Source organism: Bacillus sp. C-3-6, from assembly GCF_054509685.1.
Genome location: NZ_CM137247.1, coordinates 2,495,145 through 2,552,815, shown reverse-complemented (window position 1 = coordinate 2,552,815; position 57,671 = coordinate 2,495,145). Strand labels below are relative to the sequence as shown.

54 protein-coding genes, 4 pseudogenes, 1 riboswitch and 1 other annotated feature (2 of these 60 cut by a window edge) are annotated in these 57,671 nt (G+C 32.0%); of the genes and pseudogenes, 12 read left to right on the top strand and 46 right to left on the bottom strand.

The annotated features are described in order from the left end of the window. The 20 genes from ACW0JX_RS13055 to ACW0JX_RS12960 all read right to left on the bottom strand — a co-directional run. On the bottom strand, positions 1-1,034 hold the 5' portion of the coding sequence (locus tag ACW0JX_RS13055) for an MFS transporter (RefSeq protein ID WP_459245763.1). 262 nt of this gene lie to the left of the window's left edge; only the first 1,034 of its 1,296 coding nucleotides appear in the window; the start codon lies at positions 1,032-1,034; the stop codon falls past the left edge of the window. Between the two features lie 112 nt (positions 1,035-1,146). Then, positions 1,147-2,370, bottom strand: coding sequence for a MerR family transcriptional regulator (locus ACW0JX_RS13050; protein ID WP_089171153.1), 1,224 nt, complete (start codon positions 2,368-2,370; stop codon positions 1,147-1,149). A 522-nt stretch (positions 2,371-2,892) separates the two neighbouring features. Further along, the gene (locus tag ACW0JX_RS13045) at positions 2,893-3,318 is read right to left on the bottom strand and encodes a DUF4879 domain-containing protein (RefSeq protein ID WP_089171152.1); all 426 of its coding nucleotides are present in this window, start codon (positions 3,316-3,318) and stop codon (positions 2,893-2,895) included. A gap of 560 nt (positions 3,319-3,878) precedes the next feature. Then, positions 3,879-4,253 (bottom strand): hypothetical protein, encoded by a 375-nt coding sequence (locus tag ACW0JX_RS13040; protein WP_000584709.1) that lies wholly within the window; start codon positions 4,251-4,253, stop codon positions 3,879-3,881. Positions 4,254-4,266: 13 nt separating this feature from the next. Then, positions 4,267-4,761, bottom strand: coding sequence for a helix-turn-helix transcriptional regulator (locus tag ACW0JX_RS13035; RefSeq protein ID WP_089171151.1), 495 nt, complete (start codon positions 4,759-4,761; stop codon positions 4,267-4,269). 246 nt (positions 4,762-5,007) lie between these two features. Continuing rightward, a complete protein-coding gene (locus ACW0JX_RS13030) occupies positions 5,008-5,814 on the bottom strand; it encodes a DegV family protein (protein ID WP_086387372.1) in 807 nt (268 codons plus the stop codon). Positions 5,815-6,013: 199 nt separating this feature from the next. Continuing rightward, the gene (locus ACW0JX_RS13025; RefSeq protein ID WP_089171150.1) at positions 6,014-6,520 is read right to left on the bottom strand and encodes a DUF3189 family protein; all 507 of its coding nucleotides are present in this window, start codon (positions 6,518-6,520) and stop codon (positions 6,014-6,016) included. A 79-nt stretch (positions 6,521-6,599) separates the two neighbouring features. Then, positions 6,600-7,055 (bottom strand): DUF1453 family protein, encoded by a 456-nt coding sequence (locus ACW0JX_RS13020; protein ID WP_061660853.1) that lies wholly within the window; start codon positions 7,053-7,055, stop codon positions 6,600-6,602. Positions 7,056-7,266: 211 nt separating this feature from the next. Beyond that, positions 7,267-7,899: a VanZ family protein gene (locus tag ACW0JX_RS13015; RefSeq protein WP_459245762.1), complete on the bottom strand. Its 633-nt coding sequence runs from the start codon at positions 7,897-7,899 to the stop codon at positions 7,267-7,269. Positions 7,900-8,124: 225 nt separating this feature from the next. Beyond that, positions 8,125-9,150, bottom strand: a complete 1,026-nt coding sequence (locus ACW0JX_RS13010) for a serine hydrolase domain-containing protein (protein WP_454484856.1) — start codon at positions 9,148-9,150, stop codon at positions 8,125-8,127. A gap of 263 nt (positions 9,151-9,413) precedes the next feature. Continuing rightward, a complete protein-coding gene (locus ACW0JX_RS13005) occupies positions 9,414-10,646 on the bottom strand; it encodes an MFS transporter (protein WP_097822175.1) in 1,233 nt (410 codons plus the stop codon). A 65-nt stretch (positions 10,647-10,711) separates the two neighbouring features. Continuing rightward, positions 10,712-10,970: a binding site (T-box leader), on the bottom strand. 54 nt (positions 10,971-11,024) lie between these two features. Next, the gene (locus ACW0JX_RS13000) at positions 11,025-11,846 is read right to left on the bottom strand and encodes an SDR family NAD(P)-dependent oxidoreductase (RefSeq protein WP_089171147.1); all 822 of its coding nucleotides are present in this window, start codon (positions 11,844-11,846) and stop codon (positions 11,025-11,027) included. Between the two features lie 84 nt (positions 11,847-11,930). Then, positions 11,931-12,527: a TetR family transcriptional regulator C-terminal domain-containing protein gene (locus tag ACW0JX_RS12995; protein WP_089171146.1), complete on the bottom strand. Its 597-nt coding sequence runs from the start codon at positions 12,525-12,527 to the stop codon at positions 11,931-11,933. Between the two features lie 190 nt (positions 12,528-12,717). Further along, a complete protein-coding gene (locus tag ACW0JX_RS12990; RefSeq protein ID WP_089171145.1) occupies positions 12,718-14,856 on the bottom strand; it encodes a penicillin-binding protein in 2,139 nt (712 codons plus the stop codon). A 286-nt stretch (positions 14,857-15,142) separates the two neighbouring features. After that, entirely contained in the window at positions 15,143-15,742 is a 600-nt protein-coding gene (locus tag ACW0JX_RS12985) for an undecaprenyl-diphosphatase (protein WP_016081416.1), read from the bottom strand. Positions 15,743-15,988: 246 nt separating this feature from the next. Continuing rightward, a complete protein-coding gene (locus ACW0JX_RS12980; RefSeq protein WP_459245761.1) occupies positions 15,989-16,978 on the bottom strand; it encodes a zinc-binding dehydrogenase in 990 nt (329 codons plus the stop codon). A gap of 106 nt (positions 16,979-17,084) precedes the next feature. Continuing rightward, positions 17,085-18,500, bottom strand: coding sequence for a HAMP domain-containing sensor histidine kinase (locus tag ACW0JX_RS12975; RefSeq protein WP_459245760.1), 1,416 nt, complete (start codon positions 18,498-18,500; stop codon positions 17,085-17,087). Then, entirely contained in the window at positions 18,497-19,171 is a 675-nt protein-coding gene (locus ACW0JX_RS12970; RefSeq protein WP_089171143.1) for a response regulator transcription factor, read from the bottom strand. The genes ACW0JX_RS12975 and ACW0JX_RS12970 overlap by 4 nt, the downstream gene beginning before the upstream one ends. A gap of 12 nt (positions 19,172-19,183) precedes the next feature. Further along, a complete protein-coding gene (locus tag ACW0JX_RS12965) occupies positions 19,184-19,714 on the bottom strand; it encodes a hypothetical protein (RefSeq protein WP_016081420.1) in 531 nt (176 codons plus the stop codon). Between the two features lie 98 nt (positions 19,715-19,812). Further along, positions 19,813-20,328, bottom strand: coding sequence for a GrpB family protein (locus ACW0JX_RS12960; protein WP_089171142.1), 516 nt, complete (start codon positions 20,326-20,328; stop codon positions 19,813-19,815). A gap of 127 nt (positions 20,329-20,455) precedes the next feature. On the opposite strand from ACW0JX_RS12960, the gene ACW0JX_RS12955 reads away from it, so the two are divergent. Continuing rightward, positions 20,456-21,337 (top strand): protein kinase domain-containing protein, encoded by an 882-nt coding sequence (locus ACW0JX_RS12955; protein WP_089171141.1) that lies wholly within the window; start codon positions 20,456-20,458, stop codon positions 21,335-21,337. Between the two features lie 206 nt (positions 21,338-21,543). Here ACW0JX_RS12955 and ACW0JX_RS12950 read toward each other — a convergent pair. From ACW0JX_RS12950 to ACW0JX_RS12940, 3 genes and pseudogenes are all read right to left on the bottom strand, one after another. Next, a pseudogene (locus ACW0JX_RS12950) lies at positions 21,544-21,823 on the bottom strand (glycoside hydrolase family 25 domain-containing protein); the annotation flags it as partial. 148 nt (positions 21,824-21,971) lie between these two features. Then, positions 21,972-22,772 (bottom strand): C1 family peptidase, encoded by an 801-nt coding sequence (locus ACW0JX_RS12945; protein WP_000097509.1) that lies wholly within the window; start codon positions 22,770-22,772, stop codon positions 21,972-21,974. A 364-nt stretch (positions 22,773-23,136) separates the two neighbouring features. Further along, positions 23,137-23,268, bottom strand: a complete 132-nt coding sequence (locus ACW0JX_RS12940; RefSeq protein ID WP_114556335.1) for a DUF3983 domain-containing protein — start codon at positions 23,266-23,268, stop codon at positions 23,137-23,139. Positions 23,269-23,504: 236 nt separating this feature from the next. Between ACW0JX_RS12940 and ACW0JX_RS12935 the strand changes: the two genes are divergently transcribed. Further along, the gene (locus ACW0JX_RS12935) at positions 23,505-23,720 is read left to right on the top strand and encodes a spore germination protein (RefSeq protein ID WP_001139345.1); all 216 of its coding nucleotides are present in this window, start codon (positions 23,505-23,507) and stop codon (positions 23,718-23,720) included. A gap of 886 nt (positions 23,721-24,606) precedes the next feature. Here the strand turns inward: ACW0JX_RS12935 and ACW0JX_RS12930 are convergent. Beyond that, positions 24,607-24,975 carry a DUF3888 domain-containing protein gene (locus ACW0JX_RS12930; RefSeq protein ID WP_089171139.1) on the bottom strand — a complete coding sequence of 123 codons (369 nt, stop codon included), beginning with the start codon at positions 24,973-24,975 and terminating at the stop codon, positions 24,607-24,609. Between the two features lie 607 nt (positions 24,976-25,582). On the opposite strand from ACW0JX_RS12930, the gene ACW0JX_RS12925 reads away from it, so the two are divergent. From ACW0JX_RS12925 to ACW0JX_RS12910, 4 genes and pseudogenes are all read left to right on the top strand, one after another. Further along, the gene (locus ACW0JX_RS12925; RefSeq protein WP_089172123.1) at positions 25,583-26,191 is read left to right on the top strand and encodes a DUF998 domain-containing protein; all 609 of its coding nucleotides are present in this window, start codon (positions 25,583-25,585) and stop codon (positions 26,189-26,191) included. Between the two features lie 605 nt (positions 26,192-26,796). Further along, positions 26,797-27,261, top strand: a complete 465-nt coding sequence (locus ACW0JX_RS12920) for a hypothetical protein (protein ID WP_089171138.1) — start codon at positions 26,797-26,799, stop codon at positions 27,259-27,261. 301 nt (positions 27,262-27,562) lie between these two features. Next, positions 27,563-27,969: pseudogene (locus ACW0JX_RS12915) on the top strand (DUF4870 domain-containing protein). 353 nt (positions 27,970-28,322) lie between these two features. Beyond that, positions 28,323-30,302, top strand: coding sequence for a YVTN family beta-propeller repeat protein (locus ACW0JX_RS12910; RefSeq protein WP_459245759.1), 1,980 nt, complete (start codon positions 28,323-28,325; stop codon positions 30,300-30,302). Between the two features lie 301 nt (positions 30,303-30,603). Here ACW0JX_RS12910 and ACW0JX_RS12905 read toward each other — a convergent pair. Further along, positions 30,604-30,717 (bottom strand): annotated as a pseudogene (locus ACW0JX_RS12905) (DUF3954 domain-containing protein). A gap of 196 nt (positions 30,718-30,913) precedes the next feature. Here ACW0JX_RS12905 and ACW0JX_RS12900 point away from each other — a divergent pair. Together ACW0JX_RS12900 and ACW0JX_RS12895 are read left to right on the top strand one after the other, a co-directional pair. Further along, positions 30,914-31,219: pseudogene (locus tag ACW0JX_RS12900) on the top strand (tyrosine-type recombinase/integrase); the annotation flags it as partial. Between the two features lie 136 nt (positions 31,220-31,355). Next, entirely contained in the window at positions 31,356-32,624 is a 1,269-nt protein-coding gene (locus ACW0JX_RS12895) for a sensor histidine kinase (RefSeq protein WP_016081432.1), read from the top strand. Positions 32,625-32,716: 92 nt separating this feature from the next. Here the strand turns inward: ACW0JX_RS12895 and ACW0JX_RS12890 are convergent, their stop codons facing one another. The 4 genes from ACW0JX_RS12890 to ACW0JX_RS12875 form a co-directional block, all read right to left on the bottom strand. Beyond that, positions 32,717-32,824 (bottom strand): YjcZ family sporulation protein, encoded by a 108-nt coding sequence (locus ACW0JX_RS12890; RefSeq protein WP_000120182.1) that lies wholly within the window; start codon positions 32,822-32,824, stop codon positions 32,717-32,719. A gap of 136 nt (positions 32,825-32,960) precedes the next feature. Beyond that, entirely contained in the window at positions 32,961-33,761 is an 801-nt protein-coding gene (locus ACW0JX_RS12885; RefSeq protein WP_089171135.1) for an energy-coupling factor transporter transmembrane component T family protein, read from the bottom strand. Next, positions 33,754-35,454, bottom strand: coding sequence for an ABC transporter ATP-binding protein (locus ACW0JX_RS12880; protein WP_459245758.1), 1,701 nt, complete (start codon positions 35,452-35,454; stop codon positions 33,754-33,756). The genes ACW0JX_RS12885 and ACW0JX_RS12880 overlap by 8 nt, the downstream gene beginning before the upstream one ends. 10 nt (positions 35,455-35,464) lie before the next feature. Beyond that, a complete protein-coding gene (locus tag ACW0JX_RS12875; protein ID WP_459245757.1) occupies positions 35,465-36,013 on the bottom strand; it encodes an ECF-type riboflavin transporter substrate-binding protein in 549 nt (182 codons plus the stop codon). Between the two features lie 139 nt (positions 36,014-36,152). Beyond that, positions 36,153-36,268, bottom strand: a riboswitch (SAM riboswitch). Between the two features lie 153 nt (positions 36,269-36,421). Between ACW0JX_RS12875 and ACW0JX_RS12870 the strand changes: the two genes are divergently transcribed. Further along, positions 36,422-37,102, top strand: coding sequence for an aspartate/glutamate racemase family protein (locus tag ACW0JX_RS12870; protein WP_089171132.1), 681 nt, complete (start codon positions 36,422-36,424; stop codon positions 37,100-37,102). A gap of 90 nt (positions 37,103-37,192) precedes the next feature. Here ACW0JX_RS12870 and ACW0JX_RS12865 read toward each other — a convergent pair whose 3' ends face one another. The 6 genes from ACW0JX_RS12865 to ACW0JX_RS12840 form a co-directional block, all read right to left on the bottom strand. After that, a complete protein-coding gene (locus tag ACW0JX_RS12865) occupies positions 37,193-38,380 on the bottom strand; it encodes a macrolide family glycosyltransferase (RefSeq protein ID WP_089171131.1) in 1,188 nt (395 codons plus the stop codon). A gap of 439 nt (positions 38,381-38,819) precedes the next feature. Beyond that, positions 38,820-40,946 carry a peptidoglycan D,D-transpeptidase FtsI family protein gene (locus ACW0JX_RS12860; protein WP_089171130.1) on the bottom strand — a complete coding sequence of 709 codons (2,127 nt, stop codon included), beginning with the start codon at positions 40,944-40,946 and terminating at the stop codon, positions 38,820-38,822. 234 nt (positions 40,947-41,180) lie between these two features. After that, on the bottom strand, positions 41,181-42,968 hold the full coding sequence (locus ACW0JX_RS12855) for a PAS domain-containing sensor histidine kinase (protein WP_157676092.1): 1,788 nt from the start codon (positions 42,966-42,968) through the stop codon (positions 41,181-41,183). 422 nt (positions 42,969-43,390) lie between these two features. Next, the gene (locus ACW0JX_RS12850) at positions 43,391-44,242 is read right to left on the bottom strand and encodes a Cof-type HAD-IIB family hydrolase (RefSeq protein WP_459245756.1); all 852 of its coding nucleotides are present in this window, start codon (positions 44,240-44,242) and stop codon (positions 43,391-43,393) included. A 175-nt stretch (positions 44,243-44,417) separates the two neighbouring features. Continuing rightward, positions 44,418-44,996, bottom strand: coding sequence for a cysteine dioxygenase family protein (locus ACW0JX_RS12845; RefSeq protein WP_089171128.1), 579 nt, complete (start codon positions 44,994-44,996; stop codon positions 44,418-44,420). A 110-nt stretch (positions 44,997-45,106) separates the two neighbouring features. After that, positions 45,107-46,321, bottom strand: a complete 1,215-nt coding sequence (locus tag ACW0JX_RS12840; protein WP_000168009.1) for a cytochrome P450 — start codon at positions 46,319-46,321, stop codon at positions 45,107-45,109. 140 nt (positions 46,322-46,461) lie between these two features. Between ACW0JX_RS12840 and ACW0JX_RS12835 the strand changes: the two genes are divergently transcribed. Continuing rightward, positions 46,462-46,959 (top strand): PadR family transcriptional regulator, encoded by a 498-nt coding sequence (locus tag ACW0JX_RS12835; protein WP_000289124.1) that lies wholly within the window; start codon positions 46,462-46,464, stop codon positions 46,957-46,959. Between the two features lie 102 nt (positions 46,960-47,061). Here the strand turns inward: ACW0JX_RS12835 and ACW0JX_RS12830 are convergent, their stop codons facing one another. The 6 genes from ACW0JX_RS12830 to ACW0JX_RS12805 all read right to left on the bottom strand — a co-directional run bounded on the left by ACW0JX_RS12830 (position 47,062) and on the right by ACW0JX_RS12805 (position 52,410). Then, on the bottom strand, positions 47,062-47,217 hold the full coding sequence (locus tag ACW0JX_RS12830; RefSeq protein WP_000046095.1) for a DUF1540 domain-containing protein: 156 nt from the start codon (positions 47,215-47,217) through the stop codon (positions 47,062-47,064). Between the two features lie 70 nt (positions 47,218-47,287). Next, positions 47,288-47,920, bottom strand: a complete 633-nt coding sequence (locus tag ACW0JX_RS12825) for a Vat family streptogramin A O-acetyltransferase (RefSeq protein WP_089171127.1) — start codon at positions 47,918-47,920, stop codon at positions 47,288-47,290. Then, positions 47,910-49,193 carry an MFS transporter gene (locus tag ACW0JX_RS12820; RefSeq protein WP_000106403.1) on the bottom strand — a complete coding sequence of 428 codons (1,284 nt, stop codon included), beginning with the start codon at positions 49,191-49,193 and terminating at the stop codon, positions 47,910-47,912. The genes ACW0JX_RS12825 and ACW0JX_RS12820 overlap by 11 nt, the downstream gene beginning before the upstream one ends. Positions 49,194-49,460: 267 nt before the next feature. Next, the gene (locus ACW0JX_RS12815) at positions 49,461-50,696 is read right to left on the bottom strand and encodes a cytochrome P450 family protein (protein ID WP_089171126.1); all 1,236 of its coding nucleotides are present in this window, start codon (positions 50,694-50,696) and stop codon (positions 49,461-49,463) included. A gap of 159 nt (positions 50,697-50,855) precedes the next feature. Beyond that, on the bottom strand, positions 50,856-51,260 hold the full coding sequence (locus ACW0JX_RS12810) for a hypothetical protein (protein WP_000282680.1): 405 nt from the start codon (positions 51,258-51,260) through the stop codon (positions 50,856-50,858). Between the two features lie 145 nt (positions 51,261-51,405). Further along, entirely contained in the window at positions 51,406-52,410 is a 1,005-nt protein-coding gene (locus ACW0JX_RS12805; protein ID WP_089171125.1) for a DUF1835 domain-containing protein, read from the bottom strand. Between the two features lie 209 nt (positions 52,411-52,619). Here ACW0JX_RS12805 and ACW0JX_RS12800 point away from each other — a divergent pair, with 209 nt between their 5' ends. Beyond that, positions 52,620-52,832: a hypothetical protein gene (locus tag ACW0JX_RS12800; RefSeq protein WP_089171124.1), complete on the top strand. Its 213-nt coding sequence runs from the start codon at positions 52,620-52,622 to the stop codon at positions 52,830-52,832. Between the two features lie 329 nt (positions 52,833-53,161). On the opposite strand, the gene ACW0JX_RS12795 is transcribed toward ACW0JX_RS12800, so the two are convergent. From ACW0JX_RS12795 to ACW0JX_RS12780, 4 genes are all read right to left on the bottom strand, one after another. Continuing rightward, entirely contained in the window at positions 53,162-53,365 is a 204-nt protein-coding gene (locus ACW0JX_RS12795; protein ID WP_000878369.1) for a hypothetical protein, read from the bottom strand. Positions 53,366-53,485: 120 nt separating this feature from the next. Continuing rightward, positions 53,486-53,902 (bottom strand): DUF3995 domain-containing protein, encoded by a 417-nt coding sequence (locus ACW0JX_RS12790; RefSeq protein WP_089171123.1) that lies wholly within the window; start codon positions 53,900-53,902, stop codon positions 53,486-53,488. A 144-nt stretch (positions 53,903-54,046) separates the two neighbouring features. Continuing rightward, the gene (locus ACW0JX_RS12785) at positions 54,047-54,811 is read right to left on the bottom strand and encodes a DUF3959 family protein (RefSeq protein ID WP_048535392.1); all 765 of its coding nucleotides are present in this window, start codon (positions 54,809-54,811) and stop codon (positions 54,047-54,049) included. Between the two features lie 206 nt (positions 54,812-55,017). Continuing rightward, a complete protein-coding gene (locus ACW0JX_RS12780; protein WP_459245755.1) occupies positions 55,018-56,709 on the bottom strand; it encodes an RNaseH domain-containing protein in 1,692 nt (563 codons plus the stop codon). 382 nt (positions 56,710-57,091) lie between these two features. Between ACW0JX_RS12780 and ACW0JX_RS12775 the strand changes: the two genes are divergently transcribed. Next, positions 57,092-57,265: a hypothetical protein gene (locus tag ACW0JX_RS12775; RefSeq protein WP_000354585.1), complete on the top strand. Its 174-nt coding sequence runs from the start codon at positions 57,092-57,094 to the stop codon at positions 57,263-57,265. A 127-nt stretch (positions 57,266-57,392) separates the two neighbouring features. On the opposite strand, the gene ACW0JX_RS12770 is transcribed toward ACW0JX_RS12775, so the two are convergent. Then, on the bottom strand, positions 57,393-57,671 hold the 3' end of the coding sequence (locus ACW0JX_RS12770) for an exosporium leader peptide-containing protein (protein ID WP_459245754.1). It continues 594 nt past the right edge of the window; only the last 279 of its 873 coding nucleotides appear in the window; the start codon falls outside the window, past its right edge; it ends in the stop codon at positions 57,393-57,395.

The window sequence follows — 57,671 nt, the reverse complement described above, 5'->3', positions numbered from 1 at the left end:
AATCCTAAAAAGAACATAATCATGCAATACGTAGTAACATATACCAAATTATTTACTACAATAGGTTTAAATAAAACAGGTATTCCTGAAACTATCATAAAAATCGCCAACATAAAACTTATTTTTTTCAATAGATAAGAATAAGAAAAACAATCAGTTATCTTTTTTACTAGTATTGCACCAACTATCATACCTATCGGGAAAGTCCCTTGAATCATACCAAATTGCTTAGAACTAAGATTGAGAACTGTGTTAATAATGTATGGCAACGGAACAGTTACAGCAAAGCCTAAAAAGAAATTAAGAGAAATTAAAATACTAAAAGTATTTTTTAAGCTTTTCCGCTCCAATAAATAAGAGTATCCCTCCTTTATATCTTCAATAAAATTAATTTCTCTAATTGAACATTCCTCATTTATGTTTTGCTCAAACAATTTAAAGTTAATAAACAATATGGAAATAGCCGAAAGGATAAATGAAATACCATTTATAATTATAAAAATTTTAATATCAAAGACTGCAAAAACAATCCCCCCTAACATAGGCCCTAGAATTAAAGATATAGAATCGATAATTTTACTTATAGAATTAATACTCATTAACCGCTCTTTAGTGACCATATTCGGTTTTACGGCCTCTAAACCTATTCCAAAAAAAGTTGTAAATACTGTCATAAGAAAGGTAGTAGTATAAATGATGAATAAGTTTAATCCATAATAGCTGCTTAATATATAAACAGTTATTAATAAGCATCCGCTTAGTAAATCCATGCAAATAACCAGTTTCTTTTTATCAACCTTATCAGCAATGACACCGGCAAATGGATTCATAACAATCATTGGAATCGTTCCTAATATGAGCGAAATTGCAAAATTTAACGCAGATCTGGTTATTTGTAAAACATACAATCCTAATGCAAAACTATAAATAGAGCTACCAAATAGTGATACTGTTTTTGCAATTGAATATAAACAAATATTTCTTAGTTCTTGGTTTCTATTTTTATTTTCTATATGTAATCGTAAACTTCCCATCACTTTTCCCCCTGCCTAACTTTGTGTTACGTACATTGTAAGTTCTTGGGTCAACCCAATAGCAATATGTACTATTTGAAAATTTTTAAGGGAAAATAAATAAAAGATGGGGTTAACCCCATCTTTTTCCGAAAAATGAATATGTATAAATTTCTTCTCCTTGAACAAAGAAATCTTCGTACCTTCCCCCTCGTATCAAATAATTTGAAGTACTTTCATCAATAGATTGAAACTGTAAATTTTCGATTTCTTTTGTTACTTTTGCAGATGTAAAATTTTCTCTGAGTCTAGGTGCAATTTGGCTATTTATACTAAATTTATTAAATAAAATAAATGAACTTAATAAATAACAATTGTGTTTAAAAAGGGAATTTAATTCCCACAATAAGAACTCCTCATGTTCAAAACTATAATTACTTGTACCTGATTGATCGATTACAATATCAACAGAATTATTCTGAATAGGTATGTTTAGAAAGTCGGCACAGATAAATAACATATTTCTTTTCACATTTCTTCTCTCAATTACATCTTTTAAAAGTAAAAGTTTATTCAAATCTCGATCAACAGCAATATATAAACACTCTTCCGGTAGTTCTTCATAAATATTTCGTAAAAAGAACCCAATACCAGACCCTAAATCAAGTAGTATTTTTTCATTTAAATCTAATTGCATTAGTTTCTTTTTCGCCCATTCCCCTCCTCTTTGAACATTTTCCAAAAAAGCAGTATCAGTTTCATGAATATAATCCGAAATAGAATCTTCAAGTGATTTCTTTTCATACGCTTTCAATGAGTTACCCGCTGTTAAAACCCCTGAAATAATCGTGTATTTTTCACCACAATTACAAATTAACTTTCCCTCAATAATTTTATTCTTATTAATAATGCCATCTTCAAGAATTAAATTTCCGTTACACTTAACACATTTAAATAAATGAAGTACTTTTAAATCTACCCCTAAAATTGAACTCGAAATTTCAGTTTCTATAGATAAATTATGTAACACTTCCTTTAATTTGCATTTTCGTTCCTCTAAAGTTTTTATTTCTTGTTCAATCTTTTCATATTTTACTTTAAATAAAGATTGATAAAAATTATCCTTTTCATAGTCTAAGGATTTCCCTAAATTTTTATAAAGAAACAGTTCTTTAATTTCATACAAGCTAAACCCTAGCCATTTGTACTCTAATATAAGTTCTATATCCTTTTGACAATACCCGTCAAAAAAATAGTGACTTCCTTTTTTCTCGGGAATAACGAGTCCGAGATCCATATAATGTCTAATCGTATCTACACTTACATTATTTACTTCTGCAAACTTACTGATTTTCATCCTAATCACTACCATTTATATATTTGCTTATACATACTTCTTTATTATTTTAAAAAATCCTTTCATCTCCCTATACAAAATTATTTATGCTATGAAAAAAGATGTAATTAATTTTAAAGTTACGCCACATACCCATCAAGCTAAGCTTATATAAGTTTAGCCCCTCATTTTTAATCTTGAATTTAAAAATGAGGAGCAGGTAGTACGGTTATGTCTATATATCTAAAAAACTTAAAATTAAACTATGAGTTCATGGATAAATTAAAAACTGTGGCGTAAGTACGACAGTTTTTTTCCTTTTTCATTGGGTTGGAATATGTAAGGTTACGTACTTTAACTGTAGAGGACTAGTACTACCCGTTCATATTAATTTCATAGACGTTTAGGATATTGTTTTATGGGAAGTGTTCTTGCTATGAAATCGGGATTGTAAATATAGATGGACGTGATTCAAGTCAAAGAAAAGGCACTCCTAAGAGTGCCTTTTCTTTGACTATTTTATATGTGCGAACGCTTTCAAAATTATTGGATATAAATTGATGTACGCATTGTATTAAATGGTGAATTTATAGATGTCTTTTGGTACTCAAACGTTCCTTGTTGGTGTCCAGAAGCATCCCATTTATAATACCAGCCAACGATTGGTCTTCCGCCAATTATAGTGGAATCAATACTTTTTACATTAGAACCATTCATTTTAGCAAATGGGTTTTGGCCATAGCCCATTTCTTTCGTTGTAATATATAAATATTTTCCCCCGTGGTTACGCGATGTGCTGAAGCTGTTCTGATTAATTGTTTCTACCCCGCCTAGCTCAGACTCTACTTGTACGACGTTTAGTGAAGTAAGTGGTGCCGCTGGTCCAGCTGAAGCTTCTGTTGCCATTCCTAATCCGACGAACGCTGTAATTGCTAACGATGAAATCCCTAGTGCTGCTTTTCTAAACATAAAAAACATCCCCTTCCATCTATTGTTTTCTCTTTCATTTTCAATTTAATCCTAATAACCTTATATATAAATAGATTGTAGCTGTATAAATATTAGTGCGAATATTCTATTATATATTTCTACAATTCTATTACTTAATATGAATGATTTACAGTGCAAAACGAAATACACACATGTCAAGTTTGTAGTGTTGACATAAAAATTGTAAACTGGCTTATGCCTCGTATTTATCATATTTTATATCCAATATTCCTAAGCTTCTGTATTCTAGAATGTTTTTACTACAACTATTCATTTTTTCTTTGCAGGAACAACTGTGATAACATCTCCTTTATCATTTAAAGTCAGAGAATGTAGAAATTATAGCTAGCTATTGATATGCTATCTACTACGTACTGGAGCGCAACCTATCTGATAGGTGAATGATTCATGTGAAAAAGGAAACGCTACCAGTTCTATAGCACCTCCTTTTTATTTAATAAGTTAGACAGAAAGAATAGAAATAATGTTTTTCCTGTTTCACTATCCTTTTGTTTGTAAATGAACTGAGTTTTGAAAAACTATCCTATATAGTATGAATCGGGTATAGACATTAAATAATAGAATAGGGCACCTATTACTCCACAAGTAAAAATAGTAAATCCCATATTTCTTATGCCTTTAATTTTTGACCACAATCCAATAAATCCTGCTATTAACCCACTTAAAGAGAATAGTGAAAAGTTGGAAACGGGTGTAAGAAGAAATTCCGCATTAATCCCTGTCCCCCAACAAACAATAGGTAACACGACAAGGGTAAGACAAAGTAATCCCATTACACTTACAAGTAATTTAAGATATTTGATACCTGCAATAATTAAATAGATTCCACCTATAAATCCACATAACCAGTAAATTGGCATAAAGTAAATCCAAAGAAAATGCAAGATGATCATATGTAATTTCCTCCTATTTATTTTCGCTCATTGTAGTTCTGGTTATTTGATGTTCTGAATTCGTTGCTAATTTATTAAGTTGATTTAGCGTTTCTTCTAAATCAATCGAATTAAACCAACGGTAATCCTGTCTGTCTAGAATACGATAATGCTGACTAATTAGATTTTGTTGTAAGCGAAAGTTCCCTTTTTCTTGAATCTGCTTCCACCAGACTTTTCCTCCCAATGTTTTTTCTTTGAAGTTGTTAGTGCTATTGTGGGCCATTGTTTCGATTACTACTAATGGATCATCCCCAAGAGTATTCTGTAAAACTTCACTATCTCTAAACAATGCACAAATAGCAACAGTGTTGGTCCAACCTGCATTCGTTCTCCCTTTCTCAATTTGAACAAGCGTTTTTTTTGATATGCCGAGAACTTCAGCCATTTTATCTTGTGTATATCTTTTTTCAGTGCGTATTAACTTTATTTTCATTGAAATAAGTTCAATTGCATGCTCCTTATTCACTTTACTTCCCCCTCAAAAGTAACTAATGTATTATTTAGTGTAATTTTACACTTTAATCAATTCATTTTCAACTCAATCCTCCTTAAATCTTGTAAGAAATAATTGGATAAGTCATAAAAAAGGCATTCCACAGTTATATATGAGAAGGTAGCTCGACCATCGATTTCTAACCTCGATGGAGATATGTCGAGATCACATTTCATTTTAATTAAATAAAAAACCCGTGAATAATTCACGGGTTTTACTTTAATAACTAATTGCTATTGTACCTTCACCTGCATGAACCGCAAATGAAATTGGTAATGGATATAATTTGAAATCCATTTCAGGGAATGCTTGTCTAATATCTGCAATCCATTCCTCGGCTCCATCTTTATCATTAGCATGGAACATGTGAAGTACTTTTGGTAATTCTTTTTCAAGTTCATTTTTAATATATTCTCGACATTTTTGGATTTTACGAACTTTCTTTTCAAGTAAAAGCTCTCCACCTTTTACTTCTAATATTAAGTTAACACTTAATAAACTTCCAAGTAAAAATTGAATGCCCTTTACACGACCACTTGCATAAAGGCCTTTTAAACTTTTCGGGAATACGTGGAAAGGTCTTCTTTTTTCATCTACTAATGTTTTGTGTATATCTTGTAAAGTCATACCATCATTGTATAACGATTTCGCTTTTCTAATTAGTTCATCCATTGGATAACTTGTTGTTTCACTGTCTAATACCGTTAATGGAAAACCTGCCATTTCTGCAGCTAGCTTCATATTTTGATAGGTTCCACTTACTTTTCCGCTAATAGCAACTGCAAATCCTTCTTCATATTCTTCTTTGCATTTCGTAAATAACTCTACCATTTCCCCAATATTAGGTTGTGAAGTAGTGACTGTTTTACCTTCGTTTAACGCATTATAAACACGTTCACGTACACCTTCTTCACAATCTTTGTACGAAATTCCATCAATAATAACTTCGATTGGGATAACAAAGTTATCTCCTTCTGTTTTTAAATTCGCAGTTGTACTATCAGTAATCCAAGCAACACGCTTCATGTTGTTCCTCCCTTAATTCAATTCCTCTTTTCTAATTTTTCTATATATTTATGTTATAAAAAGAGAATATCCCTGTAATAGTAACAGGACTTTATTGTTTTGGCTATAGTAGATGTATATTAAATGTGACTATTTCTTGTCTATTTCACAAATAAAAAAGAAAATCAAGGAATTTGCTCGATTTTCTTCTTATCATATACTATTTAAAATTTTCATTATCTAAAATTACAACATAATCATTCGTTAATCTTCCAGCTTCTTTTGTATAACTAACAAGCCTTTGTATATTATCACAGCAAATTTTTGCTCCCCATACGAGTAACGGTACGCCAATAAAATCGATATGGAACCTTCTAGAAAACAGACCACCAAAAGTCATTGGTAAAGGTACAGTTGGTGATGTATTAGAAAAAATAATTTTTTCATGACTTTGATAATGTTTTTGCAAGATTTCTCCTAAATGCTTCATCGCAGGTACAACAACTTTTGATGCGCCACATCCAATCGTATATACAGGATGACCATGTTCATCAATTCCATGAAAAATAATTTTTCCCATATCTTCTGTTTTCAATTTATTAAAGTAATCTACATTCAAAATTTCTTCTTTCGTTAACTTACGATCCGTTGGTAATTTATTCAAATGATACGCTGCAGCAAGTGAAGTTGTATGAGTACCGCCGAAGTCTGTGTAAATGTATATCATATTATCATCCCTTGTTGTAAAAGTTCAATGTTAATTAGTATTACCGTTCTTAGCAATGTTAAACAAGGGATGAATGTATTTACGCTTTTTGTGTTAATTCATTATATTTTTTCCAAATATAATAACGTCTACTAATCACGGTGCCTAATGTAATACATAAAAAGGCGTTTGTTACAACCATTAATGTCTGGTGTGTACTACCAGAAAACATACTTTGTTTAATTATAATTTTTGCTCCTAAAATAATAAGAAGGATTATTGTACTTACCCAATTTCCTTTTCGGAGTACATGACCTGTTTCACTATCTACTCGAAATGTTAAAGCTCTTCCTCGTATAATTCCAAGACCTAAGCCGATTCCAAGCATTACAACAAACAGTAGTCCTTGCAGCAAAGTTATTTGTCCCATATGAATAATGGACTGGATTGTTACAAAGCACAATAAAGCCGGAATGAGCCAAATACGGTTTATTTTCACTTTTCGTTCTTTACTTTGCATCAAAACAATAATAAGAACAACAAGTAAAATATCCATTTAGAATCCTCCTATAAACTTGTTTATCTTTAAAGATTATATTCTCCTCTTTTCATTCCATACTTGAAATACGATAGCTACTTTCAATTGTAAGATGGGGAATGTGATTCCTCATCAGCCTTAAGCATTATTTTTAAAAATAAAAAGACGTACAATTAAAAAGTACGTCTTCAATAATTTTATTAATATATTCATAACCTCGTTTAAATTTTTATTTATCAACTAATTTTATACCTTTAGAATTAGTTTTATCTAACACTCGAATGATACATTTATTAGCCATTTTTAAAAAGATTTTATAAATACAATATCCCAAAATAGAACCTAGAACGTTACAGATTACATCATCAATATCAGTAATACGTCCCACTCCACTAAATAAAGACTGAATTAATTGTAGCAATTCAATACTAACTGATATAGTAAATCCCAATAAAATAGTATTTTTGAACTTTTTATATTTATCCCATAAAATTGGTGCTAAAAATCCTAAAGGCATTAATAATAAAATATTCCCGCCTACATTTCTTACAATAAGACCAATCATAAATAGGGCATCCCCATCATAAGCACTACCAATTTGATTGATGTCTTTAATAATTGATGCAAATGGAATTATATTGACCGAGCGATTCAGATTTTCAATATTAGAAGGAAAACCGATTGGTAAAGGGAATAAAGTTACTGCAACAACCATACAAATGTAGACCAAGAATAAAAAACTTATTATTTCTTTCCACCAAATCATATGTTTTTTATTTTTTGTACCAATTAATATTCCACGTACAATTAAATAACAAATAACCCCTAAAATAATAAACAAACTACCGTTGATCATATACAAATTGTTAACACATCCTTTCATATGAATTAATAATTTAAATTTACAATTATATAGTAATGTTTTTTAATTTAAAAATCCATATAAGCATATGTAATTGTGCAGAATTACAAAAACCCCTTATTTAATAAATAAAGGGTTCCTCGTTAACTAAAATATTTTTCAGAACAGAAACAATCATAAACCCGTTTAAATTATTTTCGTATCTCTTCTTTTATATCCATATAATTAAAAAGCTCTTTCTATTTCTGTCATTAATTTTTCAGGTCCTGCCCCTTTATTCGATGGAATAACTAAAGTGATTCCTAATTCTGGATATATGGCCGAGCGAAAACTGACGCCTGGATCATATCCCATTACATGATATTTGAATACCTTGTTTTCTCGTGTTTCAATCCATATTCCATATCCGTAAGACTGTTTATCATTTACATGAATGTGGGGAGTTAAAAGTAACTTTGTATATTCCTTTCCTAAAATTTCATTATTAAATAGTGCCGCCCAAAATTTCAACATGTCTGGTGCAGTAACATATGCACCTCCATCAGCCCCTCCTTTTATTGGTATAGAGTAAGCGTTTGTTCTCCAATTTTGGTTGGTTTCGTCCTTTATATATCCTAGAGCTGTATGTCTTGGTAATTTATCTAACGAAAAATAGCCAGAATCATTCATGCCAATCGAATTAAAAATGTTTGTTTCTATATACTCCGTAAATTTAAGTCCCGTCTGTTCTTCTATTATTAATCCAAGTATGATAAAACCTGCGTTGTTGTAGTGAAACTTACTCCCAGGTGCAAACATCATATTACTGTTTTGGAATAATGGTAAAAAGTCTTTTAAGCTCTTTAATAGATACATAGGTGTTTGTTTCCAAAGATCCTCGAAGTTATCCATAATACTTTCATCAAAATAATCTGGTATACCAGAGCTATGCGTTAGTAGTTGATGTATTGTAATATCTTCATCGAAGTTTGGAAGTTTTATCTCTAGACAATCCTTTAATTTTGTATGAAAAGAAATAACACCTTTTTCAACAAGTTGACAGATTCCAATTGCAGTGAAAATTTTACATCCTGAGGCAATGCCGAATCTTGTTTGTATCGTATTGTTTATACATTCACTTTTGTTTGCGTAACCCATTGCTTTTTCATAGATTAAGTCTTTTGCTTTTTTTACTAAAACTACCCCAGAGAAATCTATTTTCTTTTGTATTTCTTTTACAATTTTATTAATTTCATCTTTTGTTTTTATCACGACACCCCCCCCTTGTCTTTCGGTATTGTTCTTTACCCTTATTAATTTTCCCATATAAAGGGGAAAGAACCCTTTTATTAAATACGATAAATTGTTAATGAGAACACAAAGTTCATTTCGAATGTATTCCACTATTTGTGGGCAGTAGGACCCCCATCTCAAAATTCAGCGAAAGCAAAGAAGTTTAGTGGGGACCCTGCTGCCCGTAAAAGCCCGATTGGTGAGGGCTGATAATCAGTGGGGGATGCCCCCTGATTAAGATTTCACTTTATTGATTCAGTAGAATACAACTTAGATTGTGATGGGAATAAAGTAAACACACACAAGACGATAGTAATAAATAACATGATCAATGAACCTACAATAACTACAAGTTGTATAGAAATGAACTGAGTCGCAACACCAGATAATATTGTAATAAAGATTGTTACTAACGCAATAACAAGTCCATAGATACTTCCGATCCGTCCCATTATATGAACGGGAACGTTATTTTGGTAAAACGTATAAAATCCTGTATTTGCATATGCCATAGAGAAAGATAAAATAAAGAATCCAATAGCAGCTATTAAAAATATATTTGAAAAAGCATAAATTAAATAACCAATTGCGATGAATAATGATCCTATTCCAATTAGAAATGAATGTGCTAATTTCTTTGACAAAATTGTATTTGTTATGGCACCTAAAATAAATCCTGCACCAGCTATACTAACTAGAAAACCATATTCACTATCTGTTAGTAGTAATACCTCTTTCGCAAACGATAGTTCAAGTGAATCAGTAGCAGTTGCTAATACGAACATACTTTGAAATAAGAAATACACACATACGACATACACATGTTTTCTACTAAAATTTATAACAGTGTTCCAATCTTTTTTTAATACTGTAAGAGATAATGTATTACTTGTTGTATCCGAAGCTTCTTTCTTATCAAGATTAGGTAAAAGTAATGTAATGAATCCTGATAAGAGAAATGCTATAGCATTCATATATATAGCAAACTCTGGTGTACCTGCAATTAATAATCCCCCCGCTACTGCTGGTCCAATTAATGATGCACCAGATCCTATTAAAGTACGTAATGAGTTGAAACGTTGTCTTTGCTCTACTGGAATTAATTTCGTCATATACGTCATAGCAGTTGGCTCATAAATTGCACTGGCCATACTTATAAAGAATACGAATACATAAACAATCCAAAGTGACGGAAGTAAAGGTAAAATAGCGATAAATAACGCACGATATATATCGAGGTGAATCATTAATTTCCGTTTATTTAAACGATCAATCATACTCCCAGACCAAGCGTTTGTAAATAAAGTGGCTAATGGTTTTATTACATATAAAGTAGCAACAGCTAAGGCTGAGCCACCCATATTATAGACAAGTACATTCAGTGCTATTAAGTAAATCCATGCCCCTAAATTCGCAATACCAACTCCGGACAATAGTAATAAAGGATATTTCCAATCTTTAAGTAAATTTTTCATTTTTGGCCCCCGCTTTCAAAATTGTTTTACAACAATAAAAAAATCCCACCCCCAAGACTTTTAATCTTAGGGACGAGATTTATCATCGCGGTGCCACCCTAGTTTGTTAATATGTCACCATACTAACCTTATCAGGTACTGCATTCTAATTCATGCTTATACCATAGCTCTATAACGGGAGCTCCCGTCACACCATCCCCTAATAATAGGTTCCGATGTGCTGCTCAGAGGCTTGGTTCAATAAAGAATTTTTACTCCTTTTCAGCTACATGGAGCTCTCTGTGAAAAATTCATTTTATTTACTCTTCTCTTCACTGCATTTATTTTTTCCATATTATCACATATACATTTAACTGTAAATAAACAATAATCAGACATTTATATTTTCGTCATTTTTGCTTTACGACCAATTCGACATACGAAACGCATTAGCTTTTTATGAAGATAAGGAAATAAAGTAAAGAATACGTCCATCGTTTTTTTTAATGGCATTGGACAAATTACTAATTTATTTTTATGAATAGCTTTCAGTGCAATTTCAGCAAACTTGTCAGCTGAAATTGGCTTATTTGTTTTTAGTTGTTTTATAATTTGATTCTTATTCATATTAATTGCAATTGATTTTTCAAATATGGGTGTATCTACAAAAGTTGGACAAAGCACACTTACATTTACACCGTATTCTTCCGCCTCATAATGTAATGAAGTTGTTAAACCTACGATAGCATGTTTGGTTGTTGCATACGCGGTACAAAAGGGAGCTGGTCCTAAACCAGTTGCAGAAGCAGTATTAATGATATGACCAAATCCTTGTTTTTTCATGAATTGGTAAGCCAATTGTGTCCCGTAAATTACTCCTAATAAATTTATTTCAATAATATGTTTCCAATCATCCAAAGACATATCGAATACTTCTCCATACATAGCAATTCCTGCATTATTAAACATATAATCAATTCTACCAAACTCATTAACTATTTTTATAATAAGTTCTTCTACGGATCCAGCGTTAGTAACATCTAAATATTCGAACCTAGCTAGTTGATTATTATTTTTTATATTATTCACAAGGACTTGGCCACAAGTTTCATTAATATCAGCGATAATTACAAATATATCTTTATTTGCTAATTGAATGGCTAAAGCTTTACCAATACCAGAAGCGCCGCCAGTTATAATTGCGATTTTTTGCTCATCCATATAAATAACCTCCTGTTGTTTATGCATAAAATGAAAACGGACGAGTGTAAGGATTTGAACAATCGTTCTAATTCGCGTGTCACGCTACATAAATTTGTTTGAAATAGAGAGTAAAAAAATTTTAATAGCTTCTTCAAATAAAACTTCTAATTTCTCCATTTCAATTGAATGAATGAATTGACATAATCCACCTAGCCATGAACCTAATAAAAGGCATGAACCCTCAACATTTTTCATATAAAACTCACCACTTTTTATACCTTCATCTAAAATTTGTTGATATGCCTTTAAAGGGACAACAGCTAAACCATAAAGTTGTTGAACTGTAGAAGGATTCGTGCTCGGATCAGAGGCAAGTTCTTGCCCCGCTCTTAATAACGGCGTTTTGTAATTATAAAGTACAAATTTAGCCATTCCATATAATTTTTCAGTTGCGTTTGTATACTGTTTTTCTGCCATTTCCCATTTATCATGCCAGTTTTTCATACTGTCTTTAGCTAAATAAACAAATAATTCTTCTTTATTTTTATAATGATAATATATATGTCCTTTACTATAACCAGAGGCTTTAGCAATGTTATCAATGGAGGTTCTTGTATACCCTTTTAAGGAAAATAATTCTATCGCTTTTTCTGCTATTATTTCTTTGGCTAAATCACTATCATATCGTCTTTTATTCAATGTAGACTCCTTCCATCGTTTAATACAAAAATTGAACAATCGTTCTAATTTCAATATATGTAAGTTTTTTTTGTTTTAGTAACTGTTAAGTATTTTATTTATTATTTTTTCTAAAAAATACGGTGCGTGAAATTACTCATAAATTTTTAAAAAAGAACCTATTGGATATAGGTTCTTCAACAAGTTTGAATTAATTCGTATTCGCCTCTGTTAACGGTTGTAACGGCGGTTCTAATTCTAGTTCCAGTGTATCTCCTTCTTGTAAATTTTGTCCTTTTTCAATACTTTGGCTCGTTACATAACCTGTACCAGAAGTTTTCAAATCTAATTTCAAAAGCTTAGAGAAATACATAACATCACGCATGGACCAACCTTTTATATTTGGCATTTGTGCGTTATTCCCTAATAAAAATATACGATCCCCTTCACTCATGACCTCGCCAGACTGTGGATATTGTTTTATTATTTTTCCTTCTCCTAAAATTATTGGCTGTAGCTTCTCTTTTTCTACACTTTTCTCTGCTGTACCCATCGATTGATTTACATAATTTTGTACTTTTAATTGAGATTGCTTCGTTGCATCAGCTATTTGTTTTTCTGTATACGGTTTCACCTTTAAATATTCAAGGCTGTTTTTTATAACAGGTTTAAATATTTCAGCAAGAGGCTGAGCTCCATACTCATCTCCTTTTAACTTTGGCTGCTTAATAGCTAAGTATACGATTAACTCCGGATCATCAATTGGAGCCATTCCTAAAAAGGAGAAAATGTAATTCTCTTTCCCTTCCATATATCGGCCGTTTTCAGGATTCGGGATTTGTGCTGTTCCTGTTTTACCTCCAATTGGATAACCATCCACTTTATACATTGTACCAGTTCCTTTTGAAGATGTTATGACACGCTCCATTAAGCTTCTAACTTTGTCCGCTGTTTCTTTTTTTATCGGATTCCCAATTTCTTTCGGTTGATTTTCCATAATAACTTCTTTGTTTGTTGGATTTACAACTTTATCAACGATATATGGTTGCATCATTTTCCCGTCATTTGCTATAGCAGTAGCCGCTTGGATTAATTGAATCGGAGTTACTGTAGAACCTTGACCAAAAGAAGTTGTAACCTGTTGAATTTGTGTATTTAATAATAAAGTATTTTTCCTTTCTCCAGGTAAATCTATCCCTGTTTTTTGATTGAATCCAAATTTATTCATATATTGCTTAAATTTATTTGGTTTCAGTAACTGATCTTCTAAAATAGAAAAAGCTACGTTTGATGACCTTTCAAATCCTTCATCAAATGTAATTGATCCCCATCCAAATCCACCATTATGGTCTTTTATATCAGATGAACCAACGGAATATTTTCCAGATTGAAAATATTCTTTTCCGTTATATACACCTTCATTAATGGCAGCTGCTAACGTAAAAACTTTCATTGTTGAACCTGGTTCATATGCATTTGCAATCGGGTCATTTAAAAAGTATTCGATATCACCTACATTAGGATTGTAACTAGGTTTACTAGACATTGCTAACACCTTTCCTGTTTTTGGATCAGCAATAATGCCAATTAACATAGAAGGATCATAATGTTCTTGCGCTTTGTTCATCGCTTCTTCTAAAAAGCTATTAATTTGTTTATCAAGCGTTAAATATACGTTATTCCCATTTTTAGCTGGTTCTACTTTACCTATATCATTCGTAAGCGGAATCCCCCTTCGTGTACCCACATATTCTATATTCCCGTTTGTAGAGCGCAAATATTTATCCAAACTCTTTTCAAGCCCAAACTTCCCTTCCGTATTCCCTTTATCATCTGGTCTAGCAAAACCAAGTATATAGGATGCAAAGTCTTCATTTGGATACACTCTTGCTTTTTCCGACATAAAAGATACACCTGGTATTTTTAAATCATTAATTTTTTCCTTCTTTTCCCTAGATAAGTTCCGACCAATTTTCCCAATTTCAACTTGCGTACGCCCTTCATGAAAGTTTTTTAATACTTCTTCTTTATCAATTTCAAGCGCATCGGCTAATTGTTGTGCGGTTTCATCTTTATTTTTCACTTTATCTTTTCCTTTTAAATTCACAACAACTCGATATGTTGTAGAATCTTGTACTAACACCTTTCCGGTTTGATCATAGATAGTGCCACGATTCGCTTCTAAAACACCTTTTTTATTATGTTGTTCATTCGCGAGATCCTTTACATTCACATTATGCACGACTCCTACTGCCTGAATATAGAATATACGCAAAATCATAATAAGAAATAAAACAATAAAAGCAATCATCATATATCGAGCGCCTTTATTCGTTTGAAGTTTTTGCATATTTATCTCCTTTCTTTTTGGATTGATTTATACGAAGATATGGTTTGAAATTTGTAGTTTTTGTTTGCAATACTATATGTTTCGAAGTTTTCTTTTTAATTCCTTTAAAACAATGCGAAACTAACTATTGTTATTTTGTGTCTTTATTTTTTTATTTAAAATACGGTGCGTGAAATTTCTGAATATTCATTAATGAAACTTGAATGTATAGCACTCTACACTCTTTTCGTATTTACTATAAAAAGTTCCCCTCCGGATGTCCAAAGGGGAACTTTTTATAAGAAAATTACGCGATATGATTATATTTCGCTAAGAAAGGAATTCGTCTCGCTACTAATGCATACATTTTGAATACAAGTTTCGCTATTGGTTCAAACATACGTGTACTTTGCATTACTAAAGCGCTCGTAATAAGTGTTAAGAATGCTGCACCAAGTATATCTAAAGGATAATGAACACCTACGTACATACGTGATATACCGACTAACACTGCCCATAATAGCGCGATGTATTTCAGTTTTTCTCCTCTAAGAATAAATACGAAGGCGATTGAAAATACAAGTACAGAATGATCACTAACGAATGATGAATCTGCTGCATGTGGTACTAATTGATGTACATCATGTGATACGAACGGACGCGGATGGTAATATACCGCGTGTATAAGAACATTTACTAATAATGCAATAATAACCGAAAGCGTCGTATATAAAACTGTATATTGTTTTCTAATTGCTTTCTCTTTCTTTCCATTATTAAACCATAAGATAAGCATAAATAGAATGGCTACGTATGCAGCGCTATTTGTAATAGCAACCATTAGCGTATCTAATAGTTTGGATGAACCAGCAAAATTATTAAACCACTGAAATACTGTGTAATTCATTAAACTCTCTCCTTACATACAAGTGTTCTTGATTTACACAGTATACAATACCATTATGAAAATAGGCTTAAACTTTTTTCATCTAATTCTCATTTTACTATTACTCATGTGACAATTAAAAAACAAATTTTATACGCTATTTATGTATAAAGCCGGTAAGCCTTTATAATAAGGCGGTTCGTATTTTTTCTTGTTTTGGATACATAACATGTTCATTTAAATATACTAATTGCAAAATCATATTTTTTAATTCATTTGAAGTACAATATTTCCGAATTGTTCTCCAATCTCCATACGGCTTAGCGCACTAATTGCTTCTTCTAACGAGTAAACTTTATCAATAATTGGTTTAATTTGATGTTTTTCTATAAACTTTATCATCTCATTAAATTCCTCACGGCTACCCATGGATGTTCCCATAATATCAATTTGATTATAAAATAATGCGCGTAATGGTAATTCAATTTTATCTCCTGAGCTTGCACCAAAATTCACGATTCTTCCATTTGGTTTTAATACATCAAAATATTTCAAAAAAGTTGCCGGACCTATACTATCTATTATTAAATCTACTTTTTCACCTTGTAAGCTCTCTCCCCAATTTCCGGCACTATGAAACGAAATATCTGCACCATATTTTTCAGCAAGTTCCATTTTATTCTCTACCCTTGAAGTAACACTCACTTTTGCGCCGATTGCTTTCGCGAATAACATGGAAAAAGTAGCAACACCACCGCCTATTCCCGGAATTAAAACGTGTTCACCGCACTTCAATCTACCTTTTGTAAAAAGCGCTCTATATGCAGTTAATGCGGATAAAGATAAAACACCTGATTCTTCCCAAGTAAGATATGACGGCTTTTCTACTACATTTTCAGCTGGTACAATTACATATTCAGCAAACGTTCCATCTTTTGGTCCACCTAGCACTTCCGGTAACTCCGGTACTTCAGTAGCATGTTCCCATCCAATACTAGGATTAATAATAACTTCTGTATGTAGTATGTTATCAGAAACACCATTTCCAATTTCCGTAACAATACCTGCACCATCTGATCCTAAGATTAAAGGTAATTGCATTTCTTTTCTATTATTCATAATAAATATATCCCGATGATTTAAACCTGCTGATTTTAATTTCACTTTAACTTCCCCATCATTAAGTGTTCTCCCAGGTGATATTTTATATTCTACACCGTCAAATCCAGTTTTATATTGATGTACGATAGCTTTCATTATTATTCCCCCTTAATAATTTTAATGTACTAGAAATTTCGAAATAAACAAAATGATTTGATCGTAAAAAAAGAAGGAATGCAAAAAGCATCCCTTCTTTGATTGCTTATTTTATTATACAAGGTAATGTAATCGTAACGATTGTTCCTTCATTTTCTTTACTCTCTATTTGAATAGCTCCGTTATATTTTTCTACAAGTCGTTTGGCAATAGACAAGCCTAGCCCGTTACCACCTTGTTTTCGACTTCTCGCTTTGTCAACTCGGTAAAACCGATTAAGAACAAATGGTAAATCGGATTCAGGTATTCCCGCTCCATGATCTATTACACAAATTTTAACTTTCCCTGATTGTAAACTAGATTCTATGCAAATATATTTATTAATCTCTTTTGTATACTTAACTGCATTATCCATTATGATAATAATAATTTGTTCTAAGTAAGATGATGGCATTGACACATAAGCTGCATCATCCCCAAATTTCATATCAAATTGAAAATCACTTTGAAGTACTACAAAGTTTTGTGTAACATGTTTTAATACGCTATTTACATGTACTGGCTCAGCTGCTATTGGATGCAATTGTTCAGATTCAGCTCTTGATAGTTCTAGCAATTCTGAAACTAATTTATTTAAACGATCTACTTCCTTTAAACTAGATTGAAGAGATTTATCTAATACTGCTGGATCACTTTTCCCCCATCGATTTAACATCGCTAAGTGCCCATGAATAATTGTTAACGGTGTTCTTAATTCATGAGATGCGTCTTCAACAAACTGTTTCTGTTGTGTAAAAGAAGTTTCTACTTCATCCATCATCTCGTTAAAAAGAAGTGCTAATTTTGCAAGCTCATCGTTATTTTCTCGTACTGGAACTCGTTCATTTAGTCCATTCTTCTTAATACGTTTCATCGTATCTGTTATACTTTGGACACTTGATAATAGTTTCTTCGTTATAAGTATCCCGCCTAAAAAACTAAATATCAATCCGAATATTCCAGCAATAACCATTACCACTAAAATAATTTTTAATAAATGATCAAATATCTCTAGGTTTTTCGTAAGTTCAATAGTGCCAGTAAAGTCTTTCGTTTTAATTGGTATGCGCTTAACTAATATTCGATCTTCTAAATGCCTTTTTATAAATGACTCATCTTTTATAACCTGCTTCGGTTTTACCCACGTTTCATTAAAATCTCGTGAAACAGTAATAATCGGCTCCCCATTCATGTCAATAATACGAATCATTTGATGCTTATCAATCATATTGTTTAGAAACTCTTTACTATTTTCAAATGTTTTACTCGAAAGGGTATCATTTTTATCTTGGAAATATGCTGCTATTTCCGTCACTTGCCTATTTATTTGTTTCTGTTCATAATCTATAGTCCACTTATTAATTACAATAAACTGCAATACACTATATAAAATGAATAAAATAAATACTAGTGTAGTGGACCAAAGTGTTAGTTTCCACTTTATAGGTAGATTTCGAATTCGAAACACAATATTTTTTATCATTTCATTATATATCCCGCACCACGGACTGTTTGGATATACTCCTCCTTATCTACACTATGTAACTTGTTTCGCAAATAACGAACATATACATCAACGATATTTGTCTCAACAATTGCACCATATCCCCATACTTGGTCCAATAAAATATCACGAGTAAGTACGCGATTAATATTTTTCATAAACATAAGCAATAACTCGAATTCTTTATTTGTAAGTTCAATTTCTTCATTTCCTTTAGTTATAGTTCGAGATTCAATCTGAAGTTGCAAATCTTTGAATGTAAGAAATGAAACCTGCTTGTTTTCATTATGTTCTTCTCGTCTAAATATCACTCTCATACGTGCTAACAGTTCTTCAATTGCAAATGGTTTCGGAAGATAATCATCAGCTCCACTATCTAAACCTGTCACACGGTCCATAATACTATCACGAGCAGTCAGCATAATAATAGGTGTATTTTTAGTAGCTCTTAGTCGACGACATACCTCTAGTCCATTTAATCCAGGCAGCATTAAATCCAGCAATATGAGATCGTAATCCTTTTCAAGTGCTGCGCTTAATCCTTTTCTCCCATCAAGTTGTATATCTACTTGATACCCTTCATATTTTAGTTCTAATTCTAAAAAATCTGCTAAACTTTCCTCATCCTCAATAATTAAAATGTGTTGCAACAGTAGTTCCTCCTAGACGATTAAATGAATAAATAATCCTATTCCAAAAATAATTACAATGATTTGATGCACTTTTTTATACATCACAAATTTTTCTTTATTATTTATTCGCTGTAAATAAAACCCAACAATCCCTAGTACAATTATAGCTAATAGAGAAAATATACCACTGTATATGAGTAAAATATGACGACTCCCTTTTATTAAAAAATAAACACCGTGAGTAATCGTAACAGCTATTACAGCGTAACCAATTAATACATGAAACTTTTTGGCGAATAGATATATTTCTTTAACTTTTTTAAATCCTTGTATATTTTTATTCTTTAAAAACAACCATATATGCCGTAAAAACCATAGTGAAGCAGCGATAATCGCCCCATATTCACCAAAAGAGCCTAATTTTTTATTTAATCCTTTTACATTCAGTGCATTGCCGTACATAACATTAATAAATAGCAATTCTACACTACAAATAATAATAGTAATGCCTATAATTTTAACACACACATGCAAATATTTATTTCTTAATATCTTCTCCATTTTATTTAATCCCCTTACTAATAAAGGCTTTGTAACAAGCAGTCTATCAAATAAAAAAGAAAAGAACATGAGAAAAAGATTAAAATAAAATGAGAATATCAATTACTATTGATTTTTTTAGCTAACTTTATTATATTTTGAATAAACGGCGCTTTCGCCTTTGTATATGAGACACGATCAAAAGCATATGTAATAGCATGCCTCTCTTTTAATTCTCTATATTCTTTACGTGCCCATTCATGGCTTATTAGAAAGTCACGAAATAAAATATTGTTTCTCCACTCATCACTATTATAAATATAAATATGCAAATGATGAGTACCGGCTCTCCATTTTCCCTTTCTAAAAAAACGCCAATTGATTGCATCTTTTGGAACAAACTCATATCCAATTTCCGATAGAATTTCAATCCAGTTTTCAGTAATTTGTAAGTCTGTTACGCCAATCATCATATCAATAAGAGGTTTAGCTCCTAATCCTTCTACTGCTGTGCTTCCTATATGTTCAACAGCAATTATTTCTTGTCCTAACAAGGAACAGAATTTCTCTTTTTCTTTTATATACTCTTCAACCCAGTCTTTTTGATATGCTTTAATAACAATTTGTTGATCCATTGTATTCACCTCTTTATAAGTGTTTATCATTATATTTATAAAATTTTATATTATTAGCATAGGATTTCCATACAATATGTCGAATAGTGGAATGTACAACATAATTATATTAAATGTGAGGTAATCTATGAAAGATAATTCCGTGGAAATTCAGTTAAATAACGTAACATTCCAATTAAAAGAATATCATAATTTTGATTGGATTATTAAATTAGGGACCGTATTCGCAGTTTTTGACCAACAAGATTCAGGTAATATAAGTTTTGGTATAGAAAAAGATGGTCATAAGAAATTTATTAAATACGCAGGAGCACAAACAATTGCATATGAAGGAACATCGGGTGATGCTATTGAAAGGCTAAAAAATTCAGTTACTATCTATGAAGAATTAAAGCATGACTCGCTCATAAGACTAATTGATCATTTTCCAGTTCAATCTGGATATGTATTAATTTTCGATTGGTTTGATGGTGAATGTCTTCATTCGCATTGGCGTTTCCCACCTCCTGCGAAATATAAAAATCCAAACTCTCCATTTTATAAATTTAGACATTTATCTGCTATAGAACGAATTCATTCCTTACATTCCATTTTTTCTTTCCATACTTATGTAGAAAAGAAAAACTATGTAGCGATAGATTTTTATGACGGTAGTATTTTATATAATTTTAATACAAACGAGACAAAAATTTGTGATATAGATTTATACAGTAAGAAACCTTACATAAATAAAATGGGTCGGCTTTGGGGTTCCTCCCGTTTTATGTCACCAGAGGAATTTGAACTAAACGCTATAATTGATGAAAGAACAAATGTATTTAATATGGGAGCAATGGCGTTCTCACTTTTAGGCGGTGAAAAAGATCGTTCCTTTATAAAATGGGAAGCAAGTAAGGAATTATATGAGGTAGCGTATCGTGCTGTAAATAACAATCGAGCAGAACGATATGCATCAGTTACAGAATTCTACGAAGCGTGGTTAAAAGCGGCTAATGCAGAAAAGATATAACCCTAAATTATTAAAAGAAATAAAGAGTTTATACTATTGTCATGTATATTAAAAATAGTTTTATGAGCGTTTCGTACTAGTGTGTTCTAATTGATTATGGCTATTATTGAGGAAGACATATTAGTGATAATTTATGTCTATTTTGTATAAGTGTTAGCAAGTTCGTTTGCAAACTTGCTAACACTTTTTTGTTTAAATATTTCACACCCAAAAGGTGCATACATATGATGATCACCATATAAACCGACTTTCTTAGCACATAATTGACATAATTCATCGATAAAAGCCTGTGTACCTGCTCGCATATCATCCATTGTTTTCACTTCTACATCAGCCACCCAAACTGTTGCACTCTTGTCACCACAGTTCCAGAAATCACGGGCTTCTACGCGTGCATCATTTTCAGAAACGACGGAATGCATAGTTACCAAAAGAAATCACATGCTGCTTCATAGCTTGTACATAACCTTTATACGATACCTCTACACCACTTGTATGTAAAACTGATATATCATTAATTAATAGATGATAATGCATTACATCTTTTATTTCTACATCTTTTTCACGCTCTTTTATGCTACCCGTAACACGTATAACGTGTTTTGTAGTTTCCATACTTCCATCGCTTTTCTAATTAACGACCTGTCCACATATCTTGCACAATTCCATTTTTAAATAATTCATATGGGAAATAACAATATCCTTTATCTCCCCAGTCTTCTCCCCAGCTGTTGCGAATAATAACCGTTTGCTTATCATCATCATATCCAACAGCACAAACAGCATGTCCTGCTGGCTGACCATCTTCAACAATTACATCATCTGTTCCTGATACTGGAACTATACCAGTCTTTTTCACTTCTTCTGACATAAAAGATTTTGGTACAGCAAATCCAAGTACAGCAACTAATCCATGAGCAAGTGCAGCCTTTAATCCCGATAAATCTTGAATACGATGGTAGGTTCCAATTTTATAAAGTGCAGCATCTGATTCAGCCTTTGGTGATGGCTTATCTCTAAAATTCTCGGTATAAGGAAAATCCTCTTCAGGGCATACTCCAATATTTTTAAGAACCCCCATACCATCACGAACATTCGCTCCACTATCTTCCTGAATATGTCCTTCTATTTCTCGTTCATGATAATATAAAAACAAACGAGATAAGCAAGTAAATGGACGACCTGATTGTAATAATAGATATTCTCGTAACCCTGAAACAATTGCATTTGCCGTACAAGAACCTATATTCCATTGGTTTACTATACCTGACATTTTAGGACGAAGATCGACTTGCGTTGGCAAATCCGCCTCATTACTAAACAAGTAACTCCGAAACATTTTGTCTCTTAAATCAACAGGGTCTTTTCTTACATTAAGGTACTTTACAATATCTTTGTTACTGGTAAAACTGAAATTTGATTCATTTGAACTCATTGTAAAAATCCATCCTTTCTTAATATCTAGATAATTCATTTCTTCTCTATACTTAACTTAAAAATTAAAAATATACCTATTTAATTTTTATTTCATTTGCATTCAATACATCCGTATGTTTAATTATTTATCTTTTTACTTATCAATTTCTATTTTCAATTTATCTCACAACTACTTGAACTCTATATCTTTTTTTCTTTCTTGTTTGATTCAATTGCTTTTGCCACTCACGTAATTAGTCTTGTAGTGCCCTCATATTTTCCTATCTCCCCCTTCCAAAATAAAAAGGACACCAATTCATTAAAACAACTTGAATTGCTGCTTTAATGAATTGGTGTCCTCTAGTTTTCTAGCCGGACTATATTTATTTCATTATACTTGTCTGTATAAAAAGATTCCTCCAAGCTTTATCTATTCTGTCTTTCTCATATTTTTGTATAACCTTTGTCCAACGAGCAATTGCTTTTTTTAGTTTCTTTTTCTTTAAATTATCCAATCCTCTCACTCCTTCTTATAAAACAGTTTTTTCCATTTTAGGCGTTTTCATTAATTTAATACCTTCTTACATTCAAAAAGCGGCTCAAATGTGAATTGTACCTATATAATTTCAAAAGGATTATTTTATTAGATTTTCAATCAAACCTCATTTCAAAATTCTCAGTTTCAGATGAACCACTAGACGCATACACCATATACTAATTTAAATGCTTCCTAGGAAAGAAGGTGAAAGCTATGCCATCTATTGTCGGAAATATGGTTGTGCAAAATAGTAACGGTTCTTTCAACTTAGGTGATTTTTATAACGTTTCTCCAAAAGAAAATACAAAAGCTTATAATGGTTCAGGTTCATCTAACGTTGCTTTTGTTCTCAATACATTTAACGGTGTTAGTGCAACAAACACATTTGATTCTGATGTTGCAGACCAAAACCAAGTTGGAACAGTCTAAATTTATTCATTTTCCTCTAACTCCTGAATAAAACCCAATATTCCGTTAATAATGTATATACAGTTTCTGATTTCCCTTCATACCCGAAGGCTGAGTAGCTAGTTTTTACTAGCTGCTCTTTTTATGTTTCACACAAATAAAATTCTATATTTCACCGATACTATATAGGACTGTAAAAAGTCAGCTTTAAATTCTTCCCACTCTAGCTCTCTTGGTCGAGGGTTGAGCAGTTGGCTCTTGCTAGCTGCTCTTTTATTTGGTTACTGCTTCTGTTTCTTAAAGAGATTCTTTAACTATATTTCACTAATAAGGACAAATTCTTTAATCCGTCTCGAATAAAATAAATAATTTGGCATATAATATCTATGTATCTAGATTATTACCTCTGTATGGAGCAGTTAGGCTGGGCTAACCGCTCTTTTATTGAATAAATTTCTAAAAAGTGTTAACAATATAAGTACACCAAGGTTGAATACGAATGACCATTTCGTTCTTCTTATTCACCAGGATAGTTAGCTTTTGCTAGCTGTCTTTTTTTAGTTTATCCGAATAAAATTTTTAATTATGTACGATACTATAAATGGGCTGATACAGCTTGAATTCACATTGACATCTGTAATGTTCTTTTTCCTTTCTCTGAGGACTGAGCGGTTAACCTTCGTTAACTGCTCTTTTGTATTGAGTTGATAATAAATTTTAGGTCGTATTTCTCTTCTATACCATATACTTTTTAAGTATCCAACTCAAAGTGTTACCTCCTATCTGAAAGGGCACTGATGCATGGTGCTCTTTTTTTAGTTTCTTTATTTCTACAAAATGAAATTTTTATAACATTTTTTAGTTCAAATATCCTTTCCATCAATGTACGAACAATATTACTTCTTCTTTAAGCATCTTTATGAACAAAATTTATAACCTTTACTCCACTTGGATTTATATTAAAAGTAATAGTTTCTATGCCATTCGGAGGGTTATGAGCTCCTATATAAGTTTTATATTGAACTGTAACAATAAAATTAAAGTTTTCTTCTGGGAAACGTTCAATTTTTATAATTTTTGTGTCCGTCAAACTATACTGATGATCTGGTCCAAGCTTCCTTCTGATAACTTGACTTGCATATGGTGCTAATAAAGTATTATAAGAATCATAAAACTCTTGATTATCAATATTAAACGCTTTGGTATCTAACGGATTTAAAAATAAAACTACCATAATAATTCCCAAAAACAAACTAACCACTTTTCTTTTCAACATATACTCATCCTTAATTCATTTAGATATCCGTTAAGCTCCCCAGCATAAGAGATGACTATTCTTCATCCTTATCTAACTTCTTTTTATTCAAATAACGTTTTTGTTAAAATTTTACTTAAACCTTATTCATGGTATAATCTGGATTATTTATTTTTCCAAGAAAGGCTAAAGTAATGAGAAAATAATTCGGTTTCATTTCAAATTTGTTAACTATTATCGTATTTTTTACCTTTTATAGTGATAGTAATTTAATTTATTTAATATTTGTATCACTGGTTTTAATTATTTTCGCTCCAAAAGGTACATCAAAAAAAGTCGTTATAACTAGTATAATAATTTCGTGTATTTTTTACCCTCTCATATTCGGCCTGCTTTTTATAATTGGTTGAGGATTAGCAGAATCAAAACTAAACTAATCCCTTTTTCTCAAATAACGATTTTGTTAAGTTATACCCCATCCATTTTTCACACGTCTTTCCGCTAAACACATTTGTCTAGAAAACCCTATATTATTAAAAATGGTTATCGACTCTCAACTTGAAATTTTTCACTTTTGATAATGCAACCACCTACAACGGAAATATACCTTTTTCAAAGGAGGCATCTACTGTATATATCAAATAGGATTGGCTTATTTAGTTGGATTGCAACTTGCCTATACTTTTTAATTGAACCTTTCTTTATTTTCACTTCTACAGCATCTTATAACTATTTGCATCATGCAATGAGTGATCTAGGTGTAACAAGCTGTGGAGAATTCACCTACGAAATAGCTCCTTATGAAATATGCTCCCCTAACCACTTTTGGATGAATTTACTCTTTATTCTTAATGGAATAACATTTTGTATTGGAGTACTATATATTTCACAACATCTAGAAAAAACAAAAATTAATAAAATAGCAACATTTTTTATAATTATAATAGGAGTTTCCACTATAGTCTCAGGATTAATTCCTGCAGATGTAAACCTAATTGGACATTCTATTCTAGTTTGGATAGGTATGCTTACTGTATTTCCAGGACTATTTATTTTTGCAAAGAATCTTAAAAAAACTAGAAAATGGACATATTTCTGCTTACTAAACTTAATAGTAATAACAATCATTATCTCACTTGTTTTTCTTTTCCCCTTACCTGCAGGTCTACTACAAAGACTTTTTTACTTGGTTCTTTTCGTTTGGGGAACTGTATCAACCTACAAATTAATAAAATAAAGATTTCATTAAAACTTTTCACCTTTTAACTGGACAAGCATATAGTATTGTATGGAGATATCCACTCATAGAAATCTACCTTTCTTGTCCAAGAGCATGCTTATATGCGTGCTCTTTTGATTGCATTTAAAGATTTCACATTCATTAGAAATGTACATACAATAATCATGATCATCTCATTATTAATCTTTTGGTATCCTTCTCGATACACATCTTGGTCATGGAGCATCTTAAAAAGCGCTCTTTATATTTGTTAATAAATAACCATTTTGTTCAAACATACACACGGTATATATTAGTTAAGCATATATTTACATAGACAAGACATAACTTTTTTAAACATGCACAATTTTTGTGCATGTTTTTTTATTTAACAAAATAACTATTTTATTATGTTTCCTAACTTACAGTAATGTCCTTAAAAAACATTCATATATATTTATCAGATGCACTTTTAAATTCCAGAGTATCAAATACTTTTAAAAGTTAACTGACCAACAATATTCGACTTATCTTTAAAAACTTATTAAAAATCACTTAGATACAAAAAAGCTACGTTTTATATAGGATAAAAAATTATCTTACGCAAAGGAGCTTGATTATTTGTGAATTACCAAAATGATAATAACTCTAACATTCACAAACCTTGCACTTGTCCATCCCCCACGGCTAACAGTTTAAATGTTGTTCAAACTACCCCATCAATAGTCTCGGTAAATTCTGCGATTCCACTAGATACCCTGGTAAATTCTAATGGTACGGCAATCTCATTCACACCACCAACAACTGTTTTACTTGAAGGTGGAAGAACCTATTTGGCAATCTATGAAGTGCAAGTTATCATTCAACCAGGAGGTAATTCGGCAGGTATCACTATGTATCTTAATAATAATCCAATCATTGGCTCTGGTACTTCTCTGGGATATACTGCAGGATTCACTTCTGTATCAGCACCCGCTATTTTCACTACACCTTTAGGTATAACAAGTACTCTTACTGTTAATGTAGGACCATATTCTAATACATTAAATACATTGGGCTTAACTCTTGCTGTTGTAGCATTAACATAATAAAATGTAAAACTCTCTAAAATGATTTTATTTATCCCTTAACTGTCTATTGGGCTAGCCTCTAAGAACTCCACATAACTACATATAGAAAAAGAACATTATTTGGTTCCATAGTACTAGGTGACTCGGCTAGCACAATTGCTGAGTCACCTATTTATCTATAACAAAATAAAGCATTTGTTTAATTTATTACTTGTTCTTTTTAATGCATTATTCTATTACAATTCATTTTCATGTTATAATTACCAACAGTACATATTTTAATAGGCACAACAAATCTCATAAATATAGGAGGACCTTAATAATCCTAACTCAAGAAAAGAACATAAAATTAATTATGCATTTTCTTACATTATTATCTTTTTTTATTCTTATTTTCTTTAGTGTCACAATTTTTTATATACCTTTGGTTTTCTATTTTGTATGTAAATCACAAAACATTCGGAAAAATATTCTTGAAGCTGTTTTTTTCAACTATTCATTTGGATAATTACAGTGATTTGGAATCTTTTCATAATAAGAATCTTAATGCTATTTTGGTCTAATTTAGACTTAGCTTCAAATAACGCTTTGATTATTTTCGGGGTAGCTTCTTTATATCTAATACTGTTTCTCTTATTAATTTTTGGACCTATAAAAGGAATTTTATATGTGCTACAAGAAAAAGACTTTCATTATCCTATTATTTCTAAATGGATTAACAAATAAAAATACGTGTAGAAGAATTCAGAGTTTCACTGAATTCTTTTTTTATGGATCTTTTAAAATCTTTTACATCTTCCTTCATTCCTTCTTTTTAATAAACTTCAACTTTTATTACAATAACGCTTTTTTAAAATACAATCGTTTTTCTATAAACTTTGTAACCTTCATTTCCTTTCCTATGATTACAATTTCCTACTAGCAACCAAGTATTGGCTATATCCCCCATATGAACACCTCAATTTTATTGGCATATACTTTGAAGGAAAAAACATTTCAATTAAACATATACCTACAAATTCAGTTGCTAATAATTTACCAAAAATTACTTAACATTTAATTTTTTAAAGGAGGTATTTATGAGATATAATCAAAAATCAAATTCGTGTGATAAATTTCAGCAACCCTGCTTTGTTTCTATATCCCCTTGTGATCAAAGTAATTGCTGTACACCTGTTTTTTTCTCGAATGCTCAACAACAAGAATTATTGCAAATAATAAATCAATTAAATCAAGCCATCCTTTCTTTTTTCACAACACCAAATCCAACAACTATACAAATACTCCAATCAGCATTACAGGCATTAAATGATTTATTAATAGCAGTACAACCAAATACACCAAATAGAAATTTAGTTATAAGAACTATAAATCAATTAATTAATTCTTTACCTACCGCATCTCTCACTCAAATCTCAGCATTATTCCAATTTCTATTCCAAAGCTTGTCTTCACTTATAAGTTGTTCAAATATATCGGACCCCTTATTACAGCAAACATTCAACTTAATTTTACAAGGAATCTTAAATAGTTCGCTATTAAGTAACATCGGAACACCGGGGCCGACTGGAGCCACTGGACCTAGAGGATTTCCTGGACCTAGAGGCGCTCAGGGTTCTCAAGGTGTGCAAGGAATTCAGGGGCCGGAAGGACCGGAAGGACCTCAAGGTGTGCCAGGGATTCAGGGACCGGAAGGGCCTGAAGGGCCTCAAGGACCTCAAGGTGTAGAAGGACTTCAGGGGCCTGAAGGACCAGAAGGACCGGAAGGACCTCAAGGTGTACAAGGGATTCAAGGACCTCCAGGACCACCTGGGCCTACTGGTTCAGGGACCGGAATGGGAATTCCTGGACCACCGGGACCTACTGGGCCTCAGGGTATCCAAGGAATTCAAGGACCGGAAGGACCGGAAGGGCCCACTGGACCTCAGGGTGTACAAGGAATTCAAGGGCCGGAAGGACCGGAAGGAGCCACTGGACTTCAGGGTGTGCCAGGAATTCAAGGGCCGGAAGGACCACCAGGAGCCACTGGACCTCAAGGTGTGCAAGGAATTCAAGGGCCGGAAGGACCACCGGGACCTACCGGAGATTGTGATTGTCCACCGGGACCTACTGGACCGACCGGACCTACCGGGCCAACCGGACCTGCATGTAATTTCCTAGTATATGCTACAAATGCAGGACTCATAGATGACCCTACAAATGATACAGTATCTGTAATTAACACCGGAACAAATATAGTAGTTGATACAATTACTGTAGGTAATGCACCACTTGAAGTAACAGTTTCACCAAATGGAGCTCGTGCTTATGTTACTAATATTTTTTCTAATACCGTTTCCGTTATTGATACTGCTACGAATACTGTTATCGCTACCATTCCTGTTGGAACTAATCCAATAGGTGTAGCTGTTTCTCCAAATAACACAACTGTTTATGTTGGAAATCATGGTAATAATACGGTTTCTGTCATTAATGCGGCAACAAACACAGTTATTAATACTATTCCTGTTGGCATCGCTCCACAAGGGATTACTGTTTCCCCAAATGGTGCCTTTGCATATGTTGCAAACGAATTAAGCAACACAATTTCTGTCATTAATACTGCTACCAACACAGTTATTGCTACCATCCCTGTTGGTATTCGTCCTAGAATAATCGTGTTTACACTAGATGGTACTCGTGCGTATGTCACAAATCAAAACAGCAATACGGTTTCTGTTATTAACACCGCTACCAATGCAGTTATTAATACAATTAACGTAGGTACCGAACCTGTTGGCATAGATATTACACCGGGTGGAAACCTTATTTACGTTGTAAATAAAGTTAGCAATAATGTATCGGTAATAAATGTGGCGACAAATACTGTGATTGATACAATTTCTGTTGGTTTATCCCCTGATCAAGTAACCATCATACCTGATGGCACTCGAGCATATGTTACAAATCAAGCTAGTAATACTGTTTCCGTTATTGATATTGCTACGAATACTGTTATCACTAATGTCCCAGTAGGTGTCGCTCCAACCGGAATAGCTACTGGAACTATTTGTGAATAAAATAAAGAAGTGCTAGCTGTTGTTAGCTGATCTCTTTCTATAAAACCCAAATCACATACCAATTAATTTACTAACATTGAATTTTTTAGAATTTAATAATAATATTTACCTATAAAACCATTACCCTTATACAAAGAGCTATGAGCCTTTCCACTCATGACTCTTTTTTTTACGATTTTCACTTCACATCTACGCGATTTTGACTAGCTTCTCGACTAAATCCGTCTGGGTATCTTTCTAAAAATAATCATTTTATCTTTTCAGTAAACTTAGTATCTACACGATCAACCTTACCGTTTATCTAAACCGCGACTTGCTCACCAAATCCGCTCATTGGTGGATTGACTACTGTTACATTTTCGTCCTAAACTATTAAAAGTTTGTTGCTACTAACATCAATTTCTACTTTTTTCATATGTCCATCTACCTTTTACTACCACATGTACTCAACAACATCAGTTTTAAAAGCCACTTCCCAAATAAACTCTTACTGGAATTACTACACGACCTAGCTCGTCCACTTTTCTTGAAACACCTGTTTTTTCATACCTTACTTTCCTTTAGTATTTTTATATTTATTTAGAATCTCATGCAAACGTTTCTTATTACCAATCAGTTCTGCTTATCAAGATTTAGATTTAATTAATTGTAATAAATCAGGTGGAGGGTTATGCAGAAATGCTTTCAAGGAAAAATTTTATAAGGAAATAAAAAATGCAGCAGTGAAAAAAATTAAAACTCGTAATTTAAGACATCCACACTCAACTATACTATTGAAACAAAGAGTTAATCCTAAAATTATCAGTGAGAGATTAGGTCATACAGACATTTCATTAACTCTTAGGATTTATTCTCATGTTTTACCGAACATGCAGGAAGAAGGAGTAAAAAATTTTAGTAAAAGTATCTTTGGATAGCTAACGTTTGAGAAATATTTGCATTTTATAACAAAAAGCCAAACTAATCTTGTATTAACAAGGTTTATTCACCTTAACATATGTTATTATGTATAATACATATGTTAAGTAAATTCAGAATAACGAGGCAAATATTATGGACTTTGTTTATATTAATCAAAACGTATTAAATAATCTTCTATACATTTTATGTAGTATATTTGTTTTTTATTTCATATATGATAGCCGGCACTATTTAAAGAAATATAAAATACTACTGATCACCCTTTGTTCTAGTATCCCGCTTATTTTATGTATGCGATACCCTATCTATATGGATGAAAGTTGTATTCATGATTTAAGACAAATTCCGGTCATAATAGGTACGCTTTATGGTGGATTCCCTGTCGGTATCATATTGTTTACAATTTTATTAATTACAAGATTTATATTTTATGGCTTTAATATGCTGACAGTCGTTGTTTACGGAATAATGTTCATCGTTACAGCACTCGCATCTTCAAAATTTAATACATATAATAGAAAGCTTAAAGTAGCTTTTTCCATGTTTTTAACCTTTTTCCTAGCAATATTTACAACTGTAATTGTATTAACTTTATCAGATTTTGAAGTGAATAATTTGTATATTATTTATTTCATGGTATTACCGACTACTTTAATGTTATTTATTGTTTATATAAATGAAGTTATAAAAGATGCTGTATTAATGCGCTCAAAATTAATTAAAATGGAAAAAATGGAGATTGTTAGCCAACTCGCTGCAAGTATATCGCACGAAGTAAGGAATCCTTTAACGGTTGTAAAAGGATTTACACAGCTTTTAAAAACACCAAATTTAACTCCTGAATCAAGAGACGAATATATTAAACATATACTTGAAGAGTTAAATCGTGCCCAAGAAATTATCGATGATTACTTAACGTTTGCCAAACCTGCTCCAGAAAAATTAGATCAAATTTCAGTAAAGCAAGAGTTAAATCGAGTTATTAATATGATATTGCCATTGTGTAATATGAATACGATACATATTACACAGGATTTTTCTGAGGCAACCATTGTTGGTAATAAACAGCACTTTCAACAATGTTTTTTAAACTTAATAAAAAACAGTATTGAAGCAATGCCTAATGGTGGTACCTTAAATATTTCCTCATCTATCAATAATAGTAAAGTTGAAATACGAATTGAAGATAGCGGAGTTGGCATGTCACAGGAGCAAATACATCGATTCGGTGAACCGTATTTTAGTACAAAAACAAAAGGAACTGGTTTAGGTACGATGGTTGCTGTTAAGATTATTGAGACGATGCATGGAAGTTTAAAAATCCGAAGTATCGTTAGTAAAGGAACGACTTTAACAATTACGTTCCCGAAATATAGTAAGCATACGCATTTAAACAAATAAAAAAGGAGCATAGTTGCTCCTTTTTTATTTGTTTCGATACATAAGTATCTTCAATGTTTTTTTAGTTTACATTTGTGAAGACTAATTAAAAATTAGTATCCTCCGCCCCAGCAGCTGCATCCTACAATTATTAATAGAATGAATAACACAACTAATAAAGCGAAACCTCCACCAAAACCACAAGAACCACCGTAACTCATATTTTCTCCTCCTTTTGGTTTGAAAACTAATAGGTAGTTGATCATTTTAACTGGTTCGTATTATACATTATGTGTATATCCCTTTTTTGAGCATGTCTACATAAAAATAAGTAAAAGCACTCGTTTAAAGAGTGCTTTAAAATGGATACCAAAAGTTTTGAAATACGTTTAATTTTAAATATACCGCAACAATGAATATGAAAACACCGGCAAATAAAGCGATGAAATCTTCACGTTTCGCCTTACTTGTATAAAACCATGTACGTTTATCCTTCTTTCCAAATCCTCTTAAATCCATTGCATTTGAAACCGTATCTATTCTTTCTAGAGAATGAATGATTAGTGGCCAGAAAATTAAAACACGGTTCTTCATACGAACCCATAAACTTGCTTCTCCTTTTTCAAAAGCCACTCCTCTCGCTTCTTGCGCGTGTTTAATAATTTTATACTCAGACTGGATGTCAGGAATATAACGTAGTGCAATATTTATTGCATATGTAATCTTATAATGGATTCCAAGTTTACTTAAACTACTTACAAATTCGCTTGGATCTGTCGTGTATATAAAAAGAAGTGTAAATGGTAATAACGTAAAATACTTTAATGAAAGTGTAGCTGCATAAAATAATGTTTCATATGTAATCGTTGCATATCCAATATGTAAAAACGAGGTATATGATTCAGTTAATTCAGATCCATGAGTTGGTGTAATAAATAAAATCATGACAGAGTTTAATAAACTAAATGTAAATATGACACTAAAAACAATTAAAATTTTATGAAATGGAATTTTAGCAATGCTGAGTCCGATACACCCGATGATAAATAGTATTAGCAACACCCGAAAATCAAAAAACAAAAAAGTAAGCGTCATACAAAAAATAAATAAAAACAATTTCACTACCCCATCCATACGATGAAAATATGTACTATGCACCTTCCTCCCTCCTATTACTATCTAAATAAAGTTCCATAAATTTTTCCGGACATGCAATCCCACTAAATTTAACAAGCTTGGTTAAAGAACTCTCTCTTAAGTTAGCTATTTGTAACGTTTCTTGATCACCAAATACATTAGACACTGTATTATCCGCAATAATTTCCCCTTCATGTAGAACTACTGCACGGTCTGCATATTCTAGTGCGAGATTCATATCGTGAGTGATAAAAACAAATGAAATACCCTTCTTAGCTAGTTTTTTAATAAACGACATAAATTGTTTATAATGATAATAATCTTGTCCCGCTGTCGGTTCATCTAATATGATAAGCTTAGGATTTGTTGTTAATATAGATGCGATTGTTAATCTCTTTTTTTGCCCATAGCTTAGTGCTTGAATTGGCCAATTACGAAATGGATATAAACCACAAATTTTTAAAGTTCCTTCTACTCTATTCTTAATTTCTTCCTTAGAAAAATTATGTAATGTTAATGTAAATGAAACTTCTTGAAAAACAGTAGGCTGTGTAATCATATGATTTGGATTTTGCATCACGTAAGATATGATTTTCCCACGTTTACGAATAGACCAAGAACTAATATTTTCACCTTCTAACAAGATTTTCCCATTTTTTATTTTGTTTATGCCTATAAGACTATGAGCTAATGTGGATTTCCCTGCTCCATTATGTCCCAACAGTGCCACAATTTCTCCTTCATATATTGAAAGGTTTACATTTTCTAATACTTTTTGTTTATTAGGGTATGAAAATGATAAATTCTCCACTTTAAGTAATTCCTTGTTTTTAGTATTACCTTTTAATATGACTTGTTTCTCCATCCACTCTTTTAGAACGTTGCCTATCTTTTCTTTTTGAAGGTTTTCCATTGGATATATTACGTCATTATTACGATCAAAATGTAATCTCTTTAATGCTTCGATGTAAATAGGCTCTCTTAAGCCAATACGTGGCAATATATTTGACGCTAAGATTTCTTTTGGTGTTCCTATTGCAATGACTTTACCTTCATCAATTAATATAACTTTGTCTAAATCCAGCTTTAAAATTTCTTCTATCCTATGTTCGATAATAACAATCGTTTTATTATATTGCTCATGTATATCTTTCATAAGTTCTATCGTATGTACGGCGCTTAGTGGATCTAAGTTCGCTAACGGTTCATCGAACAATAATATATCCGCATTTGTTGTTAATAAACCAGCTAGAGAAACTGTTTGCTTTTGACCTCCTGATAATTCATGTGGACTTTGTTTATGAAACGTATGCATCTTCACCTTTCTTAATGAGTCCGAAACAATCTTTTTCATATCATCTTGCTTTACACATTCATTTTCTAAATAAAAAGCTACATCTTCTTCTACTGTCAGACCAATAAATTGAGCATCTTGATCTTGCAAAATTGTTCCTACCTGCTTACTTTGTTCAAAAATACTTCCTTCCCTCGGGTCTTTACCGGCAATTAAAACGTTACCTGTACTAGTCCCTTCGTAAGAAAATGGGATTAGCCCATTTATACAATGAGCTAATGTCGACTTTCCTGAACCACTTCGTCCAGCAATTAGTACTTTTTCCCCAGGGTATATATGAAAGGTAATATCACTTAAAGTAGGCTGCGCAGCATGCCCATATTGAAAGGTAAATTGTTCAAACGAAATAATTGGTTTCATGTTAACATCCCTACTCTTCAATTTTTAAATGTGTATGTTTCTTATTAGATTTTGCCAAGCCAATTGTAAGTGGCAATCCAACTACTAAGAAAACGATAACATCGGAAATTGTTGCTCCTAATACTTGTATAACAATTTTGTCAAATGGTTCTCCCATCACAATAATATCGAATGCCCCAGCAAATATAATAGCAATGACAATACCAACTAACCCAGTAATTGCTAAATAAGAAATATGCCCCTTGTTAAACGACCCGTTTTTTACACTAAAACCAACTCTTTTTTGAATAAGACCCATCGAAAAACCAATAATCCCTGAACTAATAACCCAGCCCCACCAAATCCCCCATCCAGCAATCGTATCTGTTACGGTATGACCGATAAGTCCGATTAAGAGTCCTGCCAATGGACCAAATAATGCTCCAAAAACAGTTAATATAGCTAATGCTGGTTTAATAAATGTATTCGGTGCAATAGAAAATCCCCAAAGTCCTAATATCCCGTATAATGCTGCTCCAATACCGATTGCTACTACTAACTTTGTTGATAATTTGTTCATTACAATTCCCCTCTCATATTAGTCAACTTTTATTACTCTATATTTAATTTAAAAATGAATTATGCATCTACACTCCCTTTCTATACAACAAAAAATGACCTCTTATATAAGAGGTCATTTTCTTTCACGTTCAAGAATCCTCTTATCTTTCAAAAAACACAACGTGTCCTCTGCGGAATTAGCACCTTCCTATAAAATTACATAGGGGTTGCTGAGGTTTCTTAGGGCCGTTCCCTCCACCTCTCTGGATAAGTATTAATTTGTAATTCGTATTATGGCACTAAAGAATGTAAATTTCAACACTTTTCTTACTATTTTTATTTTTTGTTAAATGGCGCATTTAAATCATTGTATTCTTATCGGAATTGTGAAATAATGAATTCAAAATCGTTTCGGGAGGAATGCATTATGAAAGTGATTGGTTTGATTGGAGGATTAAGTTGGGAATCTACATCATTATACTATAAACATATTAATACGCTTACACTCTCTCAATACGATCAAAATGCGAAGCTAATTTTATATAGTATGGACTTTGGTGAAGTAACTACTTTATTACAAAACCATCAATATGAAGAAGTGAAAAATGAACTAGTTACAGTTGCAAAGAAAGTTGAAAAATCTGGGGCTGAATGTTTATTAATGTGTTCAAATACTGTACATCTATTTGCTGAGGAGGTAGAACAAGCAATATCTATCCCGCTTCTTCACATTGGTGATGTAAGTGCTAAAAAAATGGTAGAACAGAATATAAAACGTATCGGACTATTAGGAACAAAACAAACGATGGAGCAAGATTTCTATAAATCACGATTAGCGAAATATAACATTGAGACAATTATCCCCAATGACGAGGAAAGAACTTTTATCCACCATGTCATATTAGATGAATTAAGTAGAGGGATCATTTCAGAAACATCTAAAGAAGAGTTATTACAAATTACAAAATCATTAATTCAAAATGGTGCTGAAGGTATATTATTAGGCTGCACTGAAATACCTTTACTCATCTCCCAAAATGATCTCACTGTTCCCGTTTTTGATACTGCTTTTTTACATGCAAATACTGCTGTGCAATTTGCTGGATAAGAATATACAAGCATAAAGGTGAGAACCTCTATGCTTGTATAAAGTTATGACTATTTATCCTGCTATTTGCAGGCAGTAAAGCCCCACCAATTAAATTTTTACTTTATTTAAAAGAGATTCAATAACTGCAATTGCTTCTTTTGAACCACCACATTCTAAAAAGCTATCATTAAGTTTTCTTATACCATGTTTATACTTTTCATTTGAAAGAACATCTGTTACGGCCTCTTTTAAAGTGTGTACATTAACATGTTCTTTCAATAGTCTATGTGCCGCTTCAAGCTCAGTTAATCTTTGCGCTATCATAGGCTGATCTTTATCATGCGGTATTATTACAAATGGGACATTATAATGAATGGCATCGTGTACGCTATTCATACCACCATGTGTAATAAAAACATCTGCTTCATTTAATATTTCTGATTGAGGTACGTATGGAGCAATTATAAAATTATCTGGCGCTTGCTTTATTTTTGAAATATCATTTCTATCACCAATTGCCATTACAACTATCCCATCAAAATCTGAAAAAGTATCAATACAAGTATTAAAGAATGGTTCGAGTCCTTCAAGCAGTGTTCCCATTGAAATGTAAATAACTTTCTTTTCTTTAAGTGATTCCAGTGGAAACTTTATATTTGTTTTACGCTTTGAAATACTCGGTCCAATAAAAATGTTATTTTCCCCGAACGATTCGCTATTAGGTTGAAAATAACGACTTGTGTATACGAGACAAACATCACCCTTATTATTCATAAATTGAAGATTATTCTTTGGTTTTACTCCAAATTTATGTTCCATCTGATTTAGTAATTTTTCAGAGACTTCCTCTGGTTGGAATGGCATCTCTGCATTTGGATGAAAAGGTAATGTCTTCAAAAATTCTGGCGGAATTAAAAATATAGGTGAGGACACTACACCTGGAACTTGTAAATACTCCTTTACTAACTCTCCTGCGCCAAATATATCATAAATTACGAAATCAAAATTTATACTTTCACATAATTGTTTCGTAATTTCTAATATATATAAAGAAGTTTGAACATGCACATGAAAGAAAGCATTTAATCCAGATGAAGTTTCAGCATCAATAGAAATCTCTTTTAATAGATCCGGATGAGTATGTACAGTAGCTCCTAAATCTTCAATTCTATCCTTAAAGTTTGCCGTTGTAATATAATGTACGTGATCCCCTCGTTCAGTAAAGGCTTTTACTAAATTTAATGTAGGGTTTACATGTCCCTCTGCTGGAAAATTAACCACTAAAATATTTAGCACTTATTCCTCACTCCTTATATTTCACTGTTTTAATTAAGCATACTGTTATTTGTACATGTAATCGTCCCCTAATAGTCCTAAAGTGCTTGTTACATTATGTTGATAAATAATTTTCAGCCATCAACAAAAAAAGCATCTACCTATGTAGATGCCTAACCGTGATAAGGAGTGTTCTGTGAGGTTAGAACAAGCTTTTCTGCTTGTCCTATGCTATCAATATATGATTTATTTTATAAAATGTGAATCGTTAATAGAATTATTTTAGCCCATTAAAATAAAAAAAGAGTTATTAATAAATATAATCTCAATTATTATTATGTATCTACATATGTTCCTCCAATATTTTAGAATAAACAGCTTCATATATACCTCATTTCCAATCTATCCCCAGATAAAAACGCTTCTAGTTCACATGAATGCTAAAGACGTTTCGTCCATTTTAATTCTCTTTAGAGTTATCTGTTTTTGGCGCTTCACCAGTTAATCGCTTATTTTTCAAATCAAAATAAGCATCTAAAACTTCTTTTCCAATATCGGAGTTAATGCCCGATTTATCATTTTCAACCCACGGTACTACAACAGAAAATGCTACTTCTGGATCATCATATGGCGCATATCCAGCCAATGTTAAGTTATAACATTCTCTACGATCACCTTTCGCATTTCGCCCAATTTCATTTTCTCCACCATATACAGTTTGTGCGGTCCCTGTTTTACCAGCTGGTTTATATGGTGCTTTTTGGAACGCTCTTACTCCCGTTCCATCTCCTTCTTGAAATACTTTTCTAAATCCTTCTTTTACTTGATTAATATATTCTTGTTTCATATCGATTCTATTTAAAACAACGGGTTCTATTGATTGTACTACTTTACCAACCTCATCTTTTTGAACGGTTTGTTCTCTAATTTCTTGAACAATTTGCGGTTTCATTCGATACCCTCCATTTGCGATAGTCGAAATATATTGTGCAAGCTGAAGTGGTGTATACGTATCATATTGTCCAATAGAATAATCTAATAAGAAACCAGGCTGATTATCTTTTCTTCCAATTTGTCCTGCAGTTTCATTTGGTAAATCAATACCAGTTTGTACGCCTAATCCAAATTGCCTGAAATAATACCTCATTTTATCAAAATATTCTTGTTTAATATCTAGTGAACTATTTTTCACATAATCCACTCCAGCAATTTTTAATGCTATATTAAACATATAAACGTTTGAAGATACTTGTAACGCTCTTAGATCGTCTATATCACCAAAATTTTTCCAAGACTTCTTCTCCTTAGTTCCTTTAAACTTCATAGGTGCATCATAAAAATGTGTTCCAGGAGTTATTGCATTTGTTTCAAACCCTGTTAACACTGTCGCACCTTTAACCGTTGATCCTAGCTCATAAGAACTAGTCAGCGTGCCTAAAGCGTAATCTTCTACTTCCATTTTCCCATCTTTTTCTACAAGCTTTTTCCCAGCCATTGATAATACTTGACCATTTTTGGGATTCATCATTACTACGAAAGCACGGTCTAACATTGATTCTGATCCTTTATATTGTTTTAATATTTTTTCTATGCTCTCCTCTACTTTTTTTTGCAATTCCATATCTATTGTTAAAGTTAAATTTTTACCGCTTTTCCCTTCAGTAACAGTTTCCGTTCTAATAGTATTTCCTTGTTTATCAGCAATGCTTCTTACTTCTTTTTTTGTACCATGAAGTACATCTTCGTATTGCTGTTCGATATAACTTTTGCCGACCCTATCATTTCGACTATAATCACGCACTAAATAATAATCTAATCTTTCACGTGGCAATCCTTCATCAGCATTTGAAACGTTACCAAGGACAGAACGGAATAGACCATCATTTACATAGATTCTCTCCCAATCAACTGATGCATCTACCCCTGGGAGGTTCGCTAAATTTTCACTAATCACCGCATATTCCTGTTCACTAACGTCCTTTTTAATAATTTGAGGTGCCATTTGAAAACCTGAGGTCATTTTACTTTTAATAGCTAACACTTCTATATCTTTAGCTGTTAGTTCTTGAAGATTTTTATCTGTAACGCGCTTTCTTTTTAAATCTTCTATTTTCTTGTCTAGCTCTTTTCCGGTAATATCCTTATTTCGGAACTTATCTATTTCTTTTTTGGATACTAAGTCTTGAGCAAGTTCTGGATTTAATTGCATCCAAAAGTCTTTCTTATCAGTCTCAGTTAACTTATCTATATCTTCTTGTGGCATTTCAATAATATCTGCAAGTTGTCTTGCTGATTTTAATATTTCTTCTTGTTTTACACCTTTCACCTTTGTATATGTAATCGTACGTAAAGACTTATTATCAACTACTGGATTTCCTTCACGATCAAATATTTTCCCACGTGGTACAGAAAGGCCCACGGTTGCATTTTCTCTCTTCTTTAATTCATTTTTATATGTTTCTCCATCAAAAATTTGCACTTTCCCTAACTGAATAATAATGCCAGAAAATAATAAAAATACACAAAGGAATAAAATATTTAACCGGAGAGGTACTACTCTACCACTTTTCTTCTCTTGCTTTTTCACCTTGTCATAATCTCCTCCTTACAATATTTCAAATAATAATCACATTTCTATATTAAAAGTAATGTACAATTTCTGTACATTGCTTTGTACAAATATTAATATAATGTTTAAAACTTAATAGAAATTAAAACAAAGGTAAAGAAAAGGTAAAGTTTACTAAATTAAATATAAAAAATACCCAATAACAAAAAGCTTAGTTTTCACTAATCGCTTTGTTATTGGGTATTAATTGATTTAAGAATTACTACTAGTGCGTATCGCTATACATTTGTCGTCACAATTAGAAAGAGATTGTTTATTTAGTACTTTCGGTAAGTAAATAGTTACTGTTGTCCCAACCCCAACCTCGCTCATGATACTAATTGTCCCTTGATGACTTTCAATAATTTTATAACTTAACATTAATCCAATACCAGTCCCTTTTTCTTTCGTACTATAAAAAGGTTCACCTAATCTCTTAATTCTTTCTTCAGGTATTCCTATTCCTTCATCTATTACATGAATAATGACACCATCATCATTTATTTCTTTTATGTGAATTGAAATTTCCCCACCATTTGGCATAGCTTCGATTGAATTTTGCAAAATATTAATAAATACTTGTTTCAATTGATTTTCTGAGCATTCAATAATTATATCTTTGTCACCCGTAAAAAGTTCAACTTGAATATTTGTCATAATTGCTTTTGTATTCATTAACGATACGACATTTTTAAAAATTTGATAAATATTTTTCTTTTCTGTATTTATCTCATCTGTTTTAGCGATTGATAGAAATTCTTGTAGGATTGCTTCTATCCTTTCAATTTCAGAAAGCATAAGATCAAAATATCTTTCTTGATCTTCTTTATTAATTTGGAATAACTGTATAAAACCTTTAATTACAGTTAAAGGATTTCTTACTTCATGAGCCACGCCAGCTGCTAATTGACCAATTGCTGCAAGCGTATCTGATTTGTTTAACAATTCTTCTGTCTTTTTTCGCTCTGTAATGTCGCGTACAATAATCATAATTTTATCACGTAATAATGGTAAGCACCTAGCTTCAAAGAAATCAATACTTCCATTAAGTGTGAGTGGATATTCTACAATTACATTCGTTCCTTTTTCCTTCACTTGATTAATGGCTTCCTGAAACTGCTGTGCTACTGAAGATGGTAATACTTCGTAAAACTTTTTTCCCATAAAAGCTTCTGCGGGTACGTAAAACTTCGTAGGAGATCCTGCCTTGTAATCAATAATCGTGCCATCATCTTCTGTTAAGAAACATAAATCTGGTAAAGCTTTAAAAATTAATTCCAGTTCAGATGTTTGTTGTTTTAACTGCTCTTCTATCGCTTTTAAATGCGTAATATCTACACCAACAGCCCAATAACTATATCCTGTTACAGGAAACTGTTCTGATATATTCGACCACATTATTGTTTTGATTTCACCATTTTTACATGTTAAGTGCATTTCCCAATCTCTGAAATTTTTTCCACAAGTTAAAAATTTCTTTTGTATTTGATGGCGATAATTATGATCAGGATACAATAATTGCAGTGCATTTGGATTTCCAATTATTTCTTCAGCGGTATAACCTGTTACGATTTCGCATTCTCGGTTCCACAAAACAAAATCTCCATTATAATCAAGCGCATCGACCATAACAGGCATGTTTTGTAAAATCGTATGTAGTTCCTCCTCTTTCCGAGAAAGCAACGTTGTATTTTTACTTTGAAATACCTTTATTGCACCATCTAAAATTAAACTTGAGAGCATTTCAAAGTATTTTTGACAACTGAAAATTTCACTTTTTTTGGACCATACAACAAAAGATCCTAAATGTTGATTGTATAAGAAAATGGGGATTTCAATCTTTGGAAGTTTGCTCTTTTTTATCTCATTCATTCCGAATGAAAAAACACACTCTTTTTCAGCATCAAGAAGTTGATGTGATATGTTAGTTAATTTATAAAATTGTTCTGCCATGGTTTCTATTGTACTCACATCAATAAGTTCCATTAGCCGCGAATTCATTCTTTGTTCACCTCAATATGTAAAATTAATACAAATCTAAAATTCATACTTCTCCATTATACGAAGAAAGCTAGTGTAGGTATATAGCTGTAGAATAATTATTCGAACAAATTTTATTTTTCAATTAAAACAAGAAAAGAATATATTTCGTTCATTCCTCATTTATTGTCTAGGTAACTTGAATTCCTCCTTACATTCACTGAATTTTCACTTGAGAGTCATACGCATCACTAATAGCGGTATAAACATGCAATAAGTATAAAGTTCATAAAATATTCACAATTTTTATGAAAAATATACACATTTATTCCAATATATTCTATATAATAAAATGTAATAAGGCTTCTATGAATCTCATAGAATACCTTACCCCTAATAAAAAAGAAAAAAGAATCCATTTGGATTCTTTTTTCTTTTTTTAATTACATTACATATTTATATAAAGCATGTGCCACACCATGTTCTTCATTTGATAACGTTGCGTATTTACACATTGCTTTTATTTCTTCAACTGCATTTCCCATTGCAATTGATATATTCGCTTTTTCCATCATAGAAACATCGTTTAGTCCATCACCTATCGCTACAGTGTTTTCAACCGGAATATTAAGATGTTCTGCTAAAGTATATAATCCATTCCCTTTTTGAGCATCTCGATGATTAATCTCTAAATTGTGCCAATATGAAGATGTAATTGCTAAATCTGTATTATGAAGAAATGTTCCTTTTAGTTTTTTTAATTTCTCAATATCATAAGAAAATGGTAATAGTTTATGCACATGTATATCTGTTTCTACAATTGGTTTACAACTTTCCGCACTATGAAACGCTGTATGCTCAAGATATAATGCTGCGATTGTTTCTAACTCTTTCAAGTCGAAATTTTCTTTTGAATTCTTCACATACTCAATTTCATTACGTACACTCTCTACTCCATAATCTGGTACATACACACCTTTATCAGTATAAAGCTGATAATATAAACCATTCTCTTCAAGATATTCTACAATTTCAAGTGCCTGCATATTTTGAATTGGATATCTCTTCATCATTTTTTTATCTTTATATATAAGAGCCCCATTTTCCGCAATGATTGGACACTCTAAATTAACTTCTAACAATAATCGCTCAATGTCAACAATAGAACGTCCTGTACAAATTGCTACAACATGGCCAGCTTCTTGACATGTTCGAATTGCTTCTGCATTTTCTTTACTTATCATTTTATTCCCCGAAAGAAGAGTTCCATCTAAATCAATTGCGATTAATTTCATTATTTCTTCACCACTTTCTATAAATACACGAGTTCTAACTAATTATTAGGTATCGTTTCCATACAATCCTCGTGAGGTACTTCTTATTTATAATTTATGAAAAGCGTTTCAGGTCAAGAAATAATTAAAAATAAAATCCAAAGCTTTTCTTTTTAAAAAAGCTTTGGATTTTAAACTATGAATTATAACTAATGTATTTTGTCTCACACATGTACACGTTTTTTTCTTCAGTTGGGATATATACTTTAAACTTTTCTAATCGTTTTCCATAGACATGAATCGTAATAACGCTTTCATTTTTGCTAATTTCAAGAATATGACAATCTGCTGGTGGAATTACTTTATCAGTTTCTCCTACTCCCAAATAAAGATTTCCTGTATGTGTTAAATAAACAAGTGAATTTCCAAGTTGTTTCGTTTGTATAAAGTTCTGCACCATTATCCTTCCTGAAAAAACGCCTTCAACTCCCCATGTGCCATCATGATCATGTAAAGGTGTAGATTGTCCATCTTTCCATACGAGAGCTAGTACTTCAAAACGTTTGAGCGGATCTTCATACAATAAATGTCTTGCATATTGGGTCAAATTGGCCTTCTGTTTTTCTAACGGAAGCCATGTTTTCTTTTCTAAAAGTTCTTCTAGTAATTTTTCAATGCCACACACTATTTCTTCTTCAAATAAACCGTTTTCCATAAGATCTGTAACACCTTTAATAAACTTTTGAAATGATTTACTTCCATTACAAGTCAACATAAGAATCCTCCTCTACGTTTTATACAATCCCATATTAAGGTAATTTCCGAAAACTCACAATTGAGAAACAAAAAAAACAAGATGCAAATGTATGCACCTTGTTAAGATTTTTATTTGGCTTTCAATCGAATAGGTAAGTATTTTAATGTTTGTTCATTTTCCAATATACATTTTTCTAAACAGAAAGATGGAGATAGCTCTATTTTTTCAAAAGCATTTATAAAGGTAGTTAATGCAATCTCAGCTTCTAAACGTGCAAGTGGTGCTCCTAAGCAAAAGTGAGGACCTTTCCCAAAGGTTAAATGCTTTTCATTTCCTGTTCGATGTACATTAAATTGAGAGGCTTGTGAAAATTTTTTCTCATCTAAATTCGCTGCACTAACCCACGCAACAATCATCTGATTCTTTTTCATGAAAGGACCAAATATATTTGTATCCTCTGTAATCCTCCGGGCCAATGTAACAGGAAATCGATAGCGTAATACTTCCTCAATCGCTTTTAAAATTAAGTTAGGTTCTTTTCTTAACTCTTCATAAATTCCAGGTGAATCTACTAAAAAGCAATAAAAGCTATTAATAATTAAATTTGTAGTGGTTTCATTCCCAGCCGCTAGTAAACCTAATGAAAAGGTTACAATTTCTTCATCGGTTAATCTTTCGCCTTCATATTCAGCTCGAATTAAATCAGAAATGATATCATCGGTTAAATGATATCTCTTTTCCTGAACAATCGGTAGAAGGTATGCTTTGAATTCATGTAATGCTATCCCTTTCTCGGCATCCAGATCATTAAACTTTTCTTTACTATACGGCATAAATAAAATATCAGACCATTCTTTAATTTTTTTACGATCTGTTGTTGGGACTCCTAATAAATCGGAAATAACGGTAACAGGTAAAGGTGCAGCAAACTGTTCAACGATATTAACTTCACTACATTTTTCGATATGTTGTACAAGTTCATCTGCGATAGCCTGTATTCGAGGTTTCCACTGTTCTAAACTTCTTGGAGTAAATGCCTTAGAAACAATGGAACGTACATTACGATGTTCTGGTGGATCTGTAGAGTTTATATTTATTCTAGTTTCTAAAGGAGGGATTGAGAATTGTCTGCGCTCCCTTCTACTTGAAAATAAGCGATAATCTGATAAAACACGATTTACATCATCATATAAAAAAACATTCCATACATCCTGCTCTTCATCATAATGAACTGGGTGGTTATCCCTCATCAAACGATACCATTCATATGGATTCCATAATTCTTCTTTTGTTTTTAGCTTTGAAATTTCATGAACTAAAATAACATTTTCAGGTGAAGCCATAGTTCTTTCCTCCCTTTTCTTTTACAATAAAAGTGATAGGTCGGCAGTCCAAAGTTGTATAAACTATCATATGTTATTTTAACATATACCAAAGGGGATTTTTCATTAGAGAACTTGAGAAATATATAAGGGGGATTTTTATGTACGTTGACATTTTACTACTAGCAGAATTAACGACAGGACCAAAACATGGATATGAAATTAAAAAAAATGTTCAAAATCGTTTAGGTGAAAATTTCGAATTAAATCACAACATGCTTTATCCAGCCCTTCGGCGCTTTGAAAATATGGGTGCTATAACGAAAAAAATACATAAACAAGTCGGAAAACCAAACCGAAATATGTACGATATAACAGAAACAGGAGAAGAAATTTTTTCTGAAATGTTACGAGAGTTTCCCGAAAAACTTGCGACAAACAATACAGAATTTCTTGTTCGTATTGCGCTATTTGAAAAACTTGACTATGAGGATAGAAAAGAGATTTTGACTGTACGTCAAAACGTACTACATAATCAGCTTACTGCTATTCAGTCTCTAGATGTTACCTCATCTTTTATTACTGAAGTCATTGAATTTAGTAAATCACGAATTGAACATGAATTGAGTTGGATTACATCACTTATGAAAAAAATATGAAAAAATAACAAGAAAAGTTAAAAACAATGAATGAAAATGATATTTATTATCAATACTATAATTAATAAAAGGGCAACCACGATTTGGCTACCCTTCAAACATTTACACTTCTGGATCGAAAGTTTTGCAATCTGTTTCTTCCGTTGTAGATGCATGTTTACCTTTATGACTTACTACGTAAATTGCCTCTGCACTACATTTATTACCGTTCGCCCAAAATTTACAGTTATTCACTTCACATAAAACGTCTTGTGCCATAGTATCACACCTCCTTGTTTCTATTATCATTAACAAAATTCGGAGGTATGATACTCTTTGTCATGCATTTTTATTCCCTTTTTAGCTTTCTTAATGGTTCAATATCTCCTCGTACAATCACATCTATATTTTCAGTTATTTTTTTAATGTCAAAATGCCACCATTGAATTTGTAATAATTCTTCTATTATTTCATTTGAAAATCTCTCTTTTATTTTATTTGCTGGATTTCCACCAACAATTGTATATGGTGCGACGTCTCTAGTCACAACAGATTTAGCTGCAATAATTGCACCATCTCCTATTTTTATTCCGGGCATAATAGTTGTGTCCATACCAATCCAAACGTCATTTCCTATAACCGTATCGCCTTTGTAAGGTAAATCAGACAAACTAGGTGTATACTTCTCCCACCCATTTCCAAAGATATTAAATGGATATGCCGAAAATCCATCCATCCGATGATTCGCTCCGTTCATAATAAAGTTAACTCCAGATGCAATACAACAAAACTTTCCAATAGTAAGGCGATCCCCAAGAAATTCATAATGATGTAATACTCGATTTTCAAATGTTTCTCCATCTTTCGCATCATAATAAGAATAGTCACCAACAATTATATTAGGCTTTGTTATTGTATTTTTTATAAATTGAACGTTTTGATTTCCTTCAATAGGGTATTTAACATTTGGATTAGGATTCATTTTGTACAGCACTTCCTTTACCACTTATTTCACTTTCTACCGCTATTACTGGCTTTAAATTGTATATAGGTAAAATAAACAATAATCCAATTATAAAAAGTAAAGCCGTCCCTTCATACATCATACTTAATGAAAACATCTCTTTTAATGAGCCAGCTATACTCATCGTTACTACCATTGAACCGGTAAAAAGCGGACTTAAAATACCATTTACACGACCTATAAAATCAGTATCGCTATTTTGAATAATAAGTGTATTAATACCAATTTGGATACAAGGAAGAGCTAAACCACTAAAAAGCTGCGCTGTAAGTGTCACCCATAAATTTGTAGAATATCCTATAATGCCAATACCAATTGCTTGACCAAGCATACCGATAATTAACATCTTTTGCGGAGCAACGTTTTTCGCAAATACCATTGCTAATGCTCCGCCAACAATCATTCCCGCACCATTTACTGTTAGTAGCCACTGTAAACTCTCTTTTGATAATCCTAACTGCTCAGTCACAATAAATATACCTAATGGCTGAATTAATCCTATACCTAGTCCTGCAGCCATAAAACAAAGCCCTAGCAATGTTAATGCTTTTTTCTTTTTGACATACTTAATACCATCCTTCATCTCCTGCAACAGAGTGATACCTTTCTTTTCTACGTCGTTTTCAAGATCTTTCGGAAGGAATAACAATACAACTGCCGCAAGTAAAAACGAGATACCTGTTATGATGATTGAAATATAAATTCCAAAACTATGAAAGATAAATGTCCCTAGTATTGGTCCTAATACCATAAATATTGCAAATATCGTTTGATATATAGACATTGCTAATTGAATTTGTTCCGTTGATAAATGTTGTTTAAACAATTTCATTCCAGATGGTTGTGAAAACTGTGAAAGGATTGCAGAGATGAGTGTCACAAAAAACACAATTTTCCACGTTCCAAACATAAGCGTAATTAATACAGCGAATACTGAAATGGAACTTAACGTTTCACACCATATCATTGTCTTCTTTGGCTTCCACCTATCAGCAAAAGTACCGCCAATAAATGAAAAAATAAAAATTGGAGCGAATTCAGCAACTGAAATCATCGAAATAGCAAAAGCATCACCTTTTGTCATTTCCATTACATATAGTAATACCGCAAAGTTTCGAACCCATATTCCTATTTGTAAAAATAATGCTGATGCTAAAATCCCTTGAACAAACCGATTTTTTAATACTTGTGATACCCCATTGTTTTGTTTCGTTACTACATTTGTCGACATAAAAAAGCCTCCTATTTCATGTTCTGAACAGGAGGCAGCACAAATCATATAAAAAGACTATATATTCGCAGAGCGAAATACATCCCTTTTCTATAAATGTACAGACTAACCCTATTCAGAAGAATATTTCGTTTTTTAACGAAGATCTCTTACAAATAGAATTAGTTGATCATTGGGATGTCTTCACCCTTCCATTTCGAATTTAAATAACACATACATACTCTATGTAAATCATTTTCGATGTATGCATGTCTCCTTTTAACTATTCTAGAAAGTTAAAGGCAATTCCTCTAAAGAACGCATTAAATAGTTACCTTGCCATTTAATTTCTTCACGATTCCCTTTTATTTTTAGTTCAGGCATTCGATTAAACAAATTAGTAATAGCAATCTTTGCTTCTAACCTCGCAAGTGGAGCTCCTAAGCAGAAATGGCTACCATGACCAAACGCAATATGACGATTATTTTCCCGAGTAATATCGAATACTTCTGGGTTTTCAAATACAGTTTCATCACGGTTTGCAGAAGCTAAGGCAATGACAACCATATCTCCTTTTTCGATTGTTCGGTCGTGAATTTGAAAAGGTTCCGCTGCCCATCTTGCAGTTGTAACCTCAACCGGAGAATAATAACGCAATCCTTCCTCAATAGCCGAATCAATTAGTTTTGGATTATCTTTTAATAACTGTAATTGATTTGGATTTTCAAGAAGTGCTAATACCGTATTTGTAATTAAATTCACTGTCGTCTCGTGTCCTGCTACAATTAGTAGCATTATCATTGAATATAGTTCCCGAGCGCTAAGTTTATGCCCTTCACTCTCTGCAAGTATTAAAGCACTCACTAAGTCTTCTTTTGGCTCTTTTCGTTTAATATCAACTAAATATTGAAGATATGTAATAAACTCAGATAGTTGTTTTTCGGTCTCTTTTATTTCTTCAGGTGTTTCTGGTGATGCAATAACAGCATGAGACCAAATTCTAAATTTCGCTTGATCTTCTTTTGGAATACCGAGCATCTCACTTATTACAATAATTGGTAATGGAAATGAATAATCATCCACAAGATTTAATGTACCTTTTCGCTCTATATCACTTATCAAATCATCTGCTATTCTCTCAATTCTTCCGTCTAATTGTGCAATCATCTTCGGTGTAAAAGCTTTTTGAACTAAAGATCGTAAACGACTGTGGTTAGGTGGATCTGAATTTAGCATATGTGTTGTTAAGTGGTCACTATTATCAACGGAAAGATACATGTTCTTTATATCTTGAGAAAACACATTTGTCCAATCTTTTTTTAAACGATTATCTTTTAAAAGTGGCAGAGCATCTTCATATCTAGTAATGAGCCATTCTTTACCGATTTCAACTTGGTTTACAAATAATATAGGTTGTTTTTTTCGCGATTCTTTATAAATTTCATACGCATCTTCTTTAAACTGAGCTGAAGCTAAATTAATGCCATCCTCTATGCTTAACCCAACTTTGTTTTTCATTGACATTGTATTCCCTCACTCTCATTTGTTTTTGAAAACCAACCAACATATGCATTATACTCTAATAAAAACGTGAAAATTGTAAATTTTTAATCAAAATCTTACTTCGTATATTGAAAAATAAAAAAGTGAGAGAGTAAAATCGTTTCACTCTCCCACTTCTCTTTATGCGAAGCACATAAAATTACTAATTTGTTGATAGCGATAACTTACTTTACGACGACGACCACCTTGCCACGTGTAACCTGACACTCCATTTCTTCTCACTTCAGTCGGAAAAAACCATAAGTCCCTTCCGAAAGGACCAGGACGATGTAAGCGTAAATAGCCCCATCTTCCTAGACAGTTACACATCCATGATTTCATATTACCTGGTTGTGCCGGAGAAGCAAATGTAGACGGTAACGACGGCGCCTGTGACGGTGGTGGTGACGTTGGAGCATCTTCCGCATCATCTGGTCTGTAATCTTCTTGTTCAATATCTCTCACTTCATTTGTAGGTTCATACCCGTAGTCATGTGGATTATAATACATCGCTTGATCATATGGATAATTTTGTTGGTTATACATATTAACAAATCACCTTCTTTTCATTCATTACCTTTACCATTCATATGTGATATGCCCTCTATGGGAAGCTTATGTATAGCCCAAATTCAACTTAAAAAGCTCGTATTATTAAAAATACGAGCCTTTCAAAAATAGAATGTGTTTATTATTTCCTTAACTTCACACTATAAAAACGCATTTCATCTAACGAACCTTCAAATTCAAATACTTCTTGTTTAATTAATTGTTTTAAGCGATATTCTAAGAAAGTATCTCCAACCAATTGTTCAACAAGACCAAGTGCTTCTCCAATTACTCTAAGAGCTTTGAGGAACTCTCGATCAGCACCCACACTTTTCGCGCATTCAATTATAAATTGATCAAAATAATCTTCTTGTACAGAACGCACTTCATTTTCTTTCCACACTCTTAAACATTCTATGCTTTCCGATAATCTTTCCCACTCATTTTCAAGCTTCATGCGCTTCTCTTCAGTTAAATAAGGTAGCTTTATAAAACTTTTTTGGAATAGAGCTAAACTTTCAGGTGGTAATTCTCCCGTTCCACGAATATCATACTCTTGTTTTAATATTTCTCTACTTGCTTCAGACGTATTAATAACTCGAATGTTTTTCTTATCCTTTAATTGTGCCATTACAAAACTTAAGCCTACATGTTCATGTGCATTATCAGCCTTCCAAATTGTAATAGGCGTTTCAACAGGAATAGTATGTAGTTCTTCTATAGTTGCTATAAATCTTGATAAATATTCTTCTTCAAAATAACTATCATAAGCAGTTAAGTTATTTATTAACCACTTCTGTCTTGCTAGTTGCCCCTCATTCGTATGCAACTTATATATCGGTCCAATTGAAAAGAATTCCGAAAAAGCAACAACACTCTCTTCAAATAATTCTTCTTGACTCAACATATATTTTAAGCAACCAGCCGTTGAATCATCAAAAGCAATATGTACGTGCGTACTTTCTTTTACATTCCTTTTATAAGTAGGATTACTTGTTAATTGTTTCGGAATATCCATCAAATTTTTAATTGTATCTTCACTATAGTTTTCTTCTAATAAGTTTAACTGTATGAGAATACTTTGAAGTAAATCTTTAGCCTCATCTTCGTACATATCCTCTACAGCATTTTTAATTTTATCTATCACACAAATCCCTCTATTCATTTCAAAAATAACGTAGATTATAGTGTATCATTTTAGTATAGTTCTTTAAAGTCAAATCCAGATTGCTACAGCAATCTGGATTTTCAACAAAAGCTCTCCTTATATTTTTGAATTGCTAAATATTTTTTCTTTGAAAATCCTTGTATCTAAATGTATAATTATATAAAAACAAAAATATAGGAGCTATATTTATGGATAAAGTACTTACAAATTATAAACATTACTTAAAAAATTGGAGATTTATATTTATTTGCATACTACCTGCTACTGCCTTATTCGTTACTTTCGATGTCATCTTTGAACTACTGTTTCATCAAAATTTCTACTTATCTAACTTAATTTCTGCTATCATATTATTTTTAATATTTATTAACGTTAAAGATAAATTTAAAATTAAAGGCTAAAAAAACACTATTTCAAAATAGCCCTTTATTATTGCATCCTACTATAAAATAAGGCTCGTAGTAGATTTTCATAAAAAATAAGAGCACCCTGCAATTGGATGCTCTTATGTGATTAGAGGTTTTTTCTGAGTATTAAGTAGGACACGAAGATCTTGTCCTACTACATAATATATGCTTGTACTTATTATTTCGTGCATGTATTAAGCACCATGTTCAGGTACTTAATATATGCATAGTCATTGCTATAAAATTTACTCAAATATTTACTGTACGATTATCATATTTATAAATTAAAAAACATCCCCAATGGATGTTTTTTATCTAACATTTTAAGCTTCCATAAACTTAGCCGGTACACCAATTTTTTCAACTACAGAAGATATATTAGTAGGATTAATCATTACATTTTCAATACATACTAATTTATTTTCTAATATCCCATTCTCTGTAGTAATAAGTTCTTCAAACCGATCTAAAGTCATTGAGAATTTGTGTTCACTTCCACCATTCATACTAACTTTTACATACTTCATAGTGTCACCGCCTTTCATAATAATTTACATTTCGACAAGAATGCGCTTACATCCTTTTTATTTACTCTTAGATTTCTCACGTTTACATGTATTTTGAGAAAAGAAACTACTATTATTTATTCACAAAATTATTGTTAATAAGAAAGATAAAGATAACAATGCACAAAGTGGAATATATAAACCGGTATCCATTCTAGCAAAGTGCGTATCTTTTTGTCGTTTAAAGATACCAAAATAATTGAACTCACCAATTACTCTAATAGAAAAGACGATCATACAAATCCAGGAACCGACTTGAATAATAACATTAGGAACTGCAAAATGAACAATTTTTGCTTGTTGCAACAAAATTATTGCTGCCATACTTAATAATAATGCAATGACCAATGTCATTCCGGCATGAAGTGTAAACGCCTTTTCCCCTGCTTTAGTTGGAATAACACTATTTGTCCCCCAATTACCTCCGAAAGCCCAATATACATGTAAAAAACTAACTAAGAATAATATACTAACAGATATATATGTAATAATAAGCATTTTATCCTCCCCTTATTTTATTTAACTTCTTATCTATAAAATATGCTATTACCCTTTCATTAGCAACCTTCATTTAATTACATAAAAAACCCCGTAATGATTTATCAATATTAAGATAAGTCATTACGGGGTTATTAAACTTCATTATGCATTATACCTATTTCTTCGGCGTTCCATCCTTGTTTGACCTTGAACTGCATTTTCTTTGTATGGATCTATTTGCTCTGTCATTTCATATGTTGCAACTGGTTCTTCGTACTTATACTCATGGATCTTTTCTGGCATTTTACTTTTAGATTCTTTCCCACCAAACTTAAATAGTTTCATCTTTAATTTCGGCAATCTTGGAAGTCGAATCTTAATTGATAATCTTTTGCGTTTCTTTTTTGGTCCAAGTAGATTTATATTTTCTTTATTATCTTTCTCTTTGCGGTGAATGAACATCGCAAGTAATCCTCCTAATACAAGTCCTCCAATTAATAGTAATATATATACATAATGGCTTGTCATTAAACTCGTTATGCGTTCAAGTATGACTAACGACTGTACTTCTTTTATATCCCATAGTAAAGCGGCCCATAATGAGAATAAGCCCAAAGTAAGTCCATATGTACGAAAACGGAATAAACATGGAATTAACGCGACACATGCAGCAATTTTCGCATTTGCTATGATTGAACTTGTTGAAATATCCTGGTGCCAAATAACTAACAGTAATGTTATAAATGGCGCATACGCTATCCAGCTGCATATACGTGAATACATCTTTTTAGCAAAATAACTACCGAAACTAGTAAAAAATAAAAGCCCTCCAATATATATAGATTGTTCTAGAGGGATTTGCTTTGTAAGTCCTGCAATTGGAAAGAGGCCGCTCAATAGCATTAAGAGCACATCTAATTTCTTCACAATTCCCCATTCCTTTCAAATTTTTTCAATTAATAAAAATCTTTTTCCATATGATATAGTTTTTGTATTTCTAAAAAACATATTAATCCTGTCTGCACATAAAGTAAATATGTAAACGAAAAGATACTTGACAAAGGATATCCTTATTTACATAAAAAAATGACAAATCCTGATCGATATAACGAGCAGGATTTGTTTACTAGTATTTAAAGTAGAGTAATTGAATCTTTCTTTTCTACCTTTACTACATCTACATCCAATTCATCATCAAATTCTTTAAACTCTCTTGCATCTATGTCAGTAATATAAGTCTTCATTACTTTTTCCATATGTACGGAATATGTCATGTGTACATTCTTTTTCGAAAGCATACTAGAATTACAGCACATGTAATGTATCATTTTAGCGATATAATCCCTTTCTACAGGTTTTACACCCAATGGTAAAATTTCAAGTATATATCGCTGAAAAATCCCACTACAATTAAGTGAATATTCACCAGTGCTATAATATATCCCTTTTTGATCTGCATATAAGCCAATGCTATCTAGAGCATCATCAGATTCTATTACACCGTAACTCGGTACATCAAAACCTGTATTTATTCTAATAATATTTAAATTTGGAACCTTTAACACCTCTGGAACAATATCAGGTAAAATATCTATATTAATTTCTTTATTTTGTAACTCTTTTATCCAACATTTTCTCAAATTTGCATCTACAATGAAGTAAACTTGTTCATTTTGTTCTTTTTGTTCTTTTGCATATTGTACAATTTCCATTAATGTTTCGAAAACATATTGTTTAAAAAGAGCCCCCATATCATTTCTCTTTGATGGTTGTGGTAAAAATGCATTATGTTTATTTATATTTAATAATACGTAATCAATCGTTTGCCACTCTGTACTCCCATATAATTTATATAAAATTTCTTTTCCTTTTATTTTTGAAAAAATAGGTAAGAAATCGAATTTCGATATTCGTTCAATTGATAAACTAACATATGTACAAGGTAAATTTATCTTATTCCAACTACGCCTCAAAAATCCTTTTTGTTCTAATAGACTAAAAACACTATTTACAATTGTTTTACGAGATACATTTTGTCCTATAAATAAATTAATAAATGTTGAAATACGGTTTGTTCGTGCAAATCCCTCTCTAATGATTTGTTTTGGATCAATTTTTTCGCGTCCATCACAATTTTTCATTGCGATTAATGCTAATGTCGCATCACTGCGCTTACCCGCGGTAGCATAGACAGCTTTCTTAACATCATCTACAAGATTTGTTTTATATTTTTGGCAATATTGCATTTTATATGGATTTTGTAACACCTTTTCAATATTGTATCTCACAATCTTTAATAACACTGGAAAATCTGTATTTAATACATACGAATTTTCACCAACTTTAGTCAAAACAATTTCGCTATCAAGTAATGCTTGTTCTATTTCCAGCGCTATATTTTCAGACCAAACTTCTAATGTTAATGTCTCTAATCCTTTTGGTGCAAATAAAGGAAATAATTCATTTTTGTTATTTGTTGCTACCTTTTTACATTCTGGAAGTATTGTGAAATAAGAGAATTTACGCTGAAATTCTTTAAATAAATACTCTCTTTCCTTTACTGTTATACCCGGTTCTATTTTAGTACCTTGAACTTTATAAATTCTCTCATTGTATGGAAATAACACCCTTTTATTTTCTCCTACAATATAATCTTTCGGATATTGGAGAATATGGTCTAAATCCACCTCTCCCCCTATTTGAAAATCATCTTTTAAATTTCTAAATATCTTAATCCATTTCATGCCGGTTGTAGCTTGTTGTATTTTTAGTTTTACAAACCGTATTTTTTTATTATTTGACGCAAACTCTGAGGTAGAAATCAATATCATGCCTCGTTTTCGTCTTAAAAGTAAAGGAATATCTGGATGATTATATTCTTGATATTAAGAATGGTTTTATGAGCGTTTCGTAATAGTATGTTCTAGTTGATTATGGCTATTATTGAGGCAGACATATCAGCGATAATTTATGTCTATTTTGTATAGGTGTTAGCAAGTTCGTTTGCAAACTTGTTAGCACTTTTTTGTTCAGATAATACACATACTCCTTCGTATATACTGTATGTTTAATGTTAAATTTGTCTAATTATATAACATGGAAATTCTACATAATTTTATTAAAAAGTAAAATACTAATACTTGTTTTAATACTTTACTTCAAAGCATTAAAACAAATTTACTAACTACGGAACAAGGAGGCATCACTGTGGACATTCGTGAAGGATTAATTCCAACAGCTCTAGGTACAGCAGTGACAGCAGCAGGTTATGCTCTTAAACAAACTCGTGGAACTAATAAAATGATTGCAAATACAGTATTTGGTTTTGGTTTAGCTCACGTCGTTTTAGGTGTAATCGACCTTGTTGAACATCGTCGTTAGAACGAAAGGCAAGCATTGGTATATGCTTGCCTTTTTGGTAGTGCATTTATTATTCATTTTTCAAAGTATGTTTGTATGACATAATCATTATCAATGAAATTAAATAGATACTTCTGAAAGAAATCAATTATATCGTAGCAGGAGTTATATTTACAGCTGTAATTTTACAAGTTGAAATAGCAAACCTAACGGTTGTAGTTGGATTTATAGGTAATGTACCTAGCACTATACCAAGTCCTGTTTGTTCCACGTTAAAATCTGCTGCAATAGAACCATTACTTGCTAAAAGACTTACTGTAGATCCAATAAACACATCCAATAATTGTCTAATTGGTCGTTCACGACATTCACACTCACATCCTACATCGACAGGTGGAAGTAATGTGATAGGTGGTCCTGGTGGTAA

Coding starts and splice junctions, on each gene's coding strand:
- ACW0JX_RS13050 (WP_089171153.1), bottom strand. CDS start 2,370: ATGAAAATCAGTAAGTTTGCAGAAGTAAATAATGTAAGTGTAGATACG.
- ACW0JX_RS13045 (WP_089171152.1), bottom strand. CDS start 3,318: ATGTTTAGAAAAGCAGCACTAGGGATTTCATCGTTAGCAATTACAGCG.
- ACW0JX_RS13040 (WP_000584709.1), bottom strand. CDS start 4,253: ATGATCATCTTGCATTTTCTTTGGATTTACTTTATGCCAATTTACTGG.
- ACW0JX_RS13030 (WP_086387372.1), bottom strand. CDS start 5,814: ATGAAGCGTGTTGCTTGGATTACTGATAGTACAACTGCGAATTTAAAA.
- ACW0JX_RS13025 (WP_089171150.1), bottom strand. CDS start 6,520: ATGATATACATTTACACAGACTTCGGCGGTACTCATACAACTTCACTT.
- ACW0JX_RS13020 (WP_061660853.1), bottom strand. CDS start 7,055: ATGGATATTTTACTTGTTGTTCTTATTATTGTTTTGATGCAAAGTAAA.
- ACW0JX_RS13005 (WP_097822175.1), bottom strand. CDS start 10,646: ATGAAAAATTTACTTAAAGATTGGAAATATCCTTTATTACTATTGTCC.
- ACW0JX_RS13000 (WP_089171147.1), bottom strand. CDS start 11,846: ATGGATGAGCAAAAAATCGCAATTATAACTGGCGGCGCTTCTGGTATT.
- ACW0JX_RS12990 (WP_089171145.1), bottom strand. CDS start 14,856: ATGCAAAAACTTCAAACGAATAAAGGCGCTCGATATATGATGATTGCT.
- ACW0JX_RS12985 (WP_016081416.1), bottom strand. CDS start 15,742: ATGAATTACACAGTATTTCAGTGGTTTAATAATTTTGCTGGTTCATCC.
- ACW0JX_RS12980 (WP_459245761.1), bottom strand. CDS start 16,978: ATGAAAGCTATCGTACATCAATATAAAACTGGATTTGACGGTGTAGAA.
- ACW0JX_RS12975 (WP_459245760.1), bottom strand. CDS start 18,500: ATGATAAAAAATATTGTGTTTCGAATTCGAAATCTACCTATAAAGTGG.
- ACW0JX_RS12965 (WP_016081420.1), bottom strand. CDS start 19,714: ATGGAGAAGATATTAAGAAATAAATATTTGCATGTGTGTGTTAAAATT.
- ACW0JX_RS12960 (WP_089171142.1), bottom strand. CDS start 20,328: ATGGATCAACAAATTGTTATTAAAGCATATCAAAAAGACTGGGTTGAA.
- ACW0JX_RS12955 (WP_089171141.1), top strand. CDS start 20,456: ATGAAAGATAATTCCGTGGAAATTCAGTTAAATAACGTAACATTCCAA.
- ACW0JX_RS12945 (WP_000097509.1), bottom strand. CDS start 22,772: ATGAGTTCAAATGAATCAAATTTCAGTTTTACCAGTAACAAAGATATT.
- ACW0JX_RS12935 (WP_001139345.1), top strand. CDS start 23,505: ATGCCATCTATTGTCGGAAATATGGTTGTGCAAAATAGTAACGGTTCT.
- ACW0JX_RS12930 (WP_089171139.1), bottom strand. CDS start 24,975: ATGTTGAAAAGAAAAGTGGTTAGTTTGTTTTTGGGAATTATTATGGTA.
- ACW0JX_RS12910 (WP_459245759.1), top strand. CDS start 28,323: ATGAGATATAATCAAAAATCAAATTCGTGTGATAAATTTCAGCAACCC.
- ACW0JX_RS12895 (WP_016081432.1), top strand. CDS start 31,356: ATGGACTTTGTTTATATTAATCAAAACGTATTAAATAATCTTCTATAC.
- ACW0JX_RS12890 (WP_000120182.1), bottom strand. CDS start 32,824: ATGAGTTACGGTGGTTCTTGTGGTTTTGGTGGAGGTTTCGCTTTATTA.
- ACW0JX_RS12880 (WP_459245758.1), bottom strand. CDS start 35,454: ATGAAACCAATTATTTCGTTTGAACAATTTACCTTTCAATATGGGCAT.
- ACW0JX_RS12875 (WP_459245757.1), bottom strand. CDS start 36,013: ATGAACAAATTATCAACAAAGTTAGTAGTAGCAATCGGTATTGGAGCA.
- ACW0JX_RS12870 (WP_089171132.1), top strand. CDS start 36,422: ATGAAAGTGATTGGTTTGATTGGAGGATTAAGTTGGGAATCTACATCA.
- ACW0JX_RS12855 (WP_157676092.1), bottom strand. CDS start 42,968: ATGAATTCGCGGCTAATGGAACTTATTGATGTGAGTACAATAGAAACC.
- ACW0JX_RS12850 (WP_459245756.1), bottom strand. CDS start 44,242: ATGAAATTAATCGCAATTGATTTAGATGGAACTCTTCTTTCGGGGAAT.
- ACW0JX_RS12845 (WP_089171128.1), bottom strand. CDS start 44,996: ATGTTGACTTGTAATGGAAGTAAATCATTTCAAAAGTTTATTAAAGGT.
- ACW0JX_RS12840 (WP_000168009.1), bottom strand. CDS start 46,321: ATGGCTTCACCTGAAAATGTTATTTTAGTTCATGAAATTTCAAAGCTA.
- ACW0JX_RS12835 (WP_000289124.1), top strand. CDS start 46,462: ATGTACGTTGACATTTTACTACTAGCAGAATTAACGACAGGACCAAAA.
- ACW0JX_RS12830 (WP_000046095.1), bottom strand. CDS start 47,217: ATGGCACAAGACGTTTTATGTGAAGTGAATAACTGTAAATTTTGGGCG.
- ACW0JX_RS12825 (WP_089171127.1), bottom strand. CDS start 47,920: ATGAATCCTAATCCAAATGTTAAATACCCTATTGAAGGAAATCAAAAC.
- ACW0JX_RS12820 (WP_000106403.1), bottom strand. CDS start 49,193: ATGTCGACAAATGTAGTAACGAAACAAAACAATGGGGTATCACAAGTA.
- ACW0JX_RS12815 (WP_089171126.1), bottom strand. CDS start 50,696: ATGTCAATGAAAAACAAAGTTGGGTTAAGCATAGAGGATGGCATTAAT.
- ACW0JX_RS12810 (WP_000282680.1), bottom strand. CDS start 51,260: ATGTATAACCAACAAAATTATCCATATGATCAAGCGATGTATTATAAT.
- ACW0JX_RS12800 (WP_089171124.1), top strand. CDS start 52,620: ATGGATAAAGTACTTACAAATTATAAACATTACTTAAAAAATTGGAGA.
- ACW0JX_RS12795 (WP_000878369.1), bottom strand. CDS start 53,365: ATGAAGTATGTAAAAGTTAGTATGAATGGTGGAAGTGAACACAAATTC.
- ACW0JX_RS12790 (WP_089171123.1), bottom strand. CDS start 53,902: ATGCTTATTATTACATATATATCTGTTAGTATATTATTCTTAGTTAGT.